Source organism: Devosia insulae DS-56, from assembly GCF_000970465.2.
Taxonomy (GTDB): Bacteria; Pseudomonadota; Alphaproteobacteria; order Rhizobiales; family Devosiaceae; genus Devosia_A; species Devosia_A insulae.
Genome location: NZ_LAJE02000363.1, coordinates 1 through 54,266 on the forward strand (window position 1 = coordinate 1; position 54,266 = coordinate 54,266).

At 64.7% G+C, this 54,266-nt stretch carries 62 protein-coding genes (1 of these 62 running past the window's edge); 23 read left to right on the top strand and 39 right to left on the bottom strand.

What is annotated here, in order from left to right:
* Nucleotides 1-106 precede the first annotated feature (106 nt).
* On the top strand, nt 107-571 hold the full coding sequence (locus VW23_RS24055) for an L-2-amino-thiazoline-4-carboxylic acid hydrolase (protein WP_069912024.1): 465 nt from the start codon (nt 107-109) through the stop codon (nt 569-571).
* Nucleotides 572-581: 10 nt separating this feature from the next.
* Here the strand turns inward: VW23_RS24055 and VW23_RS24060 are convergent, their stop codons facing one another.
* Complete coding sequence (locus VW23_RS24060; protein WP_069912025.1) at nt 582-1,586, bottom strand: P1 family peptidase; 1,005 nt, start codon at nt 1,584-1,586, stop codon at nt 582-584.
* 121 nt (nt 1,587-1,707) lie between these two features.
* The gene (locus tag VW23_RS24065; RefSeq protein WP_201788089.1) at nt 1,708-3,003 is read right to left on the bottom strand and encodes a tetratricopeptide repeat protein; all 1,296 of its coding nucleotides are present in this window, start codon (nt 3,001-3,003) and stop codon (nt 1,708-1,710) included.
* A 220-nt stretch (nt 3,004-3,223) separates the two neighbouring features.
* Between VW23_RS24065 and VW23_RS24070 the strand changes: the two genes are divergently transcribed.
* Nucleotides 3,224-4,000 carry an alpha/beta fold hydrolase gene (locus tag VW23_RS24070; protein ID WP_069912027.1) on the top strand — a complete coding sequence of 259 codons (777 nt, stop codon included), beginning with the start codon at nt 3,224-3,226 and terminating at the stop codon, nt 3,998-4,000.
* Nucleotides 4,001-4,194: 194 nt separating this feature from the next.
* Here VW23_RS24070 and VW23_RS24075 read toward each other — a convergent pair whose 3' ends face one another.
* The 8 genes from VW23_RS24075 to VW23_RS24110 form a co-directional block, all read right to left on the bottom strand.
* A complete protein-coding gene (locus VW23_RS24075) occupies nt 4,195-4,935 on the bottom strand; it encodes an SDR family oxidoreductase (protein ID WP_069912028.1) in 741 nt (246 codons plus the stop codon).
* 4 nt (nt 4,936-4,939) lie between these two features.
* Nucleotides 4,940-6,394 (bottom strand): aldehyde dehydrogenase family protein, encoded by a 1,455-nt coding sequence (locus VW23_RS24080; RefSeq protein WP_069912029.1) that lies wholly within the window; start codon nt 6,392-6,394, stop codon nt 4,940-4,942.
* A 28-nt stretch (nt 6,395-6,422) separates the two neighbouring features.
* Nucleotides 6,423-8,042 carry an ABC transporter ATP-binding protein gene (locus VW23_RS24085; protein ID WP_069912030.1) on the bottom strand — a complete coding sequence of 540 codons (1,620 nt, stop codon included), beginning with the start codon at nt 8,040-8,042 and terminating at the stop codon, nt 6,423-6,425.
* Nucleotides 8,042-8,908: an ABC transporter permease gene (locus tag VW23_RS24090; protein ID WP_069912031.1), complete on the bottom strand. Its 867-nt coding sequence runs from the start codon at nt 8,906-8,908 to the stop codon at nt 8,042-8,044. Before VW23_RS24090 ends, VW23_RS24085 begins: the two co-directional genes overlap by 1 nt.
* Complete coding sequence (locus VW23_RS24095) at nt 8,905-9,852, bottom strand: ABC transporter permease (RefSeq protein WP_069912032.1); 948 nt, start codon at nt 9,850-9,852, stop codon at nt 8,905-8,907. Before VW23_RS24095 ends, VW23_RS24090 begins: the two co-directional genes overlap by 4 nt.
* A 204-nt stretch (nt 9,853-10,056) precedes the next feature.
* Complete coding sequence (locus tag VW23_RS24100; RefSeq protein ID WP_069912033.1) at nt 10,057-11,547, bottom strand: ABC transporter substrate-binding protein; 1,491 nt, start codon at nt 11,545-11,547, stop codon at nt 10,057-10,059.
* Nucleotides 11,548-11,687: 140 nt separating this feature from the next.
* Nucleotides 11,688-13,004 carry an acetylornithine deacetylase/succinyl-diaminopimelate desuccinylase family protein gene (locus tag VW23_RS24105; protein ID WP_069912034.1) on the bottom strand — a complete coding sequence of 439 codons (1,317 nt, stop codon included), beginning with the start codon at nt 13,002-13,004 and terminating at the stop codon, nt 11,688-11,690.
* Between the two features lie 54 nt (nt 13,005-13,058).
* A complete protein-coding gene (locus tag VW23_RS24110) occupies nt 13,059-13,442 on the bottom strand; it encodes a VOC family protein (RefSeq protein ID WP_069912035.1) in 384 nt (127 codons plus the stop codon).
* A gap of 74 nt (nt 13,443-13,516) precedes the next feature.
* On the opposite strand from VW23_RS24110, the gene VW23_RS24115 reads away from it, so the two are divergent.
* Nucleotides 13,517-14,152 carry a 5'-methylthioadenosine/S-adenosylhomocysteine nucleosidase gene (locus VW23_RS24115; protein WP_069912036.1) on the top strand — a complete coding sequence of 212 codons (636 nt, stop codon included), beginning with the start codon at nt 13,517-13,519 and terminating at the stop codon, nt 14,150-14,152.
* A 5-nt stretch (nt 14,153-14,157) separates the two neighbouring features.
* On the opposite strand, the gene VW23_RS24120 is transcribed toward VW23_RS24115, so the two are convergent.
* The gene (locus tag VW23_RS24120) at nt 14,158-14,472 is read right to left on the bottom strand and encodes a hypothetical protein (RefSeq protein ID WP_055996120.1); all 315 of its coding nucleotides are present in this window, start codon (nt 14,470-14,472) and stop codon (nt 14,158-14,160) included.
* Between the two features lie 255 nt (nt 14,473-14,727).
* Here VW23_RS24120 and VW23_RS24125 point away from each other — a divergent pair, with 255 nt between their 5' ends.
* The 3 genes from VW23_RS24125 to VW23_RS24135 all read left to right on the top strand — a co-directional run bounded on the left by VW23_RS24125 (nt 14,728) and on the right by VW23_RS24135 (nt 16,611).
* Entirely contained in the window at nt 14,728-15,531 is an 804-nt protein-coding gene (locus tag VW23_RS24125; RefSeq protein ID WP_069912037.1) for a DUF2189 domain-containing protein, read from the top strand.
* A 149-nt stretch (nt 15,532-15,680) separates the two neighbouring features.
* Nucleotides 15,681-16,016 (top strand): hypothetical protein, encoded by a 336-nt coding sequence (locus VW23_RS24130; RefSeq protein WP_069912038.1) that lies wholly within the window; start codon nt 15,681-15,683, stop codon nt 16,014-16,016.
* A gap of 97 nt (nt 16,017-16,113) precedes the next feature.
* A complete protein-coding gene (locus VW23_RS24135) occupies nt 16,114-16,611 on the top strand; it encodes a cell wall hydrolase (RefSeq protein WP_425285228.1) in 498 nt (165 codons plus the stop codon).
* A 230-nt stretch (nt 16,612-16,841) separates the two neighbouring features.
* On the opposite strand, the gene VW23_RS24140 is transcribed toward VW23_RS24135, so the two are convergent.
* Nucleotides 16,842-17,525 (bottom strand): exopolysaccharide biosynthesis protein, encoded by a 684-nt coding sequence (locus tag VW23_RS24140; protein ID WP_069912040.1) that lies wholly within the window; start codon nt 17,523-17,525, stop codon nt 16,842-16,844.
* Nucleotides 17,526-17,578: 53 nt separating this feature from the next.
* The gene (locus VW23_RS24145) at nt 17,579-18,235 is read right to left on the bottom strand and encodes a DUF2076 domain-containing protein (protein WP_201788090.1); all 657 of its coding nucleotides are present in this window, start codon (nt 18,233-18,235) and stop codon (nt 17,579-17,581) included.
* A gap of 172 nt (nt 18,236-18,407) precedes the next feature.
* On the opposite strand from VW23_RS24145, the gene VW23_RS24150 reads away from it, so the two are divergent.
* Nucleotides 18,408-19,067 carry a sulfite oxidase-like oxidoreductase gene (locus VW23_RS24150; protein ID WP_069912041.1) on the top strand — a complete coding sequence of 220 codons (660 nt, stop codon included), beginning with the start codon at nt 18,408-18,410 and terminating at the stop codon, nt 19,065-19,067.
* Here VW23_RS24150 and VW23_RS24155 read toward each other — a convergent pair.
* From VW23_RS24155 to VW23_RS24165, 3 genes are read right to left on the bottom strand one after another with little or no spacing between them, the layout of a single operon-like run.
* Nucleotides 19,058-19,954, bottom strand: a complete 897-nt coding sequence (locus tag VW23_RS24155; RefSeq protein ID WP_069912042.1) for a formyltransferase family protein — start codon at nt 19,952-19,954, stop codon at nt 19,058-19,060. The two genes, VW23_RS24150 and VW23_RS24155, sit on opposite strands and share 10 nt — an antisense overlap.
* A gap of 34 nt (nt 19,955-19,988) precedes the next feature.
* Nucleotides 19,989-20,492: a DUF1993 domain-containing protein gene (locus VW23_RS24160; RefSeq protein ID WP_069912043.1), complete on the bottom strand. Its 504-nt coding sequence runs from the start codon at nt 20,490-20,492 to the stop codon at nt 19,989-19,991.
* Nucleotides 20,493-20,524: 32 nt separating this feature from the next.
* Nucleotides 20,525-21,055: a hypothetical protein gene (locus VW23_RS24165; RefSeq protein ID WP_069912044.1), complete on the bottom strand. Its 531-nt coding sequence runs from the start codon at nt 21,053-21,055 to the stop codon at nt 20,525-20,527.
* Nucleotides 21,056-21,167: 112 nt separating this feature from the next.
* Here VW23_RS24165 and VW23_RS24170 point away from each other — a divergent pair, with 112 nt between their 5' ends.
* The 5 genes from VW23_RS24170 (at nt 21,168) to VW23_RS24190 (ending at nt 24,743) form a co-directional block, all read left to right on the top strand.
* On the top strand, nt 21,168-21,626 hold the full coding sequence (locus VW23_RS24170) for a DUF1801 domain-containing protein (RefSeq protein ID WP_069912045.1): 459 nt from the start codon (nt 21,168-21,170) through the stop codon (nt 21,624-21,626).
* A 100-nt stretch (nt 21,627-21,726) separates the two neighbouring features.
* Entirely contained in the window at nt 21,727-22,209 is a 483-nt protein-coding gene (locus VW23_RS24175) for a hypothetical protein (RefSeq protein ID WP_069912046.1), read from the top strand.
* 339 nt (nt 22,210-22,548) lie between these two features.
* Nucleotides 22,549-24,024, top strand: coding sequence for an AMP nucleosidase (locus tag VW23_RS24180; protein WP_069912151.1), 1,476 nt, complete (start codon nt 22,549-22,551; stop codon nt 24,022-24,024).
* Between the two features lie 51 nt (nt 24,025-24,075).
* Complete coding sequence (locus tag VW23_RS24185; protein WP_069912047.1) at nt 24,076-24,366, top strand: nucleotidyltransferase family protein; 291 nt, start codon at nt 24,076-24,078, stop codon at nt 24,364-24,366.
* The gene (locus tag VW23_RS24190; RefSeq protein WP_069912048.1) at nt 24,363-24,743 is read left to right on the top strand and encodes a HepT-like ribonuclease domain-containing protein; all 381 of its coding nucleotides are present in this window, start codon (nt 24,363-24,365) and stop codon (nt 24,741-24,743) included. Before VW23_RS24185 ends, VW23_RS24190 begins: the two co-directional genes overlap by 4 nt.
* Here VW23_RS24190 and VW23_RS24195 read toward each other — a convergent pair.
* The 4 genes from VW23_RS24195 to aspS form a co-directional block, all read right to left on the bottom strand.
* On the bottom strand, nt 24,728-25,018 hold the full coding sequence (locus VW23_RS24195) for a Dabb family protein (RefSeq protein ID WP_069912049.1): 291 nt from the start codon (nt 25,016-25,018) through the stop codon (nt 24,728-24,730). The genes VW23_RS24190 and VW23_RS24195 overlap by 16 nt on opposite strands.
* Nucleotides 25,018-27,309 (bottom strand): NADP-dependent malic enzyme, encoded by a 2,292-nt coding sequence (locus VW23_RS24200; RefSeq protein WP_069912050.1) that lies wholly within the window; start codon nt 27,307-27,309, stop codon nt 25,018-25,020. The genes VW23_RS24195 and VW23_RS24200 overlap by 1 nt, the downstream gene beginning before the upstream one ends.
* A 218-nt stretch (nt 27,310-27,527) precedes the next feature.
* A complete protein-coding gene (locus VW23_RS24205; RefSeq protein WP_141728480.1) occupies nt 27,528-29,117 on the bottom strand; it encodes an EAL domain-containing protein in 1,590 nt (529 codons plus the stop codon).
* Nucleotides 29,118-29,412: 295 nt separating this feature from the next.
* Nucleotides 29,413-31,185, bottom strand: coding sequence for an aspartate--tRNA ligase (gene aspS, locus VW23_RS24210; RefSeq protein WP_069912052.1), 1,773 nt, complete (start codon nt 31,183-31,185; stop codon nt 29,413-29,415).
* A 221-nt stretch (nt 31,186-31,406) separates the two neighbouring features.
* On the opposite strand from aspS, the gene rnd reads away from it, so the two are divergent.
* Entirely contained in the window at nt 31,407-32,576 is a 1,170-nt protein-coding gene (gene rnd / locus VW23_RS24215; RefSeq protein ID WP_069912053.1) for a ribonuclease D, read from the top strand.
* Nucleotides 32,577-32,587: 11 nt separating this feature from the next.
* On the opposite strand, the gene VW23_RS24220 is transcribed toward rnd, so the two are convergent.
* From VW23_RS24220 to VW23_RS24235, 4 genes are read right to left on the bottom strand one after another with little or no spacing between them, the layout of a single operon-like run.
* Nucleotides 32,588-34,126, bottom strand: a complete 1,539-nt coding sequence (locus VW23_RS24220; protein WP_069912054.1) for a Ppx/GppA phosphatase family protein — start codon at nt 34,124-34,126, stop codon at nt 32,588-32,590.
* Complete coding sequence (locus tag VW23_RS24225) at nt 34,123-36,336, bottom strand: RNA degradosome polyphosphate kinase (protein ID WP_141728481.1); 2,214 nt, start codon at nt 36,334-36,336, stop codon at nt 34,123-34,125. The genes VW23_RS24220 and VW23_RS24225 overlap by 4 nt, the downstream gene beginning before the upstream one ends.
* A complete protein-coding gene (locus VW23_RS24230; protein ID WP_069912055.1) occupies nt 36,290-37,021 on the bottom strand; it encodes a P-loop NTPase family protein in 732 nt (243 codons plus the stop codon). Before VW23_RS24230 ends, VW23_RS24225 begins: the two co-directional genes overlap by 47 nt.
* Nucleotides 37,018-38,136: an AI-2E family transporter gene (locus tag VW23_RS24235; RefSeq protein ID WP_069912056.1), complete on the bottom strand. Its 1,119-nt coding sequence runs from the start codon at nt 38,134-38,136 to the stop codon at nt 37,018-37,020. Before VW23_RS24235 ends, VW23_RS24230 begins: the two co-directional genes overlap by 4 nt.
* A 108-nt stretch (nt 38,137-38,244) precedes the next feature.
* Here VW23_RS24235 and purM point away from each other — a divergent pair, with 108 nt between their 5' ends.
* From purM to purN, 3 genes are read left to right on the top strand one after another with little or no spacing between them, the layout of a single operon-like run.
* On the top strand, nt 38,245-39,321 hold the full coding sequence (gene purM / locus VW23_RS24240; protein WP_069912057.1) for a phosphoribosylformylglycinamidine cyclo-ligase: 1,077 nt from the start codon (nt 38,245-38,247) through the stop codon (nt 39,319-39,321).
* A complete protein-coding gene (locus tag VW23_RS24245; protein ID WP_069912058.1) occupies nt 39,321-39,803 on the top strand; it encodes a P-loop nucleotide/nucleoside kinase family protein in 483 nt (160 codons plus the stop codon). Before purM ends, VW23_RS24245 begins: the two co-directional genes overlap by 1 nt.
* Nucleotides 39,796-40,392: a phosphoribosylglycinamide formyltransferase gene (purN, locus tag VW23_RS24250; protein ID WP_069912059.1), complete on the top strand. Its 597-nt coding sequence runs from the start codon at nt 39,796-39,798 to the stop codon at nt 40,390-40,392. The genes VW23_RS24245 and purN overlap by 8 nt, the downstream gene beginning before the upstream one ends.
* Here the strand turns inward: purN and VW23_RS24255 are convergent, their stop codons facing one another.
* Complete coding sequence (locus tag VW23_RS24255; RefSeq protein ID WP_069912060.1) at nt 40,393-41,355, bottom strand: bifunctional helix-turn-helix transcriptional regulator/GNAT family N-acetyltransferase; 963 nt, start codon at nt 41,353-41,355, stop codon at nt 40,393-40,395.
* Between the two features lie 62 nt (nt 41,356-41,417).
* Nucleotides 41,418-41,966, bottom strand: coding sequence for a hypothetical protein (locus VW23_RS24260; RefSeq protein ID WP_069912061.1), 549 nt, complete (start codon nt 41,964-41,966; stop codon nt 41,418-41,420).
* Between the two features lie 157 nt (nt 41,967-42,123).
* On the opposite strand from VW23_RS24260, the gene VW23_RS24265 reads away from it, so the two are divergent.
* From VW23_RS24265 to VW23_RS24280, 4 genes are all read left to right on the top strand, one after another.
* Nucleotides 42,124-42,510 (top strand): tautomerase family protein, encoded by a 387-nt coding sequence (locus tag VW23_RS24265; protein WP_069912062.1) that lies wholly within the window; start codon nt 42,124-42,126, stop codon nt 42,508-42,510.
* A 13-nt stretch (nt 42,511-42,523) separates the two neighbouring features.
* Nucleotides 42,524-43,414: a DMT family transporter gene (locus VW23_RS24270; RefSeq protein WP_069912063.1), complete on the top strand. Its 891-nt coding sequence runs from the start codon at nt 42,524-42,526 to the stop codon at nt 43,412-43,414.
* Nucleotides 43,411-43,764, top strand: coding sequence for a VOC family protein (locus VW23_RS24275; protein WP_069912064.1), 354 nt, complete (start codon nt 43,411-43,413; stop codon nt 43,762-43,764). Before VW23_RS24270 ends, VW23_RS24275 begins: the two co-directional genes overlap by 4 nt.
* A gap of 67 nt (nt 43,765-43,831) precedes the next feature.
* A complete protein-coding gene (locus VW23_RS24280) occupies nt 43,832-44,416 on the top strand; it encodes a carboxymuconolactone decarboxylase family protein (RefSeq protein ID WP_069912065.1) in 585 nt (194 codons plus the stop codon).
* 1 nt (nt 44,417) lies between these two features.
* On the opposite strand, the gene VW23_RS24285 is transcribed toward VW23_RS24280, so the two are convergent.
* The 6 genes from VW23_RS24285 to VW23_RS24310 form a co-directional block, all read right to left on the bottom strand.
* Nucleotides 44,418-44,903, bottom strand: a complete 486-nt coding sequence (locus VW23_RS24285) for a VOC family protein (RefSeq protein WP_069912066.1) — start codon at nt 44,901-44,903, stop codon at nt 44,418-44,420.
* Nucleotides 44,904-45,023: 120 nt separating this feature from the next.
* Nucleotides 45,024-45,317 carry a DUF1330 domain-containing protein gene (locus VW23_RS24290; protein WP_069912067.1) on the bottom strand — a complete coding sequence of 98 codons (294 nt, stop codon included), beginning with the start codon at nt 45,315-45,317 and terminating at the stop codon, nt 45,024-45,026.
* Between the two features lie 10 nt (nt 45,318-45,327).
* On the bottom strand, nt 45,328-46,827 hold the full coding sequence (gatB, locus tag VW23_RS24295; protein ID WP_069912068.1) for an Asp-tRNA(Asn)/Glu-tRNA(Gln) amidotransferase subunit GatB: 1,500 nt from the start codon (nt 46,825-46,827) through the stop codon (nt 45,328-45,330).
* Nucleotides 46,828-46,948: 121 nt separating this feature from the next.
* Nucleotides 46,949-47,461: an AAA family ATPase gene (locus tag VW23_RS24300; RefSeq protein WP_069912069.1), complete on the bottom strand. Its 513-nt coding sequence runs from the start codon at nt 47,459-47,461 to the stop codon at nt 46,949-46,951.
* Complete coding sequence (locus VW23_RS24305) at nt 47,458-47,976, bottom strand: GNAT family N-acetyltransferase (RefSeq protein WP_069912070.1); 519 nt, start codon at nt 47,974-47,976, stop codon at nt 47,458-47,460. Before VW23_RS24305 ends, VW23_RS24300 begins: the two co-directional genes overlap by 4 nt.
* Before the next feature lie 28 nt (nt 47,977-48,004).
* Entirely contained in the window at nt 48,005-48,313 is a 309-nt protein-coding gene (locus VW23_RS24310; RefSeq protein WP_069912071.1) for a chorismate mutase, read from the bottom strand.
* Nucleotides 48,314-48,620: 307 nt separating this feature from the next.
* Between VW23_RS24310 and VW23_RS24315 the strand changes: the two genes are divergently transcribed.
* Nucleotides 48,621-48,878: a YjhX family toxin gene (locus VW23_RS24315; RefSeq protein ID WP_069912072.1), complete on the top strand. Its 258-nt coding sequence runs from the start codon at nt 48,621-48,623 to the stop codon at nt 48,876-48,878.
* A 61-nt stretch (nt 48,879-48,939) separates the two neighbouring features.
* Here the strand turns inward: VW23_RS24315 and VW23_RS24320 are convergent, their stop codons facing one another.
* The 7 genes from VW23_RS24320 to VW23_RS24350 form a co-directional block, all read right to left on the bottom strand.
* The gene (locus VW23_RS24320) at nt 48,940-49,254 is read right to left on the bottom strand and encodes a hypothetical protein (protein WP_055878186.1); all 315 of its coding nucleotides are present in this window, start codon (nt 49,252-49,254) and stop codon (nt 48,940-48,942) included.
* Nucleotides 49,255-49,366: 112 nt separating this feature from the next.
* A complete protein-coding gene (gatA, locus tag VW23_RS24325) occupies nt 49,367-50,851 on the bottom strand; it encodes an Asp-tRNA(Asn)/Glu-tRNA(Gln) amidotransferase subunit GatA (RefSeq protein WP_069912073.1) in 1,485 nt (494 codons plus the stop codon).
* 96 nt (nt 50,852-50,947) lie between these two features.
* The gene (locus tag VW23_RS24330) at nt 50,948-51,430 is read right to left on the bottom strand and encodes a GNAT family N-acetyltransferase (protein ID WP_069912074.1); all 483 of its coding nucleotides are present in this window, start codon (nt 51,428-51,430) and stop codon (nt 50,948-50,950) included.
* Between the two features lie 5 nt (nt 51,431-51,435).
* On the bottom strand, nt 51,436-51,723 hold the full coding sequence (gatC, locus tag VW23_RS24335; RefSeq protein ID WP_055878191.1) for an Asp-tRNA(Asn)/Glu-tRNA(Gln) amidotransferase subunit GatC: 288 nt from the start codon (nt 51,721-51,723) through the stop codon (nt 51,436-51,438).
* Nucleotides 51,724-51,805: 82 nt separating this feature from the next.
* Nucleotides 51,806-52,321, bottom strand: a complete 516-nt coding sequence (locus tag VW23_RS24340) for a hypothetical protein (RefSeq protein ID WP_069912075.1) — start codon at nt 52,319-52,321, stop codon at nt 51,806-51,808.
* Nucleotides 52,318-52,593, bottom strand: coding sequence for a type II toxin-antitoxin system RelE/ParE family toxin (locus VW23_RS24345; RefSeq protein ID WP_069912076.1), 276 nt, complete (start codon nt 52,591-52,593; stop codon nt 52,318-52,320). Before VW23_RS24345 ends, VW23_RS24340 begins: the two co-directional genes overlap by 4 nt.
* Nucleotides 52,590-52,862: a CopG family ribbon-helix-helix protein gene (locus VW23_RS24350; protein WP_069912077.1), complete on the bottom strand. Its 273-nt coding sequence runs from the start codon at nt 52,860-52,862 to the stop codon at nt 52,590-52,592. Before VW23_RS24350 ends, VW23_RS24345 begins: the two co-directional genes overlap by 4 nt.
* Before the next feature lie 46 nt (nt 52,863-52,908).
* On the opposite strand from VW23_RS24350, the gene ruvX reads away from it, so the two are divergent.
* Nucleotides 52,909-53,370, top strand: a complete 462-nt coding sequence (ruvX, locus tag VW23_RS24355; protein ID WP_069912078.1) for a Holliday junction resolvase RuvX — start codon at nt 52,909-52,911, stop codon at nt 53,368-53,370.
* Between the two features lie 88 nt (nt 53,371-53,458).
* Nucleotides 53,459-54,266 carry the 5' portion of an aspartate carbamoyltransferase catalytic subunit gene (locus VW23_RS24360; RefSeq protein WP_069912079.1) on the top strand. Its footprint extends 176 nt past the window's final position, so only the first 808 of its 984 coding nucleotides appear in the window; the start codon lies at nt 53,459-53,461; its stop codon lies beyond the right edge, outside the window.

A 54,266-nucleotide genomic window follows, 5' to 3' on the forward strand; every position in this document is an offset into this window, starting at 1 on the left:
TTCATGGCGTCCTCCATCGTTGTCTAGGTGGCAACGCATCAGAGGCGGTGGGGTTTCCCGCTCCCGACGATCCTGCCATCATCGCACGAAGTCGGAGACCTCGCCCATGACCCCATTCGAGCGCATCACCACCGAGGTTCGGGCCCAGATTCCGCTGGTCCGCGCCATGGAGGCTGCACTCGGCAAGCAACGAGCGCATGCGCTGGTCCGGGCGGCGCTCGACCAGGCCAACCGCGCCATCGTCGCCCAACGCGGCGCGCTGCTCGATATCCCCACGCTCGCCACAGAGTTTGCCGGTTTCGGCGAAGGGGTGCGCTACGAATTCGAAACGCTGGAAGAGACCGACACGCTGCTGCGCAACCAGGTCAACCACTGCGACTACGCCGAGTTCATGGAACAGATCGGCGCCCGCGACCTCGGTGAACTGTTGATCTGCAATGGCGATTTCGCCATGGCCGACGAGCTCGGGCTAAGGCTCGAACGGACGAAGACCTGCATGAACGGCGATGGCATGTGCGACTTCTGCTATCATGTGAAGAGTGCGGCGGCGCCGCCGTCCGTCTCTGCCTAGTCGCGGGCGATCAACTCCCCCATCTCTCGCGCCAGGTCGGCACCGGATCATCAGGAGCTGGGGTTGCGAGGTAGATGGCCCGCGCCATGGCTCTACTGAGGCACACCGCCGCCGCGTGCCCGAGTTGCAAGGCGTTCAGCACCGGCGTGGTGATCGGTCTTGCGCCGGTCGACACCGAGAAGATCAGGTCGCCATCCACTTGGGTGTGAGCCGGGCTGGCGCCGCGGGCGATACCGTCCTGGGCTGCGACGGCGAGGCGCTTCAACTGTGCCTTGGTGAGGTCGGCATCGGTGGCGACGATGGCGATGGTGGTGTTGGAGATCGGCGTCACCCAGTCGCGCTTCGAGCGCGCCGTTTGCTCGAATGGCAACGGCCCGGGCAGCGGGCCGAGGCCGCCGAACTCGCCATTCGCCTCGAACGGCGCGGCCCAGAAATGCCTGCTGTCGCCCATAGTGACGCTGCCCGTCGGGTTCGCCACCACCAGCGCCCCGACGGTGAAGCCGCCGGGGATCACCAGCGAGGCTGAACCGAGCCCGCCTTTGAGGTTGGCCGTCAGCGCGCCGACGCCGGCGCCCGCCGTACCGAGGGCGAAATCCTCTCGGGCGTTGGCGAGCGCCTGAGCGCCAAGCGCCCGATAGGGGTTCTCGTCCCAGTCCTTGTCGCCATTGTTGAGCAGGTCGAAGATGATGGCGCCGGGGACGATCGGCACCGTGGCCTTCTCCACTCGGAAGCCGCGACCAAGCTTCCGCAGCCCATCGGTGACGCCGGACGCGGCGTCGAGGCCGAAGGCGGAGCCGCCCGACAGCACCAGCGCGTCGATGTCCTCGACCAGCTTGTCCGGCGCCAGCAGTTCGGTCTCGCGCGAGCCGGGCGAGCCGCCCATCACGTCGACCGAGGCGCGGAACGGCTTGTCGGCCACCAGCACGGTGGTGCCGGTCTTGATCTGGTGATCCTCGGCATTGCCGACGCGCAGGCCGGCGACATCGGTGATCAGGTTGCGCGGTCCGGGTTGCATCCGGGCTCCTTCAGGGGATTCTGGGTTGACTCACCTTACCCAACCCGATCGACCGGGTCATTCCCGTGCTCGTAGGAGTTCTGCTTCCCCTCGCTCGGTATGCGCTGGGCGCACGGGTCGGTCAGGCGGCCGTACCCAGCCGTTCGTTGACCAGCGCCAATGCCTGGCTGACCGGCACGCCGTCCGGGTCCCAGGTGCGGCGCATTTCCAGCATCTGCTGGGCGATCGCCCAGTTGCCGAGCTTCAGGTGCGCATCGAGCAGCAGTTGCCCGAACAGGTCGCGCTGCGCGTGACTGCCGCCAATCTCGGCCATCCGCGGATTGGCGACCGAAAGCCACTTAGCCGCTGCTGCGTAGTCGCCTCGCGCATGCGCCAGGACGCCGCGCGCCGCCGGTAAAGCCACCTCCTGCCAGACCACCCGATCGAAAGCCGAGGAGGTCGCGGCCTTCTCCTCGACGGCGCGCATCAGCTCGTCGGCCTCGAGGCGTTCGGCTCGAGCCAGCCCGTAGAGATATTGCAATGTCAGGAAGGGCTGGATGGTGTCGCGCCCCCTGCCCTGCATATGGTTCGCCACATCCTCCCAGCGGTTGCCGACATCCATGCCGGCGACCTCCATGCGGGCCAGCAGCGACACGGCGCCAACCTGATCCTGCGAATAGCTCGGCTCGATGCCCCAGACATGGTTGTCGTAAGCGTCGAACACCGCCGCATGGTCACCCTGGCTGATGTGGAACAGCGCCTTGTGCCACCAGTTGTGGGTGTACATGAAGGAGTTGAGATCGACCCAGGTCCGCTGCGCCTCGGCGAGGAACTGCACCCCCTCCGCGACGCGGCCCGTGCCCAGCATCACATGCGCCAGCGCGTGCTGCGCCCATGGCTCCTTAGTTTTCAGTTTCAGCGCCAGCCGCGCCTCGCGCTCGGCGGTTTCGAGGTAGTGCAACTGCTCGTAGCCGAAGGCCAGCATGCCGTGGATATGCGGGTTATCGGCGTTTGCCGCCTCCGCTGCCTTGGCGATGCGCAGCATGTTGGCGGCGTCGCCACGGTTGAAGCTGAAATACTGGTGCAGCTTCACCGAGGTGAGGTCGCGCGGATAGCGCGCGACGAGCTCGTCGCCGATCGCCTGCACACGAGGGATATCGTCGGCGATCCAGCGCTCGAGCTGCGCCAGCAGCATGCGCTCGCGTTCGTTGGCACCGGCGGCAGCAGCCTCGGCCCGCGCGAGGTACTTGCCGGCCATAGCCTTGGCCCCGTCGGCCTCGAGGAACATCCAGGTGAAACCGGCATAGGTATTGGCCAGCACGGCGTCCGGCTCGCCGTCGGCTGCGGCAATGATGTTGGCGGCCTTCTTCTCGTAGCCGAGGAAGCCGGTGACAAAATCGTCGATCCCCTGCAGCGTCGCTGAAGAGGCGCGGCTCACTTCATTTCCGAGGGCGTCCTGTGCCATGTTCGCACTGGGCAGGATTGCGTTTCGTTGAACCGCACTCCTGCTCCAGGTCCTTGTTTTGTCGCGAGATCGAACCGGAAAGGTCTGCAACCTTTCCTGATCACGCTCCAGCCATTTGTCCAACCGGTCAAATATAGACCTCGCGCCGAACCTGTCCACGCTGGCGCCGAGCAAAAACAATCGAGATTGCCGCATGCCTGAGTTCAAGAACGGCGCTGCCACCGTGCACTACGAAATCCTCGGCGAAGGCAAGCCGCTGCTGCTGCTTGCGGGCACGGCGAGCGATGGCGCCAGTTGGGGCCCACTGCTGCCGCTGCTCCCCGGCCGGCAGCTGATCCTGATCGATAATCGCGGCTCCGGCCGGACGCGGGTCGAAGGCCCGATCGAACTCGCCGAGATGGTCGCCGACTGCGCAGCGCTGCTCGATCACCTCGGGCTCGAGCGGGTCGAGGTGATCGGACACTCGCTCGGCGGCTTCCTTGGCCTGGCGCTGGCCGCCACCCATCCCAGCCGGGTCAGTCGACTGGTGACGATGGGCGCCGGCACCATCAGCCCCAAGGCGCGAGTGCTGTTCCGCGACCTGTCGCGACTCTATTTCACCGTGCCGCCGCCAGATTGGTTCCGCCTGCTCTTCCAGTGGCTGTTCTCGACGCCGTTCTTTGCCGACGAGGCGAACGTCGCGGCTGCCGCGGCGGCTTCGACGGCCTACCCGCACCGCCAGTCGCCCGGCGATTTCGCCCGGCAGGTCGTGGCGATCGATCGCGGCATGATCGTCGACCTCTCGACGGTCGCCTGCGAGGTGCTGGCGCTCTCGGGCGATCTCGACCTGCTCGCACCGTTTGGCGCGGTCGAGGAACTGCACGGCAAGGTGCCGCGCTTCACTCACGCACCGATCGCCAACGCCGCCCACTCGCTACATTGGGAAGCGCCAGCGGCGGTAGCGAGGGAGATCAATGGCTTTCTCCGCTGACGTGACAGGACCGTGCGCTCGGCGCCCCTCACCCGAACCCTCTCCCCCGCGGACGCTCTCGCGTCCGCTAGGCGGGGCGAGGGGACGCATTTTGCACCGCCAGTGCCACAACGCCCCCTCGCCCCTCTGGGGAGAGGGACGGGGTGAGGGGCGCCAAGCGCACCGGCCCAGAGAGACACGACGGCATAGCGAGCCTAAATCACCCGGCCACCATCAACCTCCAGCGCCACACCCGTGATCATCGAGGCTTCGTCGGAGCAGAGGAAGCAGGCGGCGTTGCCCATGTCCTCGGGGGTCGAGAAGCGGCCGAGTGGGATGGTCGAGAGGAATTTTGCCCGGATTTCAGGCGTGTCCTCGCCCATGAAGGTCTTGAGCAACGGCGTCTCGCCGGCCACTGGGTTGATGGCATTGACCCTGATGCCCAGCGGCGCCAGCTCGACCGCCATCGACTTGGTTGCCGTTACCATCCAGCCCTTCGACGCATTGTACCAGCTGAGCCGCGGCCGCGGGCTCACGGCGGCGGTGGAGGCGACATTGAGGATCGCGCCGGTTTTCCGCGCCTTGAAGTGCGGCACGAGGTGCCGTGCGGTCAGATAGACCGACTTCATGTTGACGTTGAACACCCGATCAAAATCGGCCTCGGAAATCTCGTCCAACGCCGCTGGTAAGTGTGAGACGCCGGCATTGTTGACGAGGATATCGACCTTGCCGAAGGCCATCAGCGCCGCCGCTGCCAGCTGATTGACGCTCGCATCCTTGCTGACATCGACATGGCCGGCCTTCTGGCCCAGCTCGCGCGCCAGCGCCTCGGCGCCTTCGAGGTTGATATCGGCGATCAGCACTTTCGCACCCTCGGCAGCAAACTTCCGCGCGATGCCGGCGCCAAATCCCGATGCGCCGCCCGTAACGATGGCGACCTTGCCTTCCAGTCTCATGAAATCACCCGTGCCATGCGGCCACTGTCTTCAACACCGAGAAGCCGTAGAGCGCCTCGAAACCTTTTTCGCGGCCATGGCCGGATTTGCCGACGCCACCGAAGGGCAGCTCGACGCCACCGCCTGCGCCGTAATTGTTCAGGAACACCTGGCCGGTCTTGATCGCCTTGGCCATCCGCATCTGCCGTCCGCCGTCGCGGGTCCAGACGCCGGCCACGAGGCCGAAATCCGTGCCGTTGGCGATCGCTACCGCTTCAGCCTCATCCTCGAACGGGATCACCACCTGCACCGGGCCAAAGATCTCGTCCTGCGCCAGCCGGTTGTCCGGGGAGACGTGCGAGAGCAGCGTCGGGGCCTGGTAGTGCCCACCCTGCGGCGCGTCGCCGACGACAGTGCCCTCTGCCGCGATCTCGGCGCCGCCGAGGTCACCGAGGAACCCGCCGACGATCTCTTTCTGTCGCTCCGACACCAGCGGGCCGAGATCGAGATCGGCGATGGCCGGACCGACTTTCAGCGCCCGATAGCGACCGGCCATCCGCTGCAGCACCTCGTCATGGATCGACCGGTGCACCAGGATGCGCGAACTGGCCGAACAGGTCTGGCCGGCGTTCTGGATGCCGGCATTGATCAGGAACGGCAGCGCGCGGTCGAGGTCGGCGTCTTCGAACACCAGTTGCGGCGACTTGCCGCCGAGCTCCAGCGTCACCGGCACGACATTGTTGGCCGCCGCATGCTGGATCAGCTTGCCGACGCCGACTGAGCCGGTGAACGAGATGTGGTTGACGCCAGGATGCGCGGTCAGCGCGGCGCCGGCTTCCGCGCCCAGCCCGGGGACGACATTCAGTGCGCCGGCTGGCAAGCCGGCTTCCTCAGCGATCCGAGCGAAGGCGATGGCCGTAAGGCACGCCTCTTCCGCCGGTTTCAGCACCGCGGCATTGCCCATCGCCAGGGCACCGGTCACCGAGCGGCCGATGATCTGCATCGGGTAGTTCCAGGGGATGATGTGCGCTGTCACCCCATGCGGCTCGCGCAGCGTGTAGACGGTGTAGCCATCGAGATAGGGGATGGTCTCGCCATGGACCTTGTCGCAGGCACCGCCGTAGAATTCGAGATAGCGCGCGAGCGCCTGCGCATCGGCCCGGGCCTGTTTCAGCGGTTTGCCGACATCGAGTGCCTCGATGCGGGCGAGGTCATCGACCCGCTCCAGCACCTTCTGCCCGATGCGGGTGAGGATCCGACCGCGCTCTGCCGCGGGTGTCCGGCCCCACTCGCCAGCCAGCGCCACCTGCGCCGCCGCCACCGCCGCATCGACATCTGCCGCCTTGCCCCGGGCGATCTGGCCGATGGTCTCGCCGGTCGAGGGGTTCTCGATCGGCAGGTAGTCGCCGCCTTGTGGTGCGACCCAGCGGCCGCCGATGAAGCACTTGGTGGGATCGAAGAACAGGTTCAGGTCGGTCATATCAAACTCGTCTCTGCCGCGGTCGTGGCTATGCGCCCGCGGCCTCGCGCTTGGCAAGCGCGGCCTCGAGGTTAGGTGTCGCCGCCAGTAGCTCCTGCGTGTACGGGTGCCTGGGCGACCGGAACACTTCCTCAGTCGCGCCGTCCTCGACGATCTTGCCAGCCCGCATCACCAGCACCCGGTCGGTAATGGAGCGGACCACGGCGAGGTCGTGCGAGATGAACAGGTAGCTGAGCTGCAGCCGGTCGGAGAGCTCGGCGAGGAGGTCCAGCACCTGCGCCCTGACGGAGACATCGAGCGCCGACACCGCCTCATCGAGGATGATCAGGCTCGGTTCGATGATCAGCGCCCGGGCAATGGCGATGCGCTGCCGCTGGCCGCCGGAGAATTCGTGCACGTATTTCTCGCCATCGGCGGCAGAGAGCCCGACCTCCTCCAGCGCTCGCGCGATGCGCTTGTCACGCTCGGCACCTGATGGAGCGGCTGAGCCGAGCAGATGAAACGGCTCGCTGACCAGCCGGTCGACCCTATGGCGCGGGTTGAAGCTGCCATAAGGGTCCTGGAACACCACCTGCAGCTGCCGGCGGGTGGCAAAGCTGGCGCCCTTCTTGGGGTCGATCGGCTCACCTGCAATGGCGATGCGACCACCCTGGGTTGGCTCCAGCGCTATGATGGCGCGGGCCAGCGTGGACTTGCCGCAACCGGACTCCCCGACCAGCCCGACATTTTCGCCCTTCTCGATCCTGAGGCTCACGCCATCGACGGCGCGCAACACCTTGCGCTTTTCGAACAGACCGCGACGCGGCAACGGGTATTCCCGCACCACATCGTCGACGGCTAGTACCGGGGTGCCACCGACCACGGCCGGCGGGATGCGCGGCGGAACATGCGAGGACGCCTCGAACAGCGCTTTCGAGTAGGGATGCTGCAGGTTGCGGAACAGCTGGACGGTCGGCCCGGCCTCCACCACCTCGCCCTGCCGCATGATCGACACCTTATCGGCGAGCCCGGCGATCACCCCGAGATCGTGGGTGATGAACATGAGCCCCATGCCGTCTTCGTCGACCAGCTTCTGCAGCAACCTCAGGATCGCGGCCTGGGTGGTCACGTCGAGCGCGGTGGTCGGCTCATCGGCGATCAACAGCTTTGGCCGCATGGCGATGGCCATGGCGATCACCACGCGCTGCCGCTGGCCGCCGCTCAGTTCGTGCGGATAACGATCGAGCGGGAAGCGCGAGGTGGGCAGTTCGACGCGCTCCAGGGTCTGCCGCGCGACTTCCAGCGCCTCACGTCGTCCAAGCCTCCCATGCACCATGGCGGTTTCGGCCACCTGGTCGCCAATGGTCTTGACCGGGTTCAGCGCCGTCATCGGCTCCTGGAACACCATGCCGACGGTGCCGCCGCGGATCTTCCGCATCTCGGCGTCCGGCAGGCCTAGGACTTCGCGGCCCTCCAGCTTCACCGAACCTGATGTCTTCGCGCCGAACGGCAGCAGTTGCATGACACTCAGCGCCGTCATCGATTTGCCGGAGCCGCTCTCGCCGATGACCCCGAGGATTTCTCCGGCATCCACCGACAGATCGATATCGCGCAGGATCGGAAACTTGCCGATCGACAGCTGCAGGTCTTTGACGTCGAGCAGCGCCATCAGCGGTTCCGCCTCAGGCGTGGATCGAAGATATCGCGCAGCCCGTCACCGAGGAGGTTCACCCCCAGCACCATCAGCACGATGGTGAGGCCCGGCACCAAGGCGACGTGCGGCGCGAGGCTGATCATGGTCTGGCTGTCGGCCAGCATCTTGCCCCAGCTTGGGGTCGGCGGCTGCACGCCGAGCCCGACATAGGCCAGCGCCGCTTCGGCAAGGATGCCGAGGGCGAACTGGATGGTCGCCTGCACCACCAGCGTGTTGAAGATGTTGGGCAGGATATGCTCGAACGAGATGCGCGCGGCGCCCTTGCCCGAGACCCGCGCCGCCATGATGAACTCGCGTTGCCACAGGCTCAGTGCCCCAGCTCGCGCCAGGCGCGCGAAGACCGGCATGTTGTAGAGCCCGACGGCAATGATGGCGTTGACTGCACCCGGCCCGAACACCGCAGTGATCAGGATGGCGATCAGCAACGCCGGAAAGGCGAAAACCAGGTCGTTGGCGCGCATCAGCACATCATCGAGCAGCGTGCCGCGCCGCGCCGCGGCCCAGAGCCCGATCGGCACGCCGATCACCATGGCGACGCTCACCGCGATGAAGGCCACGGCGATCGAGGTGCGGGCCCCCACCATGATCATCGAGAGGATATCGCGGCCGAAATGGTCGGTGCCGAGCCAATGCTCCGCCGATGGCGGCTTCAGCTTGTTGGGGATGTTCTGGAGCAGATAATCGTACGGCGTCCAGACGAACGAGAGCAGCGCCGCGAGGACGAAGACCAGGGTGATCGCTGCGCCGATGAGGAAATTCGGCGAGCGGAGCGCCGCCTGCAGCAGGCTGTCGCGGGTGGCGGGCGCGGCAATAGCGCTCATCGCGTCGCCCTCCTGAGCCTGGGGTCGACCAGTGCATAGGTGATGTCGACGAGGAAGGTGACGAGGATCACCGCGAACACCAGCAGCATCACCACCGACTTCACCACGATCAGGTCGCGCGAGGTGATGCCCTGGAACACCAGCCGGCCGAGCCCGGGCAGGAAGAAGACATTCTCGATGATGATCGCCCCTGCGAGCAGGAACGAGAACTGCAGCCCGATGATGGTCAGCACCGGGATCAGCGCGTTGCGCAGCGCATGCCGCCACAGCGTCTGCCCCTGGCTCAAGCCCTTGGCCCGGGCCGAGCGGATGTAGTCCTCACCCAGGGTGTCCAGCAGTGAGGATCGCATGACGCGCGCGAGGATCGAGGCCTGTGGCAGCGCCAGAGCCACGGCCGGCAACGTCAGCGCCTTCAGCGCCAAGAGCGGATCCTGCCAGCCGGGGAAGCCGCCGGCGGAGAACCACCGGAGGGTGATCGAGAACAGCAGCACCAGCAGCATGGCGAACCAGAAGTTCGGCACAGCGAGGCCGACCTGCGTCGCGCCCATGATACCGACATCGGTGGCCGAGTTGCGCCTGACCGCAGCAAGAATGCCGACTGGAAAGGCGATCAGGGTCGACAGCGCCAGCGCATAGATGGCGAGCGGCAGCGAGATCCAGATGCGATCGGCGATCAGCCCCGAGACCGGCACCTTGTAGGTGTAGCTGATACCAAAATCGCCGTGCAGCAGCCCCAGCACCCAAGTGAAATAGCGCTCGAGCAGTGGCCCATCGAGACCGAGCGCGGTGCGCAGCGCCGCAGTCGCTTCAGGCGTGGCATTGAGCCCGAGCATGAACTGCGCCGGATCGCCCGGCACCACCTCGAGCACGAGGAAAATGACGATCGAAGCAGCGATCAGGCTAAGGACGAGGGAGACCAGGCGGCCGAGGATGAAGGAGGGCATTAGCGGGTGCCCCCGCTCGTGCGGTCGGAAACAATCGTCGTTTCACCACAGGTGTCATTCCAGCGAAAGCTGGGACCCATTTCTCCCCCCGAGCAGGCGGTGAGTTGGGTCCCAGCTTTCGCTGGGATGACATCGCGGCTGTGGGAGGGGCTGGTGATCAAACGCATCAGAGTGGGAGGCGGGCATTGCCCGCCTCCCAAACACTCACTCTTCCCAGGACACGCCGGTGAGGTCGGTCGCCTGAGTGGGGGCGTTGTCCCACATGCCCTTGAGCTTGGCGTTCTCGACCCCGACCTTGGCCAGTTCGAACAGGAAGCCGACGGCATAGTTGTCGGCGAGATTCTTTTCGGCCGCCTTGGTCAGCTCCGAACGCTTGGCCGGATCGGCAGTCACCGCGAGGTCGGCGATGATCTGCTTGAAGTCGGCATTGTTGTACTGGAAGTAGTACCCATCGCGCGCGAAAATCCCGATATCGTTGGGCTCGGTGTGCGAGATGATGGTCAGGTCGTAGTTCTTGTCGGTGAACACCTCGCTGAGCCACTGCGCCCATTCGAGGTTGGTCACTTCGGTCTTGATACCGACCGCCGCCAGCTGGCTGGCGATGATCTCGCCGCCACGGCGGGCATAGCCCTCGACCGGCGGCAGCTTCAGCGACAGCGTCAGATCGGTGACGCCGGCCTCGGCCAGCAGCGCCTTCGACTTTTCCGGGTCGTAGTTCGACTGCGCGGTCAGGTCGATATAGTCCGGGTTGGCCGGCGACAGGAAGGTGCCGATCGGGGTGCCGTAACCGAACATCGCGCCATCGATGATCGCCTGGCGGTCGATGGCATGGGCGATGGCTTCGCGTACCTTGACGTTGTCCAGCGGCGCCTTGCCGTTGTTCATGGTCAGGATGGTCTCGCCTTCGGTCGAGCCGATCACCACGCGGAAGCGCGGATCGTTCTGGAACTGCGCCACCGTCTCGGGCGCCGGGAAGTTCGGGAAAGTGTCGACGTCGCCGGCCTGCAGCGCCGCAAAGGCAGCGGTCGGGTCGGCGATGAACTTGAAGGTTGCGCCTTCGAGCGCCACCGGCGTGCCCCAATAGGCCTGGTTCTTTTCGAGCGTGATGCTGTCGCCCTCGACCCGGTCCTTGAAGCTGAATGGGCCGGTGCCGATCGGGTTGGTTTTGTTGGCGTCGGCGCTTTCCGGCGCCACGATCACCGCATCGCCCCAGGCGAGGTTGTAGATCAGGTTGCCGTCCGGTTGCTTCAGCGTCAGTTTGACCGTCGCGGGATCGACCACCTCGACCGAGGCGATCGAAGCGTAGAGCGCCTTCTGGGCGTTCAACGAGCCCTCGGCATTGATGCGGTCGAGCGAGAATTTCACGTCGTCGGCGTTGAAATCGGTGCCGTCGTGGAACTTGGCGCCTTCGACCAGATGGAAGGTGTAAGTCAGGCCGTCCTCGGAAATCTCCCAGGATTTGGCCAATGCCGGCACGACGCTGCCATCGGCGATGATGCGGGTCAGACCCTCGAAGACGTTGGCATAGAGCACTTCGTCGACGGCGGCCGCGGCCTCAGCAGTCGGGTCAAGGCTCGGCGGCTCGAGCACGAGGCCGACCTTCACGTCGGTCCGCGCCTGGGCGAATGCCGGCGTCATCGCGGTGGTCATTGCCAATGCGCCGGCGAGAGCCAGCACGACCAGTGATCTGCGCATGATTATCCCTTCTGTTTCCGACCGCTTACCCCCGCGGTCTTGAGGCGATCCTAGGATGCTTCCGGCTTCAGGTGAACCGGCTGCACGGCGCGATTTGCGCGTCACGCATAGCTTGCGGGAAACGGCTTTCCACGCAAGCCTCACGCGGCGCGATCCGGCCCTAGCAGGTCGAGCAGCGTCAGCGCCATGACCTTGGCCGAATCCAGCATATCGTCGACGCCGACCCACTCGTCCGGCTGGTGCGCCAGATCGAGGATGCCGGGACCATAGGCGATGCAGTTTTTCAATCGGCCGATCCGGTCGATATGCTTCTGGTCGTAAGTGCCGGGCGAGACGACATATTCCGGAGAGACGCCGATCACCTCGCCAATTGCCTTGGCCACAGAGCGGACGACCGGGGCGTCCTTCTCTGTCATGGTCGGCGAGATGGTCCAGAGATCGCGGATTTCGTAGCTGAAGCCCAGTCGCTCGGCCTTCAGCTTCTCGAGCAGGTCGATCACTTCCTGCCGCACGGCAACGGGGCTTTCCTCGATCAGATAGCGCCGGTCGATGACGATGCGGGCCGAATGCGCCACCACCGGCGCCGGAAAGCCGGTGAAGCCGCCCTCGGGTTCGGCCTGGCCGCCATGGATCGAGTTGATGTTCATGGTCGATTGCCGTGCACCCGGCGGCACCACCGGCATTTCGGTGCGTTTCTGGCTCAGTGCCGGATAGAGCACATCCTCGAACTGCCGCAGCACCGCCGCCATGTGGCGGATGGCGCTGTCGCCGAGAAACGGCATCGAGCCGTGGGCGATCCGCCCGAAGGTCTCGATCTCGGCCCACCAGACACCACGGTGTCCGAGGCAGATCCGATCCTTGTTGAGCGGCTCGGGGATGATGACGTGCTGCACGCGCTCCGGCGAGAAATAGCCCTGCTCAGCGAGGTAGGCGACGCCTCCGAAGCCGCCGGTCTCCTCGTCTGCCGTCCCGGAAATCTCGATGGCGCCGCGATAGTCCGGCACCACATCGGCGAAGGCCTCGGCGGCGATGATCGAGGCGGCGAGCCCGCCCTTCATGTCGCAGGTGCCGCGGCCATAGATTCGACCATCCTTCAGTTCGCCGCCGAATGGGTCGAAGGTCCAGCCGCGGCCGACCTCCACCACGTCGTGGTGCGAATTGAAGTGTACGGTGTCGCCCGGCCCGGCGCCCTCGCGACGCGCCACCACATTCCAGCGCGGGTACTTGTCGCTGTCGCCTGGCTTGCCCTCAGCACGAATCAATTCAACGGCATAGCCGCCTTTGCTCAAGCGACCTGCGAGGTATTCGCAAATCTCGCGGTAGTTGTTGCCCGGCGGATTGACCGTTGGAATGCGGATCAGATCCTGCGTCAGGGCGATCAGGTCGTCGCGCCGGGCGTTGATCTCGGCGGTGAGGCGCGGCTTCACGTCAGCCGGCAGCGAGGGTGCAATCGTCATGGCGCGGCAGACTGTTGCCCGCCGCGCGCCCTGTCAATGCGGCGCCCGCGAACGTCAGCTCGGCTCGTCGCCGATGGCAAGGATGTTGCCTTCGGAATCCTTGAACCATGCGCCGTGGTACGGGCCCATTTTGGCCATGCCGTTCTCGGTCTTCAGGCCGGGAAAGTCATAGTCCTCGAACTTCACGCCACGTTCTCTCAGCATCTGCATATCGGCCGCGACATCGCTGGAACTGAAAGCCATGGCGGTGTTCTGCGCGGTCCCGGCGAACTGCGTCTCATAAAGCTGGAAGCCGGAGCCGCCAGCGAGGCGGTAGACGATACCGATCGGCAACTCCTCGGCCGGTTCGAGTCCCAGTTTATCGCGATACCAGGCCTTGGCCCGGGCGAGGTTGGAGGCAGGGATGGTCGCGTAGGCACGGTGGTCGGACAGAAGCATCTGCTCCTCCGTTGCATGAGCCGCTTTTCGAGCTTACGCCTCCGGCTCCTGCCTGAAAATCCGGACGAGTCCTCATGCCCTTTGCTTCCCGCACGCCCGGCGCGGCCGACATCCTGTATGTCATGGCGCTCGACAACGAGTACGGCCCGCACCTCCGCTCGCGCATCACGCCGCTGATGACTGGGGTCGGCCCGGTGGAAGCGGCCATCGTGGTCACGCACGCGCTTGCCAAACTCGATGCTGCGGGGAAGCTCCCGGCGCTGGTGGTGTCATTAGGCTCGGCTGGCTCGGCGAAGCTGGAGCAGACCGGGGTCTACCAGGCGACTTCGGTCGATTATCGCGACATGGACGCCTCGCCGCTAGGGTTCGAGCCCGGTGTCACCCCCCTGCTCGATCAGCCGGCGATCATTGCGCTTGGCCCGTTCGTGCCGGAAATCGCCAAGGCGACGCTCTCGACCGGCGCCAATGTGGTGTCGGGCGCCGCATATCGAGGGATCAGTGCCGACATGGTCGATATGGAGACCTATGCCGTGCTGCGGGCCTGCCAGCGCTTCAAGGTGCCACTCATCGCGCTGCGCGGTATCTCTGATGGCGACGAGGAGTTGGGCCATCTCGACGATTGGACGCGCTACCTGCACCTCGTCGACGAAAAGCTGGCGCATGCCGTCGACCTGCTGGAAGCAGCGATCGCCAGCGGCACGCTGGAGTAAGCGCTCTAGCGCTGCTTGTTCTTTCGGCTGCGCTGCCAGTTGGTCCACTTGCGCTGCACCCAGAAGCTCAGCCGGTTCAGCGGCCCCTGCAGGAACGGCAGGTCGAGCGCCAGCAGGAACAGACCAAGCGGCAGCATCCAGACACCGAGCAGTGGCAGGAAGCTGAAGACGCCACCCAGAATCAGCAGGATGCCGAGCGGGATGCGCACGATCCGCGAGGAGGGCTTGCGGATCCACGCGAGAAAGCCGGTTGAAGCGGGTACAGCACGGCCGATCCTGTCGAACTGCCGGTGCAGCCTCGCACCTTCCTTGCCTGTCATCGTGGTCCCCTTTTTCCCAGTGGTTGCAACGCATTTGGGCATCGGGACCGGCGCATCAAACCGGTGACGGTGGCTTTTTGTCCCGTTCGAGACCTTGAAATCGAGGTTTCGCTCACCGCAGCACACGAAAGGCTTACTTCGACAGGATCGAAAAACCGGGCTAGGATGATGTTCGAGACGCAGTGGCGGTTACCGCCGGGCGTAGCACACGCCAAGCGGCGACCGTCCTGGCTCCCCATTTCGAGGAGGATGGAGATGGTCGGCTTTCACGTGCTCACCAATGCGGAACGGCTCGATGTTCCCGAGATCCGCCGTATCGGCTTCGACGACCTTACGGGCGCCCTGGCCGAGGGCTGGCGCGATTTCTGGCAACGGCCGTCACATTTGGCCTTCCTGGGCCTAATCTATCCGCTGGTCGGCGCCATGCTGGCCGTCTGGACCTCCGGCAACAATTCCTGGCCATTGCTGTTCCCGTTGATTTCCGGCTTTGCGCTGGTTGGCCCGTTCCTGGCGCTGCCGATCTACGAGATGAGCCGACGACAGGAGCAGGGTCTCGATACCCACTGGCGCGCCGCCTTCGAGGTGTTCAGGACCCCGGCCTTCGCATCAATCGCCGCGCTGGGCGTGATGATGCTGATCGTCTTCACCGTCTGGCTGATGACGGCGCAGTTCATCTACGAAACGTTCTTCGGCCCGGGCTCGCCCCCGACTCTGATGGCCTTCGTCAACGAGGTGCTGACCACGTCCGCCGGCCAGCAGCTGATGATCTGGGGTAACCTGATCGGCTTCGTGTTCGCGGCCTTCGTGCTGGCGACCATGGTGGTCTCGATCCCGCTGCTGCTCGATCGCGACCTTGGCACTGCCATCGCCGTGCAGACCTCGCTACGGGTGACGCTGAAGAACCCGCTGCAGATCGCCGCCTGGGGCTTCATCGTCGCGGCGCTGCTGGTCATCGGCACGATTCCGCTGCTGGTCGGGCTCAGTATCGTGGTGCCGGTGCTCGGCCACGCCACCTGGCATCTCTACCGCCGTGCCGTGGTTCCGGCCGGCGGACGTTAACTACTCGTTAACGGATTGCGCTCAAATTTATCGAGCTTAAGTAGAGGGCAGGACGACGCTACCGACTGGTAGCCCTGCCCTCGCCCAGTTTCCGGAACCCCGAAAGCCGCTGTCGCGTTAGCACCTCATACCCATTGAGGAGCAGTTGCATGGCCCGTTCGCGCGGATTTGACCTTTCGCACTTCACCGACGACGCACAGGACCGGTTCGGCCGCCAATTCTCGAGCCTCGCACGCGATGCGAGCCACCTGTCCGATGCGCTCAGTCGTTACAGCGCTGGCGCACGGCATGATGTCGGCCACTTCGCCCACGACCTCGCCGATGGCGCGATGCATCAGGGCGCCGTCGCAGCACGCGTGCTCGGCAAGCAGGCGTGGAAGGCCGGTAAGGCTGTCCGCCGCGATCCGGCGCCGACCATGGCGGCGCTGGTCGGCATCGCCTGCCTTGTCACCCTGGTGATGGCATCGGGCGCACGCCGCCACTGACATCCTCAACGCCGCGTTAACTCCGGTACGTGCATTCTAGGGAGCACGGGCAGCGTCAGCCCGGCTCCTTAGTTGTGTTCGCGTTCTGGAGTCATCGTTGGCAGGGTCACTCAAGCTGCTGTTCGCGGCGCCGATGCTGTTGAGCCTCGTCGCCGGCTGCGCCACTTTCTCACTCGGCGGCCTCTCCTCGCGCGATTGCCTGGCGCGCGCCATGTACTTCGAATCCAATCGCTCGAGCGAAGACGGCATGCTGGCCGTCGGCACGGTGGTGATGAACCGAGTTGCCGACAAGCGCTATCCGCAGTCGGTCTGCGGTGTCGTCGGGCAGAAGAACCAGTTCGCCCCCGGCGTGCTGAACAAGAAGATGACCGAGAAGCGCTCCGCGGCATTGGCCTACAGCGTTGCCGACCGGGTGCTGCGCGGCGCCCGCCATCCGACGCTGTCGCGCGACGTGAAGCACTTCCACACCGCCGGCTACCGCTTCTCGTACAACAACATGTTCTACGTGCTGGAAGCGGGCGGGAACAATTTCTACGAGAAGCGCAAAGCCGGTACCTTCACCAACAATCCATTCTCGGCGCTGGCCTATTGGTGAGAGCCGTTGGGCGTGTCACCCTTGAGTTGCGCTCGGTGATAGACCTGCCCACGGCGTCATCCCCGCGAAGGCGGGGACCCAGTGGGACCTCTCAGCCTCAGCGGGTGCCGCAGCATCCCACTAGGTTCCCGCCTGCGCGGGAATGACGTCGGTGATGGACTGAGACAGTGTGCCTCGCTGGATGGTGTTGAGCCGCCTCGCCGACTGCTGCATCTCGATGGTGAAACGCTCTAAACCGCCGGCACTGGTGGCGGCGCGCCTAGCCCGAAGAAGCTGAGCACCAGGCTGACCGTCCAGGTGATCAGCACCCAGTAGATGCCACCCACCACCACGGTCGAGACGATCCCCACCAGGGCGCCCAGTATGATCCAGATGCCATCGCGCTCAAGCAGGCCAAGGGCGATGATGCAGATGGCGATCGACGGGGCCATGTTGGCGCCCGGGATCGGCAGCAGCACCAGCAGCGCCATGACGAAGGCCACGAAGCCGGCGAAGTAGACTGCCGGGCGCTTGGCCAGAAACTCGAAGCGCGGCTTCATGATGCCTTCGGCCCGGGCCAGCCAGGGCGAAGCCGCTTTCATCACACGGTGGAAATCGACGCGGCTCAGCGACCGATCGGTGATGATCCGCGGCAACCAGGCGTTCATCCCCAGCATCAGCTGGGCAGTCAGAAACACCAGCGGTGCACCGACGACCGCCGAAACGCCAGGGGGCATCGGCAATGCGGTGATGATGGCGAAAATGAACATCAGCGCGCCGAGCGCCCGGCGCTTCAGCGCTTCCAGGAGATCGCCGATGGAGATCCGCTCTCGATCCTCCGCCGTTGCAATGGCCATCAGAATGGCCGAGAGGCGATCCGCTCCCTCGGCCTGGTCTACCTTCGAAAGGTCACTCTCACCCTGCCGTTCTGTCATCGGCCGCGATCATGCCCAGCGATTCCCCGATGCGGCAACCCCATGGGGCTGCGTCAGAAATCCCCACCCATGTCGAAGCCGCCGCCATCGCCGCCACCAAGGTCGCCCCAATCCCCGCCGGACTGGTCACCGCCATCCTGGCCAGCACCTTGATCCTGCTCGTTGACATTGTCGTTACCGGCGTCGGTGGCGGGCTGGTCGTTGGCTGAGCTCTCGGCAGCATGCGCGCCGCCGGCGCCGAACAGCGAACCGATGGCGCTACCGAGCAGCACACCGCCGGCAACGCCCAGCGCGGTCTGTGCAGCTCCGGCGAGGAAGCCGCCGCCCTGCCCCATCTGCCCGCGCTGATTGCGGTTATCGACCGGCTCGTCCTGACGATCCCAGGGGCTGCGGTTACGCTGCACCTGCTGGTTGTCGTCGTAGCGGTTCTGGCGGCCGCGACCATCGTCGAACAGGCCACCGAACATGCCGCCGCGCCCCTTCTCCTCGACCTCGCGTTCCAGCTCCTCGATGCGCCGCTCGGCGACCTCGAGGGCGTGCTGTTGCACCAGAATGGTCTGCGCCATGTAGTAAGGCGCGCCCGGCTGCCGGACGATCTCGCGATCGATCAAGTCCTGCGCCTCGGGGTCGCGCTGGGGGTTCTTGCGCTCGACGTCGGCAAGCCGATGGAACAGGCCTTCGATGGCGCGGCGGTCTTCAGGGTTCAGCATCTTCAGTCTCCAATGTTGAACGATGCCGAAAACATGGGGACCGTAGCCGGCCCTCACAATGGGTACGGTGGCCATAATTGGACATGAGGGGTCACCAGGCCGCCGGAGCAGGAATGTCCATTGACTTGCCGCGCCGGTCGGCGAAGCTTTCGGCGAGAACAGCGAGGCCAGCATGTCCAGCGATGATGATCTTCCCGAAGACAGTAAGCTCACCAAGACCAAGTCGCGCTGGGCCGAACTCGGCAAATTTCTCACCGGGCAGCTGTCGCGGCCCGAGGATGCCCGGCTGCCGCCTGGCCAGCACCTGGTGAAGAACTGGCCGATCCTCGATCTCGGGCAGACGCCGAACGTCTCCAAGGAGGTCTGGCGCCTTGATATCGCCGGTCAGGTCGAGCGCCCGCAGACGTGGTCGTTCGACGATCTGATGGCGCAGCCGCAGGCCGACAAGCTCAACGATATCCACTGCGTCACCAGTTGGTCGCGCTACGACAACCACTGGAAGGGCGTCACCACGCACCAGCTGATGGATGCGGTCGGCGTAAAGCCGGAGGCGCGTTTCGTGCTGTTCACCTCGAATGACGGCTACACCACCAACATGGCGATCGAGGATTTCGCCTCCGAGGACGCGCTGATCGCCCATACCTGGGAGAATGAGCCGCTCAGCCGCGACCATGGCGGGCCGGTGCGGCTGGTGGTGCCGCACCTCTATTTCTGGAAGAGCCCGAAATGGCTGAAGCGCATCGAGTTCGCCGAGCGCGACCATCGCGGCTTCTGGGAAGTGCGCGGCTATCACAACCACGCCGATCCGTGGAAGGAAGAGCGCTACTCCTGATCGAGCCGCCGGAGCGCTTCGACCAGAACCAGCCGGTCACGTGTCCTCTGCAGGGCGGTATTCCGCACCAGCACCACTCGTGCATCGGCGACGTCTAGCGTCACCGAAAAAGCCTGGAGCGACGGCGGCTTGCCGGTGGCCGGACCGAGGACCCGTCGAACGCGGCGTACCGAAGCCGGCCGTATCCGCCAAGGGAGCGGCACGCCGATGTGATAGGACGTGCCACCCGCGGCGAGGGTCCGTTCGACCTCGGCAACGGTCAGATGCGGCCCGATCTCGCCATCCTCGGCCACCTTGCGATAGAAGCCACCGACCTGCGGGCGTGCTTCGGTCGCCCCCACGAGATAGGCCGGCAGCGCCTCGCGGGCCAACCGGCGGCAGGCGGCAGCGTGCTGCGCCACCCACATGGTATAGCTCCGTGCCGCGGCGTCGTAGGGCAGCGACCTTTGGGCGATAATCGGTCCCTCATCGATACCGGGGGACAGCACATGCGCCGTGACCCCGGAACAGGTGTTCTCCTTGCCGTCAAGCAGTGCGCCGAGCAACGGCGTAGGCCCTCGATAGGCTGGCAGCAGCGAGGGATGGAAGTTCACCGCACGATTACCGAACAGATCGAGCAGTCTGGGCGGCACGATCATCATGGTCATGCAGGTGATCAGCGTATCGACGCCGAGTGCGGCAATAGCCGTTTCAGCGTCGGCCCAGTCACGCAGGCGCGGCACCGTGACGGCGGGGATGGCGTGGCGCTGCAGCAGCAGCCGAGCGCTCCAGCGCGGTGAGATGACGTCGCCCAATCGCAGCCGCGTGGCTGGATTGGCCGACGTCCAGAACGCGGCAACCGTATTGCCGCTCTCGAGCCAGCCGCGCAAGGCGGCCGAGGCGAGCAAACTATCGGCGCCGATGAAGAGCGCCCGGGCCGTGTCAGCCGCCCGTAAAATCGCGCTTGCCGATCGGCACGCCGTTATGGCGCAGGATCGCGTAGGCCGAGGTGATGTGGAAGAAGATCTGCGGCACGGCGTTGAGCGTCACGTGCTCAATGGCCGGAACCTGAGTGTCCTCGCCGCGCACTTTCAGCGTCAGCATCTTGGCTTCGCTGCCGGCCAGATCGGCCTCGGAGAAGGTTGCCACGAACTCCAGCGCCTTTTTCAGCCGGGCGCGGAGGTCGGCCAGGCTCGTCTCGTTGTCTTCCCAGCTCGGCGGGGTGCGGCCGGTCAGCCGCGCCAGCGTGAACTTGATGCGGTCGGTGGTCGATTGTACCTGGAACGACAGCGGGTGCATGTCGGGCGCCAGCCGCGACGACACCAGCACCTCCGGCTTGATCTTCCGTTCGGCGGCATTGGCCTCGGCCTTCACCAGGATGGCGTCGAGGTTGTTGAGGTAGCGCGTGAACACCGGAACGGTGATCGCGTACATGGAAAGCGACATAACTAGTCCTCAGGGTTTGATCAGGCTGGAAATCACCAGCTGTGGTCGACGCTGCGCTCGCGCGGCTCGGGCTGGGCGATGGAAGGCCAGTAATAGTCCTCGGGCAGGACCACCTGGAAGTCATAGGTAACGAGTTTGTCGCCATCGACGGCAATGGCGATCGAATGGGCGCCGACGGGATCGCCCGGCGCAACGCACCAGCTATGGCTGAACCAGCCCTCGCCGTCGAGTTCGGGCGTAAAGGTACGGGTCGCAACTTTGCCGTCGGCCGAAACATCGATGCCATCGTCCGGGTCGGTCGCGAGCGTCCCCCAATCCTCGAGCGGCACCGGCAGGCTGAGGATTTCGGTGGCGGTTTTGGGCGCGGGGCCCTCGGCCAGCCGCACATACCAGTTGTAGCAGGCGTTTCCCGCCAGCAGCGGCACGACGGTATCGTTCAGCACCTCGTCTTCGCCGGCATAGCGGAAGGTAACCTGGAACACCGAATCGACCATCTCGGCCGCCAGCGCAGGAACACTGCCGGAGACCAGAAGAACCACGAGGATCGGCAGTTTCCGGTGCATCTTTCCTCCCATTCGTGGGCCGGACCTTAGCCCGCCATCCCGGGCTTCGGAAGGGGATTTGACTGTGAAGTGGCGTGGTGGTCCCCTGCCCTCACATCCTGGAGCCAAGCACATGGCCGAGCAGAAGACTGTGCCGACCACAGCCGACGTCGGGGCATTCCTCGCCGCAATCGAGCAGGAACAGCGCCGCGCCGACGCGGCGCGGCTGGTCGAGCTGATGTATGCCCGCACCGGCGAGCCGCCCCAGATGTGGTCTGGCGGGATCGTCGGCTTCGGGCAATACCACTACCGCTACGCCTCTGGGCACGAGGGCGATTCCTGTCTCGTCGGCTTCTCGCCGCGTAAGTCAGAATTCAGCATCTACCTGGTGGGCATATACTTTCCCGACAGCACGGACACCGCGCGGCTGCTCCTCGACAGGTTGGGCAAGCACAGGATGGGCAAGGCGTGCCTGTACGTGAAACGCCTGAGCGATATCGACGAGGCCGTGCTTGGCCAGCTCGTCACATTGTCCGTTACCAAGCTTCGCGAACACTACGCGTGGACCCGCGAACCTCTCGGTAAGCATTGATGTAATGTGCGGGCTTCGGTCATATTGTCCTCCGTTTCAAGGTGTTAGCCTCGCAACCGCGGACGTTGCCGACCTCCGGCAGCGCATTGGAGAAAGCCTCATGAGCGTCGTTCGGTATCTTGCCGGCGTGGTCGCCGGCCTCATCATCATCCTTGCCAGCCTCACCCCAACTTACGCGCAAGACATGGAAACGCGGGTGATCGTGCCCGACGTACCCGGCGGCGCCCTGTTCACCGGCTGCTACCAGGTGCAGCAGCGCCTTTACGGCCCCTATCGTATGACGTTCTGCCTCGAGCAGCGCGGTACCTACACCGTGCGTGGCGGCGGCGTGCGCTGCGACGGTCGCCTGACCTGGAGTGCCCGTGGTCGTGACATCAACATTCAGTTGAAGCGCACCTCATGCGGCAACGGCGTCGCCTGGAGCGCCGACCGCATGACCTGCCGCGGCGGCAACCTGCTGCCGGCTTTCCTCGCGCAGATCATCGTTCCCGACCTGCCGGTGCTGCAGACACTGCGCTGCACCTACACCCCCTCGGTTTCGAGCGAGCGCCCGACGCAGATCACTGCCCGTCGCGTCGACTGACATCGCCGGCGGGTCACCGACATCGCCCTGTCATCGGCACAAAATAAGAGGGCCACGAACCATTTCTGGTTCGTGGCCCTGAGAAGCGCCGGCCGCACTGTTGAGGGCTTGGGGGCAGCGGCGGGCAACTTCTCCTGCGTTCACCGGTGCATGGGTCGTTTGCAGTAGTCCGATGAACTCCACTCTAAGATGGGTGTGCTTTGCGGCATGAAAAGTGCCTTCACCGGAAGGTGAAGAACATGAACAGCTCGTAAGGTGCGCCGATTGCCCAACAGCCGCGAAGCCCCTATGGATGGGCTGCAAAGCGGTGCCTCGCACCGCCTTGCCAACGAGAAGAACATGGACACCATCACTCCCCCGGGTCTGCCGCAGAAGCCGTTTACCGATCCGCACGCCGCCTGGGCTTATGTCGCCGAAATCTACCACCGCAATACCGGCTTCATCCGTGAGCAACTGCTGGGCCTGACGCGCGGCCGCGTCCCCAAGGGGCGGGTGCGGGCGTTTTACCCGGAAGTGCAGGTCACCTCGCGCAGCTACGGCAAGACCGACAGCACCCTGCCCTATGGGTACCTGCATACGCCGGGTATCTACCGCACCACGATCACCGCGCCCGACCTGTTCAAGAACTACCTGATCGAGCAGTTCGAGGTGATCCTCAGGAACCATGGCGGCGCCATCGAAGTCGGCGAGTCTTCGACCCGGATCCCCTTGCATTTCGCCATTCCCTCGACCGAGCGGATCGATGGCGAGGCGATCAACGCCCTGCCGATCCCGCTGCGCGACCTGTTCGACGTGCCCGACCTGCAGGATACCGACGACGAGATCGCCAACGGCACGTTCGTGCCGCCGCCCGGCGGCCCCTATCCGCTGGCGCATTTCACCGCGCCGCGGGTCGACTATTCGCTGCAGCGGCTCAGCCACTACACCGGCACCGAGGCCGAGCATTTCCAGAACTTCGTGATCTTCACGAACTACGGCTTCTACATGGATGAGTTCGCCCGCGTGGCCGAACGCTACATGCAGGAGGGACACCCGGAATATGACAGTTTCGTCGAGCCCGGTGGGTTTGCAACGCTCAATCAGCGGCTCGGCGGCGGCACTTCCGGCCTCCGCGCCACGCGCACCCCGCAGATGCCGGCACTGCATCTGACCATGCCGCGCAACCGCGGCATCACCATCGTCAACATCGGCGTCGGGCCTTCCAACGCCAAGACCATCACCGACCATATCGCGGTGCTGCGGCCACATGCCTGGATCATGCTCGGCCACTGCGCCGGGCTCCGCAACTCGCAGGAGCTCGGCGACTACGTGCTGGCCCACGCCTACCTGCGTGAAGATCACGTGCTCGATGCCGACTTGCCGGTCACCGTGCCGATCCCGGCGCTCGCCGAAGTGCAGGTGGCTCTCGAAAAGGCGGTGGCCGAGATCACCCATCTCGAGGGCATCGAGACCAAGCGCATCATGCGCACCGGCACCGTCGCGACCTTCGACAACCGCAACTGGGAACTGCGTGACCAGGCCTCGATCACCCGGCAGCTGTCGCAATCGCGCGCCGTCGCCCTCGACATGGAATCGGCCACCATCGCCGCCAACGGTTTTCGGTTCCGCGTCCCCTACGGCACCCTGCTCTGCGTTTCCGACAAGCCACTGCACGGCGAACTGAAACTCCCCGGCATGGCCTCGGACTTCTATCGCACCCAGGTCAACCGCCACTTCCAGATCGGCCTGAGGGCGATGGAAATCCTGCGTGACCAGCCGCCGGAGCGGCTGCATTCGCGCAAGCTTCGGAGCTTTGCCGAGACGGCGTTCCAGTAGCGCTATTGCAATCAGAGGAGCGTAACCTATCCTCTAGGCAGGAGAGTTGAGATGCGCCCATCTGAAGTGCTTGAACAGAATCGCAAGCTGGTTCGCGACATGGTGGCACGCTCTCCAGCTCGCAACCCTCGGGTCTTTGGCTCGGTGCTCCACGGCACCGACACCGAAGATAGTGACATCGACATTCTCGTCGACGCGCCCGCGGGGACGACGATGCTGCATTTGATCGGCTTGGAACGCGAGCTTCGCGACCGGTTGGGTGTTCGAGTTCAGGTGCTCACGCCAGGTGATCTAGGACGTCGGTTCCGCGATCGAGTGTTGGCAGAGGCACAACCGATTTGAGCGACGAGCGGATCGCTAGTCATCTCGATGCAATCTACGACGCAGCTTCGGGTGCACCGGAGATCATCGAGCATCTCTCCAAAGCTGAGTTTCTGACAAACCGGACAGCGAAGCTGGCGGCGGTAATGACGCTGGTCATTATCGGCGAGGCGGCTGCTCGGATTCTTCAACAGCATCCCGAGTATGCGGCCAGCCACCCCGAGATTCCCTGGCCGAACATCCGAAGCATGAGAAATCGCGGGGCCCACGGATACGATGACCTCAACTTTGAGACTGTCTGGGACACCGTGACGAACGACCTGCCTGTCCTTGCTGCACAGACCAAGCTTCTGCTCGGCGAATTCGGCGGCCCCCTACCTCCTCAAATCGGTTCGTAGTCGATCTCGAGGAACTTCTCGACCTCGCGGTCCCAGCGCTCTTTCACGAACTTCACGTGCTTGGCATGCTCGTTGTAAGCCGTGTAGGCGGCCTGGTCGGCGAACTCCATCGAGAAGCCGAACTCGTAGTCGTTCTTCTTCGAGGTCTGCCGCAGTTGCTCGAATTTCTTGACGCCCGGGATTTCCTTCAGCACCAGCGCGTCGCGGAGGAAAGCCTTCTCCATCAAGGAACCGTGCGCGTGTTTCAAATTGAAGACTACAGTATGTCTGATCATCAGGACCTCTCCCCCAATGCAACCGCTTCGCTGGCGGCAATTGCCGTCATATTGACGATTCCGCGGCTGGTGGTCGAGGGGGCAAGAATATGGGCCGGGGCGCGCGGCCCCATCAGGATCGGGCCGACGGCCAGCGCGTTGTTCATTTCCTTGAGCAGCGTCATCGACAGGTTGGCGCTGTCGAGGTTGGGGAACAGCAACAGGTTTGCCTCGCCCTTCAGCACCGATTCCGGGATGTAGCGGCTGCGCAGCTCGTCGTTGAGGGCCAGGTCGCCCTGCATCTCGCCCTCGATGATCATCTCGGGCGCCACGGCTTTCAGCTTCTGGTAGGCCTCGCGCATCTTATAGGCGGTGTCGCCGTCGCGCGAGCCGAAGTTCGAGTAGCTGAGCAGCGCCGCTCGCGCTTCGATGTTGAAGCGCTTGAGGTGGTCGCGCGCCTGCAGCGCGATGGCCACCAGCTCGTCCGGAGTCGGATCCATGTTGACGTAGGTGTCGGCGAGGAAGAACACGCCGCGCGGCATGATCAGCATCGACAGCGCCGAAACGTCCTTCACCCCCTCCTGCAGCCCGATGATCGAGCGGATGTCGCGCACATGCTTGATGAATCGGCCCTGGAAGCCGCAGAGCATGGCATCAGCATCGCCGCGCTTCACCGACAGCGCCGCGATCACCGTGGTGTTGGTGCGGACGATCGTCCTGGCGATATCGGGGGTCACGCCGTTGCGGCCGACTAAGGAGTGGAACAGCTCGACATAATCGCGATAGCGCGGGTCGTCCTCGGGGTTCACCACCTCGAAATCGCGGCCCGGCTTGATGGTCAGCCCGAAGCGTTGCAACCGGCTTTCAATGACCTGTGGGCGGCCGATCAGGATCGGCAGCGCCATGCGGTCCTCGATCATCACCTGCGCAGCGCGCAGCACCCGCTCGTCTTCGCCGTCGGCAAAGGCGACGCGCTTCTGCTGGCCGATCACCTTGTCGATCACCGGCTTCATGACGAGGCCCGAGCGGAAGACGAAGCGGTTGAGGCTGTCGTGATAGGCCTGGAAATTGGTGATCGGGCGCTTGGCCACGCCCGACTCCATCGCCGCCCGCGCCACCGCCGGCGCGATGCGGAGGATCAGCCGCTGATCGAACGGGTTCGGGATGATGTGCTCGGGTCCGTACACCGCCGGCTGCCCCGAGGGCGACACTTCCAGCCCCGGATCATGCGCCAGCTTGGCGATCGCCTGGGCGGCCGCGAGCTTCATTTCCTCATTGATGGTGGTGGCGCCGACATCCAGCGCGCCGCGGAAGATGAAGGGGAAGCAGAGGACGTTGTTGACCTGGTTGGGATAGTCCGAGCGCCCGGTGCAGACCATCGCGTCGGGGCGGATTTCCTTGGCCACCTCGGGCATGATTTCGGGGTTCGGGTTGGCGAGCGCCAGGATCAGCGGATTCGGGCCCATCTTCTGCAGCATTTCGGGCTTCAGCGCCCCAGCCGCCGAAAGACCGAGGAAGATGTCGGCGCCGTCGATCACTTCGGCCAGGGTCGTAGCGTTCGACTGCCGGCAGAAGCGGCCGCGCCACTTGTCGTTGACGTCGTCGCGCTTGTCAGTCAGCAGTCCGTCCTTGTCGGCCACCCAGATGTTCTCGAGCCGGGCGCCCAAAGCGACGAGGATGTTGAGGCAGGCGATGGCCGCCGCTCCTGCCCCGGAGGTGCAGATCTTCACGTCCTCGATCTTCTTGCCGCTGAGCTCCAGCCCGTTCAGCACCGCGGCGCCGACGATGATCGCGGTGCCGTGCTGATCATCATGGAAGACCGGGATCTTCATGCGCTCGCGCAGCGCTTCCTCGATGGCGAAGCACTCGGGCGCCTTGATGTCCTCGAGATTGATGCCGCCGAAGGTCGGCTCGAGCGGCCGCACCACCTCGATGAATCTCTGCGGATCGGCCTCGTCGATCTCGATGTCGAAAACGTCGATGCCGGCGAACTTCTTGAAGAGCACGGCCTTGCCCTCCATCACCGGTTTACTGGCCAGCGCGCCGATATGGCCGAGGCCGAGCACCGCGGTGCCGTTCGAGATAACCGCTACGAGGTTGCCACGCGAGGTGTACTTGGTCACCGCCTCGGGATCGGCGGCGATCTCCTCGCAAGGGGCCGCCACACCGGGCGAATAGGCCAGCGACAGATCGCGCTGATTGCCGAGCGGCTTGGTCGCCTGAATCTCAAGCTTTCCGGGCTTGGGGAACTGGTGGAAATGCAGCGCGGCTTCACGCAGCGCCTTCTTCTGTTCGGTCAAGTCGGCAGACATAAACACCCTCCCGGAAACTCAGGAGTGAGTGCCACTAATCGAGGGCGATGAAAAGGCGGGGATCGAGGGAAACTGAAGGGGGATTTTCCTCCATCGCTTCCTCAACCACCGGGTCATCCCCGCGAAAGCGGGGACCTCCGTTTGCGATGCCTCGGTGCGCACAAAAACAGAGGTTCCCGCTTTCGCGGGAATGACTCCGAGTATGAGGCGGCAAGCCCCTAAGCTGCGCTCACCTGAACCAGCCCCGGCAGCACTACCGGGGCATTCAGAGCCCGCGCCAGATCGCGGAAAGCGCCGGCCTTGAGCGCTGGGGCGAAGAGATAGCCCTGCGCCTGCACCACGCCGCGCGCCCTCAGGTACAGCGCCTGGGCCTCTGTCTCGACGCCCTCGGCGACGATCTCGGTGCCGAGGTCGCGCGCCATGGCGATCAACCCGTCGAGCACCGGCACCGGTGCCCCCTCGGGTTTGATCATGTCGACGAACACCCGGTCGATCTTCACCACATCGACGCCGAGCGTCTGGAGGTACGCGAGGTTCGAGTGCCCGGTGCCGGCGTCGTCCATCGCGAGCTTACAGCCCAGCGCGTGCAGCCCGGCAATGACGCTCTGCGCCTGAGCCATTTTCTCGAGCGGCTTCCGCTCGGTGATCTCGAACACCAGTTGGCGGAAGCTGATCGGCGAGTTGGCGAAGATGGTGTGCACGTCGTCGACCACCGTGCCGTCGCGGAAATGGCCTTCGAACAGGTTGATCGAGACCTTGAGGTCCGGCATGTCGCCGCAAAGCGCGCTGAGGTCGGCTTTGACCTGCTGCATCAGGCTGACCGTCATCGGCAACGCCAGTCCGGTGACCTCGGCATAGTCGATGAAGGCGCCCGGCGGCACCACCTCGCCGTTCTTCTTCTCCCACCGGCACAGCACCTCGCAGCCGGCCAGCGCACCGGTCCGGAGATTGATCACCGGCTGGTAGTAGGGTTTCAGCTCCCCCGCGGCGATTGCCCGCTCGAGGTCGAAGGCCGGCAGGTCAGACCGGCGGACATATTGCAGGGCGAGAATCAGGAACGCCCCGCACATCAGAGCTGCTACCACGGTGAAGCTCGCGTCGAGATCGCCGTAGTCGGCCCGCACGATGGCGAACGGCACCGCCGCTGCGACACGGATCGGCAGTTCACCGGCAAAGCTTTCGGCGGTGACGAACTCGATATTGCCGCGATTATCGTAGGCCTTGGGGTCGCCGACGGTAACGATCTCCGCCCCGTCGGTCAGCGACACCCGCATCATCGAGGTCGGCTTCAGTCCGTTCAGCAGGCTATCCGGCTCGGCCGCCAGAATCGGCACGAAGGCCGAGACTTTTCGCGTCGTGCCGAAGGCCTGTGTCACCTTCAGCGCGGGCATCCGGAGGTCGGCGTATTTCGCCACCTCGAGGGTCTCGGTCTGGTTAGGCACCGACAGCGGGCGCGACAGCGGCGAGTATTTCACGTCCTTGCCGAGCGCGTCGCAGTACTGCACCCCGTCGGCATTCTCGACCAGCACCTGCTTCAGATAGAGGCTCACCTCCATCTGCCGATGCACGTTGGCAATGAAGCTCGGCGTACAGAGCGAAGGGCTCTCGGCAAGGATGCGCCGAAGCGACGAGATGGCGTCATAGGCCGTCGCCTGCACCCGGCTCGCCACTGCATCGACCGATTGCTGCAGCAGCGCCCGCTCGCGCACCCGCACGTAGGAATCGAGCAGGAAATCCACGGCCATGACCGGCAGGAACGCGGCAATGGCCGCGAGCAGCATCAGCACATGGACATACCTGGACTTCAAGCGAATCCGCCCCCAACGGAGATAGGCAACAAATGCCTAGCGGGCGGACTTTAAGAGAGTGTTAACGGTGATTGGCCGGCCGTCCCGGAATGGGACGGTGGTGGTTGGCGGCTGCCATCGCAAAACGGAGGTTCCCGCTTTCGCGGGAATGACCCGGTGGTTGGGACCGGGACGGGGACAACGACGCGGACCGACGCTCACACCCACTGAGTCATTCCCGTGAAAGCGGGAACCTCCGTTTGGGATATCGTCGCTCGCTAGGAAGAGAAGGGGCGCCCGGAGGCGCCCCTGAAACTCACTTCGTGTCGGCGATCACCCGCACGTGTAGCTCGCGCAGCTGCTTGGGCTCGGCCGGGCTTGGGGCGCCCATCAGCAGGTCTTCGGCCTGCTGGTTCATCGGGAACAGCGTGATCTCGCGCAGGTTCTGTGCGCCGCAGATCAGCATGACGATGCGGTCGATGCCGAAGGCAGCGCCGCCATGCGGCGGGGCGCCGTACTGGAAGGCGCGGTAGAGGCCGCCGAACTGCTCCTCGACCTCGGTGCGCGACTTGCCGGTCAGTTCGAACGCCTTGACCATGGTCTCGGGCAGCTGGTTACGGATCGAACCAGAGGCGATCTCAAAACCGTTGCAGACCGCGTCGTACTGGAACGCCTTGATGGTCAGTGGATCCTGACTGTTCAGCGCCTCGATGCCACCCTGCGGCATCGAGAACGGGTTGTGCGCGAAGTCGAGGCGCTTTTCCTCCTCGCTCCACTCGTAGAACGGGAAGTCGACGATCCAGCAGAGCTTGAACTGGTCGAGCTCAGTCAGGTTGAGATCGAGACCGATCTTCACCCGCGCCTCGCCGGCGAACTTGTACATCTTGTCCGGGCGGCCGAGCACGAAGAACACCGCATCGCCGTCGGCGAGGCCGAGCTGGGTGCGGATCGCCGCCGTGCGCTCTTCGCCGATGTTCTTGGCCACCGGACCCGAACCTGCCCCGTCCTTGAAGAAAATGTAGCCGAGGCCCGGCTGGCCCTGGCCCTGGGCCCAGGCGTTCATGCGATCGCAGAAGGCGCGGCTGCCGCCGGTCCTCGCCGGAATGGCCCAGACTTCTACCTTGGCGTCGCTGGCGATCTGGTTGGCGAACACACCGAACCCCGAGCCACGGAAGTGCTCGGTGACCTGCTGCATCTCGATCGGGTTGCGCAGGTCGGGCTTGTCCGAGCCGTACTTGCGGACCGCCGTGTCATACGGGATGCGCGGCCACTCCGTCGTCACGGGTTTGCCGTCGGCGAACTCCTCGAACAATCCTGATATCACCGGCTGCATGGTGTCCCAGATTTCTTCCTGGGTGACGAAGCTCATCTCGAGGTCGAGCTGGTAGAACTCACCCGGCAGGCGGTCGGCGCGCGGATCCTCGTCGCGGAAGCACGGCGCGATCTGGAAGTAGCGATCGAAGCCGGCCACCATCAGCAGTTGCTTGTACTGCTGCGGCGCCTGCGGCAGGGCGAAGAATTTGCCGGGGTGGATGCGGCTCGGCACCAGGAAGTCGCGGGCGCCTTCCGGCGACGACGCGGTGAGGATCGGGGTCGAGTATTCGGCAAAGCCGATATCGCCCATGCGGCGGCGCATCGACGAGATCACCTTGGTGCGCTTGACGATGTTGGCATGCAACGTCTCGCGACGCAGGTCGAGGAAGCGGTACTTGAGGCGAATGTCTTCGGGATAGTCCGGCTCGGCGAACACCGGCAGCGGCAGCTCGGTGGCTTCGCTCAGCACTTCGAGCTCGCGGATAAACACTTCGACCTGGCCGGTCGGCTGCTTGCCGTTGACCGTTTCGGGCGTGCGCTGCTTCACCTCGCCATCGACCCGGATCACCCACTCGGAGCGCACCGTCTCGGCCAGCTTGAACGCCTTGGAATCGGGATCGATCACCAGCTGGGTCAGCCCATAGTGGTCGCGCAGGTCGATGAACAGCAGGCCGCCGTGATCGCGGACGCGATGCACCCAACCGCTGAGGCGCACATTATTGCCCACGTCACCCTGACGAAGGGCGGCGCAGGTGTGGGTGCGGTAGCGGTGCATTTCACTCATCTCTTGTCTCTGAGGCAGGCGGATTTCGGGGCCGGACAAGCGCACGCGAGGGCGCAATTGTCAAGTTGAGCGGCCCCGATCCAGGGTGCAGGGAAGCACGGGAGGCCGGGCGGCCACGCCGAGCAACCGTGACTTATTCGCCACTCTGTGCTCGCCATTCGCGTGTCCCACTGTTATTCAGGTTTGGTAAGCCTTGTGACGAAAGAGTCTTGATGGAGCTCATTACTTCGACCGACGTGCTCGCCGCCTTTTCGAAGCGCGCCGCCGGTTATGATTTCGTGACGGTCGATACCGAGTTCCTGCGCGAAACCACCTACTGGCCGAAGCTCTGCCTCTTACAGGCGGCAACCCCCGACGAAGCGGTGCTGATCGACCCGCTCGCGCCCGGCCTCGATTTGTCGCCGTTCTTCAAGCTCCTCGCCAATGACAAGGTCCGCAAGGTTTTCCATGCCGCCCGGCAGGACATCGAAATCTTCGTCAAGCTGACCGGCAAGGTACCCGCCAATATCTTCGACACCCAGGTCGCCGCTTCCGTCTGCGGCTTCGGTGACAGCGTCAGCTACGACAACCTGGTCCGCTCGATCACCAAGGTCGAACTCGACAAATCCTCCCGCTTCACCGACTGGTCGGCCCGGCCGCTCTCCGAAAAGCAGAAGGTTTACGCCCTCGCCGACGTCACCCACCTGCGCGACGTCTATGCAGCGCTGCTCAAGCAGGTCGACGATACCGGCCGCTGGGACTGGGTGGAAGACGAGCTGGCGGTACTCGAGTCGATCCACACCTATGTGGTGCAGCCCGAGCACGCCTGGGAACGGCTCAAGGCCCGCCTCGCCAAGCCACGCGACGTCGCTGCGCTGAAGGCGCTGGCCGCCTGGCGCGAGCAACGCGCGCAGGATACCGACCAGCCGCGCAGCCGCATCCTCAAGGACGACGCGCTGATCGAGCTGGCCATGCAGCGCCCGCTCAACCCCGAGAGTTTCGACAAGCTGCGCGCCGTGCAGCGCGGCTATGGCCGCTCGTCGGCTGCCGGCGAGATCGTCTCGATCCTCAAGGATGTGGAAGCGCTGGGCAAGACCGACCTGCCCAAGTTGCCCGACCGCCACCGCGGCCCCTCGCCGAAGGGCGCTGTCGGCGACCTGCTGCGCGTACTGCTCAAGTCCGTCGCCGAGGACAACGGCGTCGCCTCGCGCATCATCGCCACCTCGGACGATATCGACGCGCTGGTGCTCGATGACGATGCGGACGTGCCGGCACTTAAGGGCTGGCGCCGCAAGCTGTTCGGCGACAAGGCGCTCGCCATCAAGCACGGCAAGCTCGGCCTCGCGGCGAGCAAGAAGGGCGTCATCGAGATCGAGATCATCGACGACGACGACGAAGAGTAGGGCCGAGCGCCCTACCCCGCCACGACATCGGTGAGCTTGATCCCCACCACACCAGCCAGCTGATCCAGCCGGCCACGCAAGTGCTCGCCGTCGAGGAAGGCGAGGTCGGCCGGCAGGTTGAGCTTCAGAATGCCCTTGTCGACGAAGAAGCCGACGCGCGGCAGTACGCCGGGCATGGCCGCGGACATCGGATAGGCGACCCGGAACGCCGCGCCCAAGAGGCGCGCCCGGGCGCTCATCGCCGGGCCGGAGAGCGCCAGGAGCGCCTGGCTCATTGATTTCTGCTTCAGCCCCATATAGCGGACCGCCAACACCTCGGCGAGGAAGGCGCGGCCCGGATGATCTACGCCGGTGGCCGAGCCATAGGCGACCATGTCGACCGCCTGCTCACCACGGTAATCGGGGTGACCGCGCCAGCCGATATCGGCGAGGTAACAGGCGACCTTGCGCAGCCGGGTCTCTTCCGCCGTCTCGGTGATCCCCAAGGTGGTCAGCAGCTCGGCGGTGAAATCGATCAGGTCCTCGGCATGCGCCGGTGAGCGGGAGCGCAGCACACTCATCTGCTCGGCGGTCTGCATCAGCGGATCGACGGCGCGCTCCTCGTCATCGAGCAAGCCATAGAGGTAGCCCTCGCGCACGCCCAAAGCCGAGAACACCACGGCGTCGAACTTGCCGGCCTTCAGCACCTCGATCAGCACCGCCGCGCCATAGGGCACGAGATCGCGCCGGCCGGAGCTGACATGTTCCGAGCCAGTGTAGGGTTTGCTCGCCGCCGTCGCCGCGACGATGTCTTCGCACAGCTTCAGCATGTCGCTGGCCTTGACCGCATAGTGCTGGACCATATGCAGCGGGTAGTCGCGCAGCACCTGATGCACCTTGGCGAGCGAACGCCAGGTGCCACCAATGGCGCAGAAGCTGCCGCCCTGCCCGTCCATCAGCTTGGATTTCTTCAGCCGTTGCTTGGCGATGGCCTGGGCCTTGGAGGGCGAGACGTCGGAATCGTCCTGCAGACGGATAACGCCGAGTTCATGCGTCTCGCCGGTCGAATCGGTGCCGCCGGCGATGGAGGACAGCTCGAGGCTGCCGCCGCCGAGGTCGCCGACCACGCCGACAAAGCCGGGCATGCCGGAGATGGCACCGAGCGCGGCGAAGTGCGCCTCCTCGGCCCCCGACAGCACGGTCACCTTGGCGCCCATGATCTCTTCGACGGCGTCGACGAAGGCCTTGGAATTGGAAGCTTCGCGCACCGCCGAGGTGGCGAGGATATGGGTAGTTCCCGCCCGCATCAGTTTCGACACCAGTGCGAAGCGCTGGATCGCGGTCAGCGCGCGGTCGATATTCTCGTAGGCGATCTTGCCGGTCTGGGCGAGACCGCGGCCCAGGGCGCAGGCAGTCTTCTCGTTATAGAGCGGGGTCAGCGAGCGGGCATGCCGCTCATAGACCACCAGGCGTACCGAGTTGGACCCGATATCGAGCACGGCAACAGGTCGCGCGCCCTTCAGGCGGCCCTGCGCGGTGGGGTCGGCGTCGACGCCCCAGTATTGGTTCACTGGCTTCTCTCTTCGTTGTCGCGCTTCAGCGCCGTACCGCGGCCCGACAGGCTCGCATGCGTCATGAAGTAGTCGTGCGCATTGTAGGGCTCTTCGCCCTCCTTGGGCTTGATCCTATCGGAACTGCCGTCCGGAAGCACCTCCCAGCTTTGCTGGTTGTCCTTCAAATATGCCACCATGGTCCGGTCGAGGATCTGCTCGTGCACCGTGGTGTTGAGAATCGGCACCATCACCTCGACGCGCCAATCGAGGTTGCGCAGCATAATGTCAGCCGAACTCATATAGACCTTGGCCTTGCGCGAGGGCAGTGGCGCCCCCTGCCCAAAACAGAAGATGCGGCTGTGTTCGAGGAACCGCCCGACCAGCGACTTCACCCGGATATTGTCCGAGAAGCCCGGGATACCGGGCCGCAGGCAGCAGATGCCGCGCACGATCAGCTCGATCTTCACGCCCTTGCGGCTAGCATCGTAGAGCGCGTCGATGATCTCGGGATCGACCAGCGCGTTCATCTTCAGCCAGATATTGGCCGGCTCGTTCCGCTCGGCGAACTCGACCTCGCGGGCGATGTGGTCGAGCAGCGTCTGCCTGAGCGTCACCGGTGAGAAGGCGATCGCCTCCATCTCGGCGGGCCGGGCATAACCGGTGATGAAGTTGAAGACGCGGGCGACGTCACGGGTAATCGATGGCTCGGTCGTGAAGTAGCTGAGGTCGGTGTAAATCTTAGCGGTGATCGGGTGATAGTTGCCGGTGCCGAGATGGCAGTAGCTCACGAGCTTGCCGCCCTCGCGGCGTACCACTTGGCTCATCTTGGCGTGTGTCTTCAACTCGATAAAGCCGAACACCACCTGCGCGCCAGCTCGTTCCAGGTCTCTGGCCCAGCGGATGTTGGCTTCTTCGTCGAAGCGCGCCTTGAGTTCCACCAGCGCGGTCACGGTCTTGCCCGCTTCCGCCGCCTGCACCAGCGCCTTGACGATCGGGCTGTCGCGCGAGGTACGGTAGAGCGTCTGCTTGATTGCCACCACGTCGGGGTCGCGCGCCGCCTGCATCAGGAACTGCGCCACCACGTCGAAGCTCTCGAAGGGATGGTGGACCAACAGGTCCTTGGCGCGGATGGCAGCGAAGATATCGCCGTTGAAATCGCGGACGCGCTCGGGGAAACGCGGCTGGTAGGGTGGGAACCGCAGGTCGGCCCGGTCGATGTCACAGATCTTGGATGCATCGGCGAGCCCGAGAAACCCCTCGACCTCGAACGTATCCGTCGGCCCGACGCCAAGCCGCTCCGAGATGTGGCGGCGCAGCGCCCGTGGCATCTTCTTTTCGATCTCGAGGCGGATCACCATGCCGCGGCGGCGCTGACGCAGCGCGGATTCGAACTCCACCACCAGGTCGGCGGCTTCGTCGTCGATTTCGATTTCGCTGTCGCGGATGATGCGGAAGGCGCCCGAGCCCGACACCTGGTAGCCCGGAAACATCTTGTCGATGAACCGGTTGATCAGGGTGTCGATGGTCACCACTTCGACCCGGTTCGGCGCCGCCAACTCGTTGGGCAGCGTGACGAAGCGATCGAGGTTGGAGGGCACGCGCACCAGGGCGGTGAGCGTCTGCGTCGTTCCCTCGCGCACCATCTCGAAGGCCAGGGTGAAGCCGAGATTGGGGATAAAGGGGAACGGATGCGCCGGATCGACCGCGATCGGCGTCAGCACCGGGAAGATCTCCTCACGGAACAGCTTTTGCAGGTATCTCACCTGTTCCGGGGTCAGGTCGTCGGCCTCGTGGATCACCACGTCCTTGGCGAACAGTTCCTCGCGCAGCTGCTGCCAGTGATCCTGCTGTTCGAGGTGCAGGTGCTGGGCCAGAGTGGCGATCTCTTCGAGCTGCTCGGCCGGCGACAGTCCGTCTGCACTCTGCTTGGTGAGGCCGGCGCGCAGCTGGCCCTTCAGCCCGGCGACGCGCACCATGAAGAACTCGTCGAGATTGTTGGCCGAGATCGATACGAAGCGCAGTCGCTCGAGCAGCGGGTGATTGACGTTCCCCGCCTCCTCCAGCACGCGCATGTTGAACTGCAGCCAGCTGACCTCGCGGTTGACGAAACGCGCCGGGCTCTGGCGCAGCTCGGCAACGTCCGGCGCCTCCTGTTGCGGCTGTTCGGCGATTTCGCTCATCTCATTCATCGTCGTCGGCTCCGAGGTCGAGGGCCAGCTGTCGGTCATCACGCGCCGCGCTCCGCTGCCTGAGCGCTTCGCCGGCAATGGCGCGAGTGATGGCAGTACCACGCTCGAGCGCCATGCGGTCCATCATTGACGCAAGGGCAACCGCCTCTTCCGACGATCGTTCCATGCGCGCCACCAGATAGGCGATGATCCTGGGTTCAACAGCCACCTGACGATCGTCGAACAGCTTCACGAACATCTGTGACAATTGGATATCGTCGCTCAGTGACACGGTGAAATGCGCCGCGAGTCGAGCCCGCGATTTCAAATCATCGGTCGCGAACGGCCAGTTTGCAACGGGCTCGCGCGCCGTCAGCAACAGCGGACGGCGGTCGCGCATCGATTGGTTGAACAAGTGGAACAGCTCGGCCTCGGCGTAACCTGCCCTGTCGGCATCCTCGAGCACCAGAGGCTGCGTGCCACCGTCGCGCGACAGCGCCTCGGTGGTCTCGGGCGTGGCATGCTCGGCCCCTGCCCGCTCGGCCCAGATGCGCGACAAATGCGACTTGCCGGAACTCGCCGGCCCTTCGATCAGCGTCAGCGGACCCGGCCAGTGCGGGAAGGCCAGCACATGCGCGTGCGCCAGCCGGTTGCCCTCGCCGACGATGAAATCGTGCTCGGCATGCGAGGCCTCGTGTCCGAGGTCCAGCGCCAGCTGTCCGGCCCCGAGCTGCAGGTCGGTCATTTCCCCGCCGTGGCGCGCGGCTTTCGCGCAGGCGTGGCGGCAGGCTCGGGAAGCGGCGCCGGCGGCGGCAGCTCGTCCGGGCCTAGATAGAGGCTCGACTGCTGGTACTTGGTCAGTGCAAAGCGCGTCAGCACGCCGGAAATAGCGGCCAGCGGCACTGCCAGCAGCAGCCCGACGAAGCCGAACAGCAGGGCGAAAGCGAACAGGGCGAACATCAGCCAGACCGGGTTGATGTTGATGCTCTGCCCGACGAGCTTGGGGTAGAGGATATTGCCCTCGAGGAACTGGCCGACGATGTAGATCATCAGGACGATCAGCACGAACACCCACTGATCAGGCCAGAATTGCACCAGCGCCACTGTCATCGACAACGCAAAGCCGACGAGGAAGCCGACGTAGGGCACAAAGCTCAAGAGCCCCCCGATCAGGCCGATGGCGAGGCCATAGTTGAGCCCCGCCAGGGTCAGCGCCGTGCAGTAATAGACGCACAGCACCAGGATCACCGAGCCCTGCCCGCGGATCACGCCCGCCATGGCGCCGTCGATATCGGCAAGCACGCCGCGAATCTCGCTGCGATAGCGGCGCGGCAGCAGATCATCTACCTTCTTGACCATGCCTTCCCAGTCGACCAGAAGGTAGAACGCCACCACCGGGGTGATGAACAGCACGGCGATGGTATTGATCACGGTGAGCCCGCTCTGCGCCAGCGTGCCGGTGACGAGACCGGCGAACTCGACGCCCCGACCGATCAGGTCGGTGAGGCTGCCCTCGAGCTGCGCCGTGCGCTCGGGGCCCAGCCATTCGGTGAACTGCGGCATCCATTGGCGCAGCAGGTCCTGCAGATCGGCAACATATCCGGGCAGACCCGCGATGAGCCCGCCGATCTGCACGGCAATCAGCGGCACAAGGGCCAGCAGCAGCCCGAGCAGCAGGATCAGCACCAGCAGCAGCACCAGCATGGAGCCCCAGGACCGGCCAATCCCCAGCTTCTGCAACCAGTTGACCACCGGATTGAGCAGATAGGCCAGCGTCAGGCCGACGACGAACGGCAGGAGGATCGAGCGGAACACCCAGAGCAGCAGGATGGCTGCAACAAACAGCCCGGCCCAGATCATTACCTGATATCTTAGGCTCAAGGTCCCGGGCGTCTCTTGCGTGACTGAGGTGGAGCGGTTATCAGCGCTCGGCAATTCCGCTACCCCTGAAAATCTGGCGAACAGCCCATGTCCGACGCGCAAAACGTGCCATCAAACGGGCTCTCGTACAAGCAGGCCGGCGTCGACATAGACGCAGGCAACGCGCTTGTCGAGGCCATCAAGCCCGCCGTCCGCTCCACCCGCCGCCCCGGTGCCGATGCCGAAATCGGCGGTTTTGGCGGGTTGTTCGACCTCAAGGCCGCCGGTTTCGTCGACCCGATCCTGGTCGCGGCCAATGACGGCGTGGGCACCAAGCTCAAGATCGCCATCGAAACCGGCAATAATGGCAGCATCGGCATCGATCTCGTGGCGATGTGCGTCAACGACATCATCGTGCAGGGCGCCGAGCCGCTGTTCTTCCTCGACTACTTTGCCACCGGCAAGCTGGACGTCGCGACCGGCGCCGCCATCGTCGAGGGCATCGCCGAGGGCTGCCGCATCGCTGGCTGTGCGCTGATCGGCGGCGAAACCGCCGAGATGCCGGGCATGTATTCGGGCAAGGACTATGACCTCGCAGGCTTTGCGGTCGGCGCTGCCGAGCGCGGCACTCTATTGCCGCGCGAGGATGTCGAGGCCGGCGACGTGCTCGTCGCCATCGCCTCGTCGGGCGTCCACTCCAACGGCTATTCGCTGGTCCGCAAGATCGTCGAAGTCTCGGGCATCGACTGGTACCTGCCCGCCCCGTTCGAGCCGGGCAAATCGCTGAGCGACGCGCTGCTGGTTCCCACCCGGATCTATGTGAAGCCGCTGCTCTCGGCGCTGAAGGCCGGCATCGGCATCAAGGCGCTCGCTCACATCACCGGTGGCGGCTTCATCGACAATATCCCGCGCGTTCTGCCCGACAGCCTCTCGGCCCATATCGAGCTCGACAAGGTCAGCGTGCCGAAAGTGTTCGGCTGGCTGGCCCGGGTCGGTGGCATGAACGAGCGCGAGATGCTCCGTACCTTCAACTGCGGCGTCGGCATGCTCTGCGCCGTGTCGAAGCAAGACGCGAGCAAACTCGTCGAACACCTTGCTGCGGCTGGAGAAACCGCCGCCATCGTCGGTGAGCTGCGCCCCCGTAGCGGTGAGCCGGTAACGTTCGAAGGCGCGCTCGCGCTCTGATGGCTGGGCCCGGCGGTCGACTGATCATCGTCTGCGGCCTGCCCGGCGCGGGCAAGACCACAGTTGCGACCGCGCTGGCCGAGCGTCACGACGGCGTCCGCTATTCACCGGATGACTGGATGGATGCGCTCGGCATCAACCTCTGGGACGAGGCGAAGCGTGCCGGGATCGAGCAGCTGCAATGGCGGCAGGCACAGAGCCTCCTGGCGCTCGGCGGCACGGCCATCATCGAGTGGGGCACCTGGGCCCGTTCGGAGCGCGACGCGCTGCGCGACGGGGCTCGCGCGTTGGGCGCCGCAGTCGAACTCGTCCACATGGATGCCCCAATCGACGAGCTCCTCGAACGCGTTAGCAAGCGCGGCAGGGAATCACCGCCGATCGATCGCGCCATGCTAGAAGAAGCCTCGCGCGCCTTCGAACGGCCGACCGCCGAAGAACTCGCCCTCTACGATCCTCCAGCAAAGGCCCCGCCCCGTGACTGAGCCGAAAAAGCGCGTTGCCATCCTGATCTCCGGCCGCGGGTCAAACATGACTGCGCTGATCGAGGCCGCCAAGGCGCCCGACTATCCGGCCGAGATCGTCGGCGTGTTTGCCAACAAGCCGGATGCCGGCGGGCTGCAGATCGCCGCCGGCCAGGGCATTGCCACGGCGTGGCGCTGGCACAAGGACTATCCAAGCCGTACCGGGTTCGAGCTGGCCTTGTCGGACGTACTGAAGCTGTGGCGGCCCGATTTCATCGCGCTCGCCGGCTTCATGCGCCTGTTCACGCCTGAGTTCACCGAGAAGTGGCAAGGCCGGATGCTCAACGTCCACCCCGCACTGCTGCCGCTGCACAAGGGTCTCCATCCACAGCAGCAGGCGATCGACGCAGGCGACAGCGAGAGCGGCTGCACCGTACATTTCGTCACCGCGGGCACCGACGAAGGCCCGACCATTCTGCAGCGCCGCGTGCCGATTCTGCCCGGCGACACCGCCGAGACGCTCGGCGCCCGCATCCTCGTCGAGGAGCACATCGCTTACCCTGAGGCATTGGCCATGCTGGCGCGCGGCGAGGTCAGCTTCGCCGGCTGATCAAGCGGCGATCGCCGAGCGACCGCGCCAGATCATGTAGACATTGGCCCGGTCGTAAGGCGAGCCTTCGCGGATCGCCGGCTGATGCTCGAAGCCGGTGCGCTCGTAAAGGTGGATCGCCGACTCGAGCCGCGTGTTGGTCTCAAGGAACAGCCGAGTGCCGCCGAGCCGCTGGAACTCGGTGATCGCCGCCTCGATCAGCTTCCTGCCGATGCCGACACCCTGCGCGGCGGGGTCGACACCCATCTTGGTCAGCTCGTATTCGCCGGGCGCATGCTGCTTCAGCGCGCAGGTGCCGACAACCGCATCGCCGAGCAGCGCAAACAGCACCGCGCCGCCATGCTCGACGATCGCCTCGGGGTTCGACATCACCTCGATGTCATAGGGCTCCAGCACGAAGTAGCGCTCCAGCCACATGGCGTTGAGCCGGTAGAAATGCGTGCGCAGGTCCGGACTGAGCGGCACGATCCGCACCGCCTCCTGGCTGTAGGCGCGCGCCTTCGCCGTGATGATGTCGGCCAGCCCCGGCGCCGCCACCTGCTCGAGCTCCGCCAGCAATGTCTTCGGATCGAGCCCGGCGCCGGCGACCCGTTCCTCCAGCGCATCGCGGATTGCCCGCCATAGCGGTTTGGCCCTCTGCAGCGCCGTCTCGGCCTTGGCCGTCAGCGTCAGCCGCCGCGTCCGGCGGTCACCGGCATCGCTCGCGGTGCTCACCCAGCCATCGCGGACCAGCCGCGTCGTCAGCTGGCTGATGGCCGAATGGGTCTGCCCGACAGCGCCGGCGATCTCGCCCACCGTCATCGGACCGCGATCGTGCAGCAGCCTGAGGATCGGGAACCAGCGCCCCTGCAGCTCGATGCCGTGCTGCCCGTAGACCTCGTCCGCCATGGCATAGAGCTGGTCGCTGATCGCCTTGAGCTGACTGCCCAGCGCGAGCAGTCCCATATCGCCGAGATAGGTCATCTCAGGGTCCTCCAACAAGATATGTAAGTACTAACATATCTTACTACCGCCCGCCAGATGCCTCACTTCCTCGGGTGGTCCGCGGTGCACCACACCTCGGCTTCGGCAATGAAGGCGCTCGACATCGGCTGCGATGCGTCCAGCCGAATGGAGCCCGCCAGTTGCGTGCCGTCGACGGTGATGCGCCCCTCCCGGCACGGAATCCACACCGTGGACAGGATGTTGGGCGTGCCACCGAGGTCGTAGTCGTCCTTGCGGGTGAGGTAGCGCTCGATCGGGCCGGTGATTTCCACCGTCACGTCGTCAGCCGAGGCACTGAGGCCCGCCCCGAGATCGAGGTCGAAGCGCACTGGGGCAATGGTGAACTCGGGCTCGGACCAGGCGATATCGGCGCTGACGCTCCTGATGTGGCGATTGAACTCGGCGCCGAGCCACGCCCCGAGTTCGAGATCCGGAGCAATGATCCGGATCCGCCCGGGCACCCCGAGCACCAGCGCCTGCCCGGCGCCCCGCAGCGACCAGTCCACCCGCCAGATCGAGGCATAGGCCGTCGCCCGCTCCCCGTCATACAACGTCACGCAGGGGTTCGCGCCCATCAGCCGAAGTGTCATGCCAGCAGCCCTCCATTCGCCCGCTATGTAGGCATGACCCGGGCGCGCACCGGGCATCGGCCCCCACATCACCGGAATCGATTGCAGCCATCGTCAAAATCGGTTCGACGCGACTCTGGTTTGTGGTCCATGTTCCGGCCCTCTCGAGGACTATCGGATGCCATCGACCCGACTTGAAACCCGCGCCGGCTGGATCGGCGATCGCCATGAGCAGCTGATCGCAGCGGTGCAGCGCGCACTGGTCGAGGGCATCCGCATCCCGGAGCAGGATCGCGACATCCGGATTCTCGAGTATCCCGCGCATGCCTTCGCGCCGCCGAACGGCAAGGGCGCCAACTACACCATCGTCGAAATCTCGCTGTTCACCGGCCGCTCGGTCGACGCCAAGCGCCGGCTCTATGCCGCGCTGGTCAACGAGCTGGGCGCCTACGGCATCACCCCGTCCGATCTCAAGGTTGTGCTGCACGACGTGCCGCGCGAGAACTGGGGGCTGGGCGGCAAGGCCGCCGTGGATATCGAACTCGGCTTCAAGGTCGAAGTCTGAAGGAGCCGTACCGATGAAACTGCAATACTGGCTGCTCATCATCCTGCTCGGCGCCGTTTGGGGCTGTTCGTTCCTGTTCAACGCCGTGCTGATCCGCGAGATCAGCCCGCTCTGGGTCGCCGCCGGCCGCGTCTCTATCGGCGCCGCAATCTGCTGGCTGGTGTTCTTTGCCACCCGCAAGAAGCTGCCCACTGATCCCAACCTCTACTGGCAGTTCCTCGTCCTCGGCATCCTCAACTACGCCATCCCGTTCGCCCTGTTCCCCTTTGCCGAGCAGACCGTCGCCAGCTCGATCGTCGGCGTCATCAACGGCATGACCCCGATGACCACGGTGATTGTCTCCCAGCTCTGGCCGGGTGGCGAGAAGGCCACCTGGAACAAGGTGGTTGGCGTCGCCGTCGGCTTTGCCGGCGCGGTGATCCTCGCCCTGCCCTCGCTCGGCGTCGGCGCGTCGGCGCAGATCATTGGCCTCCTCGCCGCGTTCGTCGCGACACTGTGCTATGCGCTGACCCTCAACTACGCGCGCCGCTTCGCCAAGGTCGAGCCCTATGCCGTGGCCTCGGCCTCGCTCACCGGCGCGGCGCTGGTCTCGGTTCCCATCGCGCTGTTCTTCTCGGGCATCCCGATCATCACCCGCCCCGAGACTTGGGGGGCGCTGTTCGGCATCTCGGTGTTCTCGACCAGCTTCAGCTTCCTGCTCGTCTACTGGCTGCTGCCGCGCGTCGGCGCCACCAACCTGTCGCTCAACACCTTCATCACGCCGATTTCGGCGATTCTGCTCGGCGTGCTGGTGCTGCACGAGCGCTTCGAGTTGATCCACATCCTCGGCATCATCGTGATCTTCCTCGGCCTGGTTTTCATCGACGGCCGACTGGTCAAGGGCTGGCGCAAGGCGCCGGCATGACGGTCAAGCGCATCGTCGCAAACATCGCGGCCGAGGATCTATCTGCCGCCAAGCGGTTCTACGGTGATGTGCTCGGGCTGGACCAACTGATGGATCTCGGCTGGATCGTTACCTATGGCTCGTCGGCGCAGATGAGCGTGCAGGTGAGCGTGGCCCGTGAGGGCGGCTCGGGCACGCCCGTGCCCGATCTCTCGATCGAGGTCGATGATCTCGACGCCACCCTCGCCAGGGTTCGTACCGCAGGATTTGCGGTTGAGTATGGCCCTGTCGACGAAGCATGGGGCGTCCGTCGCTTCTATGTCCGCGACCCATTCGGGCGGTTGGTCAATATCCTCACCCACCTCGACTAGCGTTCAGCCACGGTTCAGGTTGGCGCCTTAGTTTCCCCAGTCATCATATGACCTGAGGAGGCCATCCGTGTTCATTGGAACCATCGACGAGAAAGACGCCACCGGAGCGATTGCCGACATCTACGCATCAGAAGCGAGCGTCCTAGGATACGTGATGGAGGGCACCAAGTGCTGGACCGCCCTGCCGCACATCGCGCCGATGGTCGAGCACCTGCTGCATGCGGCACGCAACAATTTCTCGCTGGGGCTGGTGAGCTGGCGCCTGATCACCCTGGTCGCCGCCAAGCAGATCCCCTCGACCTACTGCTCACACGTTTATGCCAAATTGCTGGTCAGTGACCTTGGCTCGAAAGAGAAGGTGCTCGCCATCCAGCACGATTTCCGCAGCGCCGGCCTCGCGGCGAAGACTGTGGCGATGCTGGCCTATGCCGAGCAGGTCGCCCGTGACGCCAGCCTCATTACCGAAAGCGATATCGAGGCGCTGCGCAAGCACGGCTTCAGTGATCGCGAGATCGCCGACATCGCGTTCTGCGCCGCCTATCGGAGCTTCATGAGCCGCTATTTCGATGCCGTGGGCGCCACGCCCGAATCCACCTGGCTCGACCCCGATCCGGCGTTTCGCGCCGCGATGACGGTGGGCAAGCCCGTTTGAGCTACCAGACAGGCCGCGATACGGCGTCGCGGTCTCCTGGCTGCTGCTGGTCGATGGCGGTGTCGCGATCGACCTCCTCGATGATCACATCCTCGCGCATGGCGAGTTGTGCGGTCGGCGTCGACACGTCGATCACCATGCCGTTGAGGTCGCGGATCAACCCGCGGGTCTGGCCATAATCGAGCGCGATGGCCTCCGACACCACGTCGGCGCCCATGGCTCTCGCCCGGTCGAGCACTTCGAACACATCATCGACCTCGAAGGTCAGATAGGTCCCCTCGTGCATGCCCCAGGCATGGCGCGGGGTGAACTGGCTCATCTGGTCGATCAATCCGATCTGGACATTCGCCTGGCCCTTGGGGGTCAGCACGACGAACCAGTCGCTGTCGTAGATGGTCTCCAGCCCGAACAGCTCCTTGTAGAATTTTGTGCTGTCGGCGAGGTCTTTGCAGAGGACGTTGAACAGAACACGATTGAGCACGGACATGGCGGCCTCCGGTTGACGAGTGTCTTCGTCAACGACGGGAGCCGGCGAGGGTTCCGGCAGCCATGCCCATTCGTGAAGTTGGCGCGCCGGGGGATGGTCGCCGCGCGACCGAGGGATCCGTCAGCCGTCAAACCCCTCGACGATGGCGAAATTCGCGGAGCTCGCGCCGAGGCGGGTCTGCATGCCCTGCTGGTATTCCTCGGAGTGGTAGGCACGCAGCGCGTGTTCGTAGCTCGGGAACTCGACCACCACGACGCGAGGGCCGACGGTGCCCTCGACAACGCTTTGCTGGCCGCCACGGACGATGAACCGGCCGGCATTGGCGGCAAGGAACGCGCGAACAAACGCCTGATACTGCTTATCGACCTCGAGGTCGGTGACCTCGAGATTGACGACCCAGTATCCTTTCGCCACCGGCGCCTCCCTATTCGAGCCCGAGCTTCTTCTTCAGGATCTCGTTCAGCGCCTGCGGGTTGGCCTTGCCGCCCGAGGCTTTCATGGCCTGGCCGACGAACCAGCCGATCAGGGTGGGCTTGGCCTGCACCTTGGCCACCTGGTCGGGGTTGGCAGCGATGATCTCGTCGACCACCTTCTCGATGGCGCCGAGGTCGGTCACCTGCTTCATGCCGCGCCGCTCGACGATCTCGGCCGGCTCGCCGTCGGGCTCCTCGGCGATGATTACCTGCAGCAGGTCCTTGGCGCCCTTGGACGAAATGGTCCCGGCCGCCACGAGGTCGACGATGCCGGCGATCTGGTGCGGCTTGATGTGGGTCTCGAAAGCCGAGAGCCCCTGGCTGTTGGCATAGGCAGCGATGTCGCCGGTGACGAGGTTGGCCACCGCCTTGCCGTCACGCTTGCTCCCGCCGTGCTTGACCGCCGCCTCATAGTAGTCGGCCGTCTCGCGCTCCAGCGTCAGCACCATCGCATCGTAGGACGTCACGCCGTACTCGGAAACGAAGCGTGCTTCCTTCTCGTCGGGCAGTTCCGGCAGGTGCTGCGCCAGATCGTCGATGAAGGCCTGATCGAACTCCAGCGGCAACAGGTCCGGGTCGGGGAAGTAGCGATAGTCGTGCGCCTCTTCCTTACTCCGCATCGAACGGGTCTCGCCGGTCTTGGGGTCGTAGAGCCGGGTCTCCTGGTCGATCGAGCCACCGGCCTCGAGGATGTCGATCTGGCGACGCGCCTCGAACTCGATGGCCTGGCCGGCAAAACGGATGGAGTTGACGTTCTTGATCTCGCAGCGCGTGCCGAACTCGCCGCCGGGCTTGCGCACCGAGACGTTGATATCGGCGCGCATCGAGCCCTGCTCCATATTGCCGTCGCAGGTGCCGAGATAGCGCAAGATGCTGCGCAGCTTGCCGAGGTAGGTCCTGGCTTCTTCCGAGTTACGCAGGTCGGGCTTCGAAACGATCTCCATCAGGGCCACGCCCGACCGGTTCAGGTCGACGAAGCTCATGGACGGGTGCTGGTCGTGGATCGACTTGCCGGCGTCCTGCTCGAGGTGCAGCCGCTCGATGCCGATCTCGATGCGCTCGCCGCCCATGTCGAGGAATACCGAGCCCTCGCCGACGATCGGGTCCTTGAACTGGGAAATCTGGTAGCCCTGCGGCAGGTCCGGATAGAAGTAGTTCTTGCGATCGAAGATCGAACGCTTGTTGATCTTGGCCTTCAACCCGAGCCCGGTCCGCACCGCCTGACGCACGCACTCTTCGTTGATCACCGGCAGCATGCCGGGCATCGCGGCGTCGACGAAGCTGACATTGGAGTTCGGCGGCGAGCCGAACTCGGTCGACGAGCCCGAGAACAGCTTGCTCTCCGAGGTCACCTGCGCATGCACTTCCATGCCGATGACGATCTCCCAGTCCCCGGTGGCTCCCTGGATGAAGCTCTTGGGGTTGGGCGTGCGGGTATCGATAAGGGTCATGGGCTAAGGCTCTTGTTCATTCCGACTTTGTCTATGGCATAGCCGAGCGCCGCAGAAAACTTCTCTGCGCGCCAAACTTCGGCAAAACCGCGCCGTGGTGTCCCGGCAGAGGCGCCGGGGCTCACGGGCGCGGGGTCACGATGCGGAGCACGGCGTCCAGCACGTCGTCGAGAGGGCCACCGGTATCGATCTCGTGAGTCGCGCCGGCGCGCAGGATCGGCTCGACCTCGCGGATCAGTTGGAGGACACGCTCTGCCTCTGCCTCTCCCTCGCCCTTGCCGTAGTCGTTGCTGGTTCGGGCCGCGAGGCGTTCTGCTACGACACACTCAGGCGCGCTCAGCAGCACCACGGCATCGAGCCGCGGGTAGAACTGCCCCTGGTTGGGTGAACAGCCACTGATGACGAGGATACCGTCACCGTCGTCAGCCAGCAGGTCGGTGACGCGATCATCACGCCAGACCCAGTCACGCCCGGCCTCGACCGGCGTTCCCGGCGCGTTATCCTCGACGATGTCGACCCAATACGACCAGGCATCGGTGTCGAGGTCGACAGCCCGGTAGCCGCGCGCAGCAATTGCCGCGGTGAGGGTCGATTTGCCGGTGGCTGACATCCCGGTCAGCAGGATCCGCCTCATTCGTCGTCGTTCAACGGACCACGATAGGGGGCAAGGCGCTTTTCCAGCCGGACGCTGGTTTGCGGGTCGCTACCGGTGGCGCCTTCGCGCTTCAGCACCAGGATGCGATAGCCCTGGTGCTGGTAGAAGTTCACCGCGCGTACGTTGTCGCTCAGCGTATCGAGCTGCACCCGGTCGGCGCCCTCGAGCTCGATGATCGATTCCATGCGGCGCAGCAGCAGCGTGCCGATGCCCTGGTTCTGCAGTGATGGCGTCACGAACAGATAGGGGATGTAAGGGCGACTGCGCGCTCGAGCGCACCAGCCTACCGGCGCGCTGTCGATGTCGGCGACGATGGTGCGGTCGAGCAGTTCGTGCACGGCGATGCCCAGCCGGCGTTTCTCGTTCGCCCGACTCGCCGCCTCACCGCTGAGGAAAGGCTGCAGATCCCGTTCCCACGCCAGCAAGGCGATATCGGCAAGACGTTCTGCCTCGCTCGCCACAGCCTTGCGGATCGTGATCTCCGGCGACGTCATCGAAGTCTCCACTCCGCCCCAGACTAGCTCAGCCGTGGCGCTTGCGTGCAGCGATAATGCCCTTTTCGTAGTTCACATTCCAGTTGATCAGCGTGCGCCAGATCAACTCCGCCTGATCTTCGTCGAGATCGAGCTCCTCGGCGCGCTTGCGCTGCTTGGCAATGATCGCCTCGATGCGGGTCGGATCATAAGCCTCGTGCGGGTCGGTCTTGATCTCCGCCATGCGCGTCACATAGCCGTGCCGTTCGGCGAGCAGGCTTAAGAGGGCCTGATCGATCCGGTCGATCTCGAGGCGCACATCTTCCTTGGTCTGGCATTCGGCGGGGGCTTTGGTCACGGGACGCACTCGGCGGATTAGCAGGAGTTGCTGGTTTGCACCGCCGCGCCATTGTTTGCAACCGACCACTGGTCGAGGCGTCGATCGGCGGCTATTCATCCGCCGTTCAGCGGCCCGGCGATATCGCGGCGCCGTCAAAAAGTGGACTGCCCTATGTCTAGCAAAGTTGAGATTGCGTAATACCCCGTCCGCCCGCTGAGCCCGCAGGGCCGGCGACGTGTTTGCGACGGGGTTTCTGGAACCAGGCAGCTGCCAGGCGAGATGCTGGCCGCGGCCCTTTTCCACGCATCCTCAGGCTAGATTTCTCATGGATATTTCCCGCCACGAGCAGCGGGTGCTGCACGTCCTGGCACAGGGCGGCAAGATCGTTGCGCTCAAATCCGACAATGGCAAACTCATCGGCGTCGAATGTTTCAACCGCGATGGCTGGCTGATGCAGCAATGCAGCCTGCCGCTGTTCAAGAAGCTTAAGGCCAAAAAGGCGATCGCCTCCAGCAACGGCCACCCGTACCGCATCACCCGACGCGGGCTAGAGCTCGCGAGGAGCGAGTTCGACAACCGCTGAATGCGCAGAGAGCCCCGGATCAGCTCCGGGCTCTCCTGCAATCAGTCGTTGCCTCAAGTGCTTAGTGCTGCGTGACGCCGCTCAGCTCGCGAGCGATGTGTTCCCACTCGGCCGAGACGCTGGCCGTGGCGCGCTTGCGGCCGGCGCGACGATACCAGTAGTCGGCATTGCCCATATCGGCTTCGATCCAGTGCAGCAGCGCATGCACCCAATCGAACTCGAAGGTGCCTTCCATCGCCTGGACGATCCGGTGCGCCTCTTCCCATTCGGGACCGACGCGCAGCTCGCCCTTCTTCATCCACCACAAAGCCTGCAGGGGCTTGGACATATCCTTGGGCGGGGCCGACCAGTCTAGGGTCGTGAACACATCGGCCATGGAGCCAATCCTCTGAAACGAAACCACCGGTCTGGCCGGGAGGTCGACAAGTCTCAATTTGCGCATGGGCGGCAAATAGTGCCGAAACCGCTATGGTTCAAGCGGTTTCCGATCACCACCACTTGTCAGGGCTGAAGTCGATGCCGGCCGAACGCTCGATGACGCGGCCCGCGGCGAACAGCGTTTCCTCGTCGAACGGCTTGCCGATCAGCTGCAATCCGAGCGGCAGGCCGGCGCCGTCCTTGCCGGCCGGCACGGCGATGCCCGGCAGGCCGGCCATGTTCACGGTCACCGTGAAGACGTCGTTGAGGTACATCTTGACCGGGTCGGCCTTCATGTCCTCGTCGCCGATGCCGAATGCCGCCGACGGTGTCGCCGGGGTCAGGATGGCGTCGACGCCGTCGTTGAAGACGATCTCGAAATCGCGCTTGATCAGTGTGCGGACCTTCTGCGCCTGGACGTAGTAGGCGTCGTAGTAGCCCGCCGACAGCACATAGGTGCCGATCATGATGCGGCGTTTCACCTCGCGGCCAAAGCCATCGGCGCGGGTCAGCTCGTAGAGGTCGGTGATGTCCTTGCCGGTATCACGCAGGCCGTATTTCACCCCGTCATAGCGGGCAAGGTTCGAAGAGGCCTCGGCCGGCGCCACGATGTAATAGGCGGGCAGCGCATATTTGGTGTGCGGCAGCGAGATGTCGCGCACCGTCGCGCCTTCGGCCTTCAGCCAGGCGATGCCCTGCTGCCACAGCGCCTCGATCTCGGCGGGCATGCCGTCCATGCGGTACTCACGCGGAATGCCGATAACGAGGCCTTTGACGCCGCGCTCCACCGCCGCCGCGAAATCCGGCACGGCAAGATCGACGCTGGTCGAGTCCTTCGGATCGAACCCCGACATCGAGGTCATCATGATCGCCGCATCCTCGACGGTGCGGGCGATCGGTCCGGCCTGGTCGAGCGAGGAGGCAAACGCCACCACACCCCAGCGCGAGCAGCGGCCGTAGGTCGGCTTGATGCCGACGGTGCCGGTCAGCGCCGCCGGCTGGCGGATCGAGCCGCCTGTATCGGTGGCCGTCGCCGCGGCGCAGAGCCAGGATGAAACCGCCGCCGCCGAGCCGCCGGACGAACCGCCGGGCACCAGCTGCGCGTTGGAGTTGTTCGCCCGCCACGGGTTGATCACCGGGCCGTAGTAGCTCGTCTCGTTGGACGAACCCATGGCGAACTCGTCCATGTTGAGCTTGCCCAGCATCACGGCGCCATCGCGCCACAGGTTGCTGGTGACGCTCGATTCGTATTCCGGCTTGAAACTATCGAGGATGTGGCTCGCCGCCTGGGTGTGCACGCCCTTGGTGGCGAACAGGTCCTTGATGCCGAGCGGGATGCCTTCGAGCGGACCGCCCTGCCCGGCCGCGAGTTTTGCGTCGCTGGCCTTGGCCTGCGCACTGGCCTGCTCGGCGGTCACTGCCACATAAGCATTAAGCTTGGCGTTGCCGCCCTCGATGGCGCTCAGGTAGGCGCCGGTGAGTTCGCTCGAAGTGAACTCCCTGGCCTTGAGTCCGGCACGGGCAGCAGCGAGGGTCAGGCGGGTAAGGTCGGTCAAAGGCTTGGCTCGCGGGGAAAGGACGCGGGGGGAGATGTCGACCGCCGTTCCTATAGCTGTGTGGCGATTATCGCAACATTGGCAACACGCATCGCATCAGGCGACGGCGGGTTGCCCGATCTGCTTTTCGAAGAACGCCGACCATTCGCTGTCGGGGTAATCGAGGAATGGCCCGCGCGCGGTGAAGCCGGCATTGGTGTAGAGCCGGTGCGCCTCCGACATGCCTGGGCCGGTGCCGGTCTCGAGCAGCAGGTGCGAGATGCCCTTGGACCGCGCCAGCTCGGTGATCGCCGCCAAGAGCGCCGACCCCACCCGTTGCCCGCGCACCGACGGACGGGTGTACATGCGCTTGACCTCGCCCTCGGTGGCCGAGATCGCTTTCAGCGCGCCGCAGCCAACGGCTTCGCCGACGGCATTGCGCGCCACGAACACCGTGGTGTCGGCGCCGGCCATCTGCTCGACCGTCATCTTGAACTGGAACTCCAGCGGCGACAGCGGAATCAGGTGCGCGTTGAGTTCTTCGACCAGCCCGCGGACATCATCCTGCAGCGGCGTCTCGATGGCGATGGTGACGGTCATATCAGTTACTCGACGACCTTGGGCACCATGAAGAAGTTGTCTTCCGTCAGCGGTGCGTTGGCGACGATCTTTTCGGGGTAGCCGCCATCGGTGACCTTGTCCTCGCGGCGGCGCAGCGTCATCGGCATCACCGAGGTCATCGGCTCGACGCCACTCACATCGACCTCGCCCAGTTGCTCGACGAAGCCCAGAATGGTGTTGAGCTCGTTGCGATAGGTCTCGACTTCGCCCTCCTCGATGCGGATGCGGGCCAGGCGCCCAATACGCTTCACGGTGGCGGCATCTACCGACATGGGGTCACTCCGAAGGTCACGATTTCCGGCGTTCTAGCAATGGAAGCGCGCGAAGAACAACGAAAAGCGTTGATGGGCGCCATCAAACTTCCAGCGCCATGCCGGTTTCCAGGGCCACCAGCGCCGTGCCGTCGAGCCGGTCGCGCAGCGCTGCAAACGCCCGCTCCACCACCGCGTCGGGCCCTGCGACCGCAATCAGTCGTGGCCCGAGGGCCTCGAGCGCAGTGGCCGCCAGCCGGTCGCCCTCGGTGCCGAACACCACAATCACAGCGTCTCGAGCCCAGCGCCCGGCCTTCGGCACGGCCCGGGACAGCAACAGCAACGGCGCTTCTCCGATCGCCGCAATCAGCGCGCCGCCTTCGAGACCATGCGTCGTCACCTCGCCCAGCACATCTTCATCGAGCATCGAGCCTGGCCGCCCGGGCTGCCAGAGCACCGGATCGATTTCAGGCAGGCTGCCGTCGAGTGCAAATGTCGCGTCAGCACCCGACACCAGCTCCTCCGGATCGACGCCGCTGACCCTAGCGGGATCAGCCACGAGGATCTTGCCGCCGATGTGAATGCGGATGGTGGTGCCGCCGAACCAGGTAAGTTTCATCGCTCTTCACGCATATGGAAAACCCGGGCTACGCGGATCTGATCCGGCAGCACCTCATATTGAATCTCGTAAGTATCGACGAAGAGGCGCCGAAGCTCGACCTCGCCAGTGTCCTCAATCCGCTCCCCGGCCCGAGGGTATTCCAGTAGTCGGTTCGGCGCCGAGATCAGGGCTTGAACGACGCGCGCAGCAACTTGCTGACTCTTGCCGCTGAGGAACTCTTCAAGCCGAACGAGGTCGAGGGAAGCCCTGTTCGTCCAGTGTACCCTCACGGCTTGCGCGGCCTTGGTGGCGGCAATGGATTGTCCGTACCGAGGCTATTAGCCCACGCCACCATTTCCTCGTGAGGTATCGTGCCGATGCGATCAGCTTCCGCTAACGCTTCGAGAGAGAGACGGGTCTTCTCTTCCTCCCAGTCCACCCAGTTGGAAAGCGCCTGCTTGACGATCCAGGCTCGGGAGCGCTCCATGGATTCGGCGTAGCGGTCTACTTTTTCCGCCAGTTCCTCAGGAATATGTGCCGTCAGGACTCGGGTGCTCATGGCAATCGTCTCCAATCAAACCTAATCATAGTGATTGACCGCGATTATGCCAACCGAGAACGACCTCACCGCCCTCCCCGCCACCGGCAAACTGCTCGGCCTCGACCTCGGCACCAAGACCATTGGCGTGGCGATTTCGGACGGCATGCGCTACTCGGCGACGCCGCTCGAGACCATCAGGCGGCTGAAGTTCACTCAGGATGCGATCCGGCTGCAGGAACTGATTGCCGAGAATGACGCTGTCGGTATCGTGCTGGGGCTGCCGCTCAACATGGATGGCTCTGAAGGACCGCGCGTCCAGTCGACCCGCGCCTTTGCCCGCAACCTCGCCCCCAAGATCGCCATCCCCATCGTGTTCTGGGATGAGCGGCTTTCCACTTCGGCTGTAACCCGCACGCTGATCGAGGCCGATGTGCGCCGCGACAAGCGTGCCGAGGTGGTCGATAAGCTGGCGGCGAGCTACATCCTGCAAGGAGCGTTGGAACGGCTGCGCCGAGGCGCGCTGTAGCCGATCGGTCTCGTGGAAAATGTACGGCTGGACTGTACATGCTCGGCCCCTCGCGTTAGACCCCCGCGAACATTCGGAACGGAGCGGCATGGCTACTTCCTCGCCAGCATCGGGCACCGGCGGCCAGGGGGTCGCGAGACCCGCTTTCCGTCATCGTCATCTTCTCGGCATCAGCCAGCTCAACCAGTACGAGATCGTTGATCTGCTGGATCGGGCCGAGGCCATGATCCCGATCTCGCGGCAGGAGCGGAAGATCCTGCCGACACTGTCGGGCAAGACGCAGATCAACCTGTTCTTCGAGAACTCGACGCGCACCCAGTCGAGCTTCGAGATCGCCGGCAAGCGGCTCGGCGCGCAGGTCACCAACATGTCGGTGAAGACCTCGTCGGTCGCCAAGGGCGAGACGCTGATCGATACGGCGGCGACGCTCAACGCCATGCGACCCGATGTGATCATCGTGCGCCACGGCGCGTCCGGTGCAGTGGAGCTGCTGAGCCAGAAGGTCGGCTGCTCGGTAATCAATGCCGGCGACGGCGCGCACGAGCACCCGACGCAGGCACTGCTCGATGCGCTGACCATGCGCCAGCACAAGGGCCGGCTTGCCGGGCTCACCGTCGCCATCTGCGGCGACATCGCCAACTCGCGCGTCGCCCGCTCCAACCTCTTGCTGCTCGGCGCCATGCAGGCCCGCACCCGGGTCGTCGCGCCACGCACCCTGCTGCCCAGGGGCATCGAGATGCTGGCGACGGAAGTGTTCACCGACATGCGCCAGGGCCTCGAGGGCGCCGACGTGGTGATGATGCTGCGGCTGCAGCACGAACGCGCCAACGGCCGAATGATCCCCTCGGTGCGTGAGTACTACCACTTCTACGGACTCGACGAGGAAAAGCTGAGCT

Excerpts from the sequence above, each read along its gene's own strand:
- VW23_RS24055 (WP_069912024.1), top strand. The coding sequence starts at position 107 with ATGACCCCATTCGAGCGCATCACCACCGAGGTTCGGGCCCAGATTCCG.
- VW23_RS24060 (WP_069912025.1), bottom strand. The coding sequence starts at position 1,586 with ATGCAACCCGGACCGCGCAACCTGATCACCGATGTCGCCGGCCTGCGC.
- VW23_RS24070 (WP_069912027.1), top strand. The coding sequence starts at position 3,224 with ATGCCTGAGTTCAAGAACGGCGCTGCCACCGTGCACTACGAAATCCTC.
- VW23_RS24075 (WP_069912028.1), bottom strand. The coding sequence starts at position 4,935 with ATGAGACTGGAAGGCAAGGTCGCCATCGTTACGGGCGGCGCATCGGGA.
- VW23_RS24080 (WP_069912029.1), bottom strand. The coding sequence starts at position 6,394 with ATGACCGACCTGAACCTGTTCTTCGATCCCACCAAGTGCTTCATCGGC.
- VW23_RS24085 (WP_069912030.1), bottom strand. The coding sequence starts at position 8,042 with ATGGCGCTGCTCGACGTCAAAGACCTGCAGCTGTCGATCGGCAAGTTT.
- VW23_RS24090 (WP_069912031.1), bottom strand. The coding sequence starts at position 8,908 with ATGAGCGCTATTGCCGCGCCCGCCACCCGCGACAGCCTGCTGCAGGCG.
- VW23_RS24095 (WP_069912032.1), bottom strand. The coding sequence starts at position 9,852 with ATGCCCTCCTTCATCCTCGGCCGCCTGGTCTCCCTCGTCCTTAGCCTG.
- VW23_RS24100 (WP_069912033.1), bottom strand. The coding sequence starts at position 11,547 with ATGCGCAGATCACTGGTCGTGCTGGCTCTCGCCGGCGCATTGGCAATG.
- VW23_RS24105 (WP_069912034.1), bottom strand. The coding sequence starts at position 13,004 with ATGACGATTGCACCCTCGCTGCCGGCTGACGTGAAGCCGCGCCTCACC.
- VW23_RS24110 (WP_069912035.1), bottom strand. The coding sequence starts at position 13,442 with ATGCTTCTGTCCGACCACCGTGCCTACGCGACCATCCCTGCCTCCAAC.
- VW23_RS24115 (WP_069912036.1), top strand. The coding sequence starts at position 13,517 with ATGCCCTTTGCTTCCCGCACGCCCGGCGCGGCCGACATCCTGTATGTC.
- VW23_RS24120 (WP_055996120.1), bottom strand. The coding sequence starts at position 14,472 with ATGACAGGCAAGGAAGGTGCGAGGCTGCACCGGCAGTTCGACAGGATC.
- VW23_RS24125 (WP_069912037.1), top strand. The coding sequence starts at position 14,728 with ATGGTCGGCTTTCACGTGCTCACCAATGCGGAACGGCTCGATGTTCCC.
- VW23_RS24130 (WP_069912038.1), top strand. The coding sequence starts at position 15,681 with ATGGCCCGTTCGCGCGGATTTGACCTTTCGCACTTCACCGACGACGCA.
- VW23_RS24140 (WP_069912040.1), bottom strand. The coding sequence starts at position 17,525 with ATGACAGAACGGCAGGGTGAGAGTGACCTTTCGAAGGTAGACCAGGCC.
- VW23_RS24145 (WP_201788090.1), bottom strand. The coding sequence starts at position 18,235 with ATGCTGAACCCTGAAGACCGCCGCGCCATCGAAGGCCTGTTCCATCGG.
- VW23_RS24150 (WP_069912041.1), top strand. The coding sequence starts at position 18,408 with ATGTCCAGCGATGATGATCTTCCCGAAGACAGTAAGCTCACCAAGACC.
- VW23_RS24160 (WP_069912043.1), bottom strand. The coding sequence starts at position 20,492 with ATGTCGCTTTCCATGTACGCGATCACCGTTCCGGTGTTCACGCGCTAC.
- VW23_RS24165 (WP_069912044.1), bottom strand. The coding sequence starts at position 21,055 with ATGCACCGGAAACTGCCGATCCTCGTGGTTCTTCTGGTCTCCGGCAGT.
- VW23_RS24170 (WP_069912045.1), top strand. The coding sequence starts at position 21,168 with ATGGCCGAGCAGAAGACTGTGCCGACCACAGCCGACGTCGGGGCATTC.
- VW23_RS24175 (WP_069912046.1), top strand. The coding sequence starts at position 21,727 with ATGAGCGTCGTTCGGTATCTTGCCGGCGTGGTCGCCGGCCTCATCATC.
- VW23_RS24180 (WP_069912151.1), top strand. The coding sequence starts at position 22,549 with ATGGACACCATCACTCCCCCGGGTCTGCCGCAGAAGCCGTTTACCGAT.
- VW23_RS24185 (WP_069912047.1), top strand. The coding sequence starts at position 24,076 with ATGCGCCCATCTGAAGTGCTTGAACAGAATCGCAAGCTGGTTCGCGAC.
- VW23_RS24195 (WP_069912049.1), bottom strand. The coding sequence starts at position 25,018 with ATGATCAGACATACTGTAGTCTTCAATTTGAAACACGCGCACGGTTCC.
- VW23_RS24200 (WP_069912050.1), bottom strand. The coding sequence starts at position 27,309 with ATGTCTGCCGACTTGACCGAACAGAAGAAGGCGCTGCGTGAAGCCGCG.
- aspS (WP_069912052.1), bottom strand. The coding sequence starts at position 31,185 with ATGCACCGCTACCGCACCCACACCTGCGCCGCCCTTCGTCAGGGTGAC.
- rnd (WP_069912053.1), top strand. The coding sequence starts at position 31,407 with ATGGAGCTCATTACTTCGACCGACGTGCTCGCCGCCTTTTCGAAGCGC.
- VW23_RS24225 (WP_141728481.1), bottom strand. The coding sequence starts at position 36,336 with ATGACCGACAGCTGGCCCTCGACCTCGGAGCCGACGACGATGAATGAG.
- VW23_RS24230 (WP_069912055.1), bottom strand. The coding sequence starts at position 37,021 with ATGACCGACCTGCAGCTCGGGGCCGGACAGCTGGCGCTGGACCTCGGA.
- VW23_RS24235 (WP_069912056.1), bottom strand. The coding sequence starts at position 38,136 with ATGATCTGGGCCGGGCTGTTTGTTGCAGCCATCCTGCTGCTCTGGGTG.
- purM (WP_069912057.1), top strand. The coding sequence starts at position 38,245 with ATGTCCGACGCGCAAAACGTGCCATCAAACGGGCTCTCGTACAAGCAG.
- VW23_RS24245 (WP_069912058.1), top strand. The coding sequence starts at position 39,321 with ATGGCTGGGCCCGGCGGTCGACTGATCATCGTCTGCGGCCTGCCCGGC.
- VW23_RS24255 (WP_069912060.1), bottom strand. The coding sequence starts at position 41,355 with ATGACCTATCTCGGCGATATGGGACTGCTCGCGCTGGGCAGTCAGCTC.
- VW23_RS24260 (WP_069912061.1), bottom strand. The coding sequence starts at position 41,966 with ATGACACTTCGGCTGATGGGCGCGAACCCCTGCGTGACGTTGTATGAC.
- VW23_RS24265 (WP_069912062.1), top strand. The coding sequence starts at position 42,124 with ATGCCATCGACCCGACTTGAAACCCGCGCCGGCTGGATCGGCGATCGC.
- VW23_RS24270 (WP_069912063.1), top strand. The coding sequence starts at position 42,524 with ATGAAACTGCAATACTGGCTGCTCATCATCCTGCTCGGCGCCGTTTGG.
- VW23_RS24275 (WP_069912064.1), top strand. The coding sequence starts at position 43,411 with ATGACGGTCAAGCGCATCGTCGCAAACATCGCGGCCGAGGATCTATCT.
- VW23_RS24285 (WP_069912066.1), bottom strand. The coding sequence starts at position 44,903 with ATGTCCGTGCTCAATCGTGTTCTGTTCAACGTCCTCTGCAAAGACCTC.
- gatB (WP_069912068.1), bottom strand. The coding sequence starts at position 46,827 with ATGACCCTTATCGATACCCGCACGCCCAACCCCAAGAGCTTCATCCAG.
- VW23_RS24300 (WP_069912069.1), bottom strand. The coding sequence starts at position 47,461 with ATGAGGCGGATCCTGCTGACCGGGATGTCAGCCACCGGCAAATCGACC.
- VW23_RS24305 (WP_069912070.1), bottom strand. The coding sequence starts at position 47,976 with ATGACGTCGCCGGAGATCACGATCCGCAAGGCTGTGGCGAGCGAGGCA.
- VW23_RS24315 (WP_069912072.1), top strand. The coding sequence starts at position 48,621 with ATGGATATTTCCCGCCACGAGCAGCGGGTGCTGCACGTCCTGGCACAG.
- VW23_RS24320 (WP_055878186.1), bottom strand. The coding sequence starts at position 49,254 with ATGGCCGATGTGTTCACGACCCTAGACTGGTCGGCCCCGCCCAAGGAT.
- VW23_RS24330 (WP_069912074.1), bottom strand. The coding sequence starts at position 51,430 with ATGACCGTCACCATCGCCATCGAGACGCCGCTGCAGGATGATGTCCGC.
- gatC (WP_055878191.1), bottom strand. The coding sequence starts at position 51,723 with ATGTCGGTAGATGCCGCCACCGTGAAGCGTATTGGGCGCCTGGCCCGC.
- VW23_RS24340 (WP_069912075.1), bottom strand. The coding sequence starts at position 52,321 with ATGAAACTTACCTGGTTCGGCGGCACCACCATCCGCATTCACATCGGC.
- VW23_RS24350 (WP_069912077.1), bottom strand. The coding sequence starts at position 52,862 with ATGAGCACCCGAGTCCTGACGGCACATATTCCTGAGGAACTGGCGGAA.
- ruvX (WP_069912078.1), top strand. The coding sequence starts at position 52,909 with ATGCCAACCGAGAACGACCTCACCGCCCTCCCCGCCACCGGCAAACTG.